The sequence below is a fragment of the Clostridium sp. KNHs216 genome (genome assembly GCF_006714885.1).
GTDB lineage: Bacteria > Bacillota > Clostridia > Oscillospirales > Acutalibacteraceae > Caproiciproducens.
The window spans coordinates 2,706,029-2,763,699 of sequence record NZ_VFMF01000001.1 but is presented as its reverse complement, the minus strand read 5'-3'; the positions used below and the strand labels follow the sequence as shown (position 1 = coordinate 2,763,699).

Annotated in this window: 52 protein-coding genes (1 of these 52 cut by a window edge); 20 read left to right on the top strand and 32 right to left on the bottom strand. The window is 54.8% G+C overall.

Features of this window, described 5'->3' with window-relative positions; translation table 11 throughout:
* The 7 genes from LY85_RS13315 to LY85_RS13285 form a co-directional block, all read left to right on the top strand.
* Nucleotides 1-381 carry the end of a sugar ABC transporter permease gene (locus LY85_RS13315; protein WP_081928129.1) on the top strand. 558 nt of this gene lie to the left of the window's left edge, so only the last 381 of its 939 coding nucleotides appear in the window; its start codon lies off the left edge, out of view; its stop codon occupies nt 379-381.
* 63 nt (nt 382-444) lie between these two features.
* Nucleotides 445-1,431 carry a substrate-binding domain-containing protein gene (locus LY85_RS13310; RefSeq protein WP_038321973.1) on the top strand — a complete coding sequence of 329 codons (987 nt, stop codon included), beginning with the start codon at nt 445-447 and terminating at the stop codon, nt 1,429-1,431.
* 74 nt (nt 1,432-1,505) lie between these two features.
* Entirely contained in the window at nt 1,506-2,339 is an 834-nt protein-coding gene (locus LY85_RS13305; protein ID WP_141827036.1) for a PHP domain-containing protein, read from the top strand.
* A 24-nt stretch (nt 2,340-2,363) separates the two neighbouring features.
* Nucleotides 2,364-3,014 carry a ribulose-phosphate 3-epimerase gene (gene rpe, locus LY85_RS13300; protein WP_141827035.1) on the top strand — a complete coding sequence of 217 codons (651 nt, stop codon included), beginning with the start codon at nt 2,364-2,366 and terminating at the stop codon, nt 3,012-3,014.
* Nucleotides 3,015-3,225: 211 nt separating this feature from the next.
* Nucleotides 3,226-3,957, top strand: a complete 732-nt coding sequence (locus tag LY85_RS13295) for a flavodoxin family protein (RefSeq protein WP_141827034.1) — start codon at nt 3,226-3,228, stop codon at nt 3,955-3,957.
* Between the two features lie 63 nt (nt 3,958-4,020).
* Nucleotides 4,021-4,449, top strand: coding sequence for a GtrA family protein (locus LY85_RS13290; protein ID WP_038321977.1), 429 nt, complete (start codon nt 4,021-4,023; stop codon nt 4,447-4,449).
* A gap of 41 nt (nt 4,450-4,490) precedes the next feature.
* Nucleotides 4,491-5,864 (top strand): glycine--tRNA ligase, encoded by a 1,374-nt coding sequence (locus tag LY85_RS13285; RefSeq protein ID WP_038321978.1) that lies wholly within the window; start codon nt 4,491-4,493, stop codon nt 5,862-5,864.
* Nucleotides 5,865-5,984: 120 nt separating this feature from the next.
* Here LY85_RS13285 and rpiB read toward each other — a convergent pair whose 3' ends face one another.
* The 19 genes from rpiB to polA form a co-directional block, all read right to left on the bottom strand.
* Entirely contained in the window at nt 5,985-6,452 is a 468-nt protein-coding gene (gene rpiB, locus LY85_RS13280) for a ribose 5-phosphate isomerase B (protein ID WP_141827033.1), read from the bottom strand.
* 115 nt (nt 6,453-6,567) lie between these two features.
* The gene (gene alsK / locus LY85_RS13275; protein ID WP_141827032.1) at nt 6,568-7,500 is read right to left on the bottom strand and encodes an allose kinase; all 933 of its coding nucleotides are present in this window, start codon (nt 7,498-7,500) and stop codon (nt 6,568-6,570) included.
* A gap of 15 nt (nt 7,501-7,515) precedes the next feature.
* Nucleotides 7,516-8,199 (bottom strand): D-allulose 6-phosphate 3-epimerase, encoded by a 684-nt coding sequence (gene alsE, locus LY85_RS13270; RefSeq protein WP_141827031.1) that lies wholly within the window; start codon nt 8,197-8,199, stop codon nt 7,516-7,518.
* Between the two features lie 46 nt (nt 8,200-8,245).
* On the bottom strand, nt 8,246-9,220 hold the full coding sequence (alsC, locus tag LY85_RS13265) for a D-allose ABC transporter permease (protein WP_096832451.1): 975 nt from the start codon (nt 9,218-9,220) through the stop codon (nt 8,246-8,248).
* Nucleotides 9,221-9,237: 17 nt separating this feature from the next.
* On the bottom strand, nt 9,238-10,764 hold the full coding sequence (locus tag LY85_RS13260) for an ATP-binding cassette domain-containing protein (RefSeq protein WP_141827030.1): 1,527 nt from the start codon (nt 10,762-10,764) through the stop codon (nt 9,238-9,240).
* A gap of 173 nt (nt 10,765-10,937) precedes the next feature.
* Nucleotides 10,938-11,969 carry a D-allose transporter substrate-binding protein gene (gene alsB / locus LY85_RS13255; protein ID WP_141827029.1) on the bottom strand — a complete coding sequence of 344 codons (1,032 nt, stop codon included), beginning with the start codon at nt 11,967-11,969 and terminating at the stop codon, nt 10,938-10,940.
* A 516-nt stretch (nt 11,970-12,485) separates the two neighbouring features.
* A complete protein-coding gene (locus LY85_RS13250; protein WP_243122560.1) occupies nt 12,486-13,571 on the bottom strand; it encodes a LacI family DNA-binding transcriptional regulator in 1,086 nt (361 codons plus the stop codon).
* A 287-nt stretch (nt 13,572-13,858) separates the two neighbouring features.
* Entirely contained in the window at nt 13,859-14,872 is a 1,014-nt protein-coding gene (locus LY85_RS13245; protein WP_243122559.1) for a DUF4349 domain-containing protein, read from the bottom strand.
* Between the two features lie 133 nt (nt 14,873-15,005).
* Nucleotides 15,006-16,499, bottom strand: coding sequence for a DUF3298 and DUF4163 domain-containing protein (locus tag LY85_RS13240; RefSeq protein WP_141827027.1), 1,494 nt, complete (start codon nt 16,497-16,499; stop codon nt 15,006-15,008).
* Between the two features lie 143 nt (nt 16,500-16,642).
* Nucleotides 16,643-17,365, bottom strand: a complete 723-nt coding sequence (fabG, locus tag LY85_RS13235) for a 3-oxoacyl-ACP reductase FabG (protein WP_141827026.1) — start codon at nt 17,363-17,365, stop codon at nt 16,643-16,645.
* Nucleotides 17,362-17,736, bottom strand: coding sequence for an MmcQ/YjbR family DNA-binding protein (locus tag LY85_RS13230; protein ID WP_141827025.1), 375 nt, complete (start codon nt 17,734-17,736; stop codon nt 17,362-17,364). Before LY85_RS13230 ends, fabG begins: the two co-directional genes overlap by 4 nt.
* 29 nt (nt 17,737-17,765) lie before the next feature.
* Nucleotides 17,766-18,488 (bottom strand): 16S rRNA (uracil(1498)-N(3))-methyltransferase, encoded by a 723-nt coding sequence (locus tag LY85_RS13225; protein WP_141827024.1) that lies wholly within the window; start codon nt 18,486-18,488, stop codon nt 17,766-17,768.
* A gap of 132 nt (nt 18,489-18,620) precedes the next feature.
* Nucleotides 18,621-20,066: an NCS2 family permease gene (locus LY85_RS13220; RefSeq protein ID WP_141827023.1), complete on the bottom strand. Its 1,446-nt coding sequence runs from the start codon at nt 20,064-20,066 to the stop codon at nt 18,621-18,623.
* Nucleotides 20,067-20,368: 302 nt separating this feature from the next.
* The gene (locus LY85_RS13215) at nt 20,369-22,132 is read right to left on the bottom strand and encodes a phosphoenolpyruvate carboxykinase (GTP) (protein WP_141827022.1); all 1,764 of its coding nucleotides are present in this window, start codon (nt 22,130-22,132) and stop codon (nt 20,369-20,371) included.
* A 162-nt stretch (nt 22,133-22,294) separates the two neighbouring features.
* Nucleotides 22,295-23,305 (bottom strand): tRNA (adenosine(37)-N6)-threonylcarbamoyltransferase complex transferase subunit TsaD, encoded by a 1,011-nt coding sequence (tsaD, locus tag LY85_RS13210; protein WP_141827021.1) that lies wholly within the window; start codon nt 23,303-23,305, stop codon nt 22,295-22,297.
* A gap of 38 nt (nt 23,306-23,343) precedes the next feature.
* Nucleotides 23,344-24,168, bottom strand: a complete 825-nt coding sequence (gene rimI / locus LY85_RS13205; protein WP_141827020.1) for a ribosomal protein S18-alanine N-acetyltransferase — start codon at nt 24,166-24,168, stop codon at nt 23,344-23,346.
* On the bottom strand, nt 24,165-25,331 hold the full coding sequence (locus LY85_RS13200) for a glycosyltransferase family 39 protein (protein ID WP_052010365.1): 1,167 nt from the start codon (nt 25,329-25,331) through the stop codon (nt 24,165-24,167). The genes rimI and LY85_RS13200 overlap by 4 nt, the downstream gene beginning before the upstream one ends.
* The gene (locus tag LY85_RS13195; RefSeq protein ID WP_141827019.1) at nt 25,310-26,158 is read right to left on the bottom strand and encodes a putative RNA methyltransferase; all 849 of its coding nucleotides are present in this window, start codon (nt 26,156-26,158) and stop codon (nt 25,310-25,312) included. The genes LY85_RS13200 and LY85_RS13195 overlap by 22 nt, the downstream gene beginning before the upstream one ends.
* Nucleotides 26,155-28,722, bottom strand: a complete 2,568-nt coding sequence (gene polA, locus LY85_RS13190; RefSeq protein ID WP_141827018.1) for a DNA polymerase I — start codon at nt 28,720-28,722, stop codon at nt 26,155-26,157. The genes LY85_RS13195 and polA overlap by 4 nt, the downstream gene beginning before the upstream one ends.
* A gap of 168 nt (nt 28,723-28,890) precedes the next feature.
* Between polA and dusB the strand changes: the two genes are divergently transcribed.
* Nucleotides 28,891-29,877 carry a tRNA dihydrouridine synthase DusB gene (gene dusB, locus LY85_RS13185; RefSeq protein WP_141827017.1) on the top strand — a complete coding sequence of 329 codons (987 nt, stop codon included), beginning with the start codon at nt 28,891-28,893 and terminating at the stop codon, nt 29,875-29,877.
* A gap of 169 nt (nt 29,878-30,046) precedes the next feature.
* Here dusB and LY85_RS13180 read toward each other — a convergent pair whose 3' ends face one another.
* Both LY85_RS13180 and LY85_RS13175 read right to left on the bottom strand, forming a co-directional pair.
* Nucleotides 30,047-30,895: a DegV family protein gene (locus LY85_RS13180; RefSeq protein ID WP_185741217.1), complete on the bottom strand. Its 849-nt coding sequence runs from the start codon at nt 30,893-30,895 to the stop codon at nt 30,047-30,049.
* A gap of 8 nt (nt 30,896-30,903) precedes the next feature.
* Nucleotides 30,904-31,746: a DegV family protein gene (locus LY85_RS13175; RefSeq protein WP_185741216.1), complete on the bottom strand. Its 843-nt coding sequence runs from the start codon at nt 31,744-31,746 to the stop codon at nt 30,904-30,906.
* A 191-nt stretch (nt 31,747-31,937) separates the two neighbouring features.
* Here LY85_RS13175 and LY85_RS19360 point away from each other — a divergent pair, with 191 nt between their 5' ends.
* Nucleotides 31,938-32,996 carry a hypothetical protein gene (locus tag LY85_RS19360; protein WP_185741215.1) on the top strand — a complete coding sequence of 353 codons (1,059 nt, stop codon included), beginning with the start codon at nt 31,938-31,940 and terminating at the stop codon, nt 32,994-32,996.
* Between the two features lie 105 nt (nt 32,997-33,101).
* Here LY85_RS19360 and LY85_RS13160 read toward each other — a convergent pair whose 3' ends face one another.
* Both LY85_RS13160 and LY85_RS13155 read right to left on the bottom strand, forming a co-directional pair.
* A complete protein-coding gene (locus LY85_RS13160; RefSeq protein WP_243122558.1) occupies nt 33,102-34,052 on the bottom strand; it encodes a ComEC/Rec2 family competence protein in 951 nt (316 codons plus the stop codon).
* A gap of 115 nt (nt 34,053-34,167) precedes the next feature.
* Nucleotides 34,168-34,425 (bottom strand): hypothetical protein, encoded by a 258-nt coding sequence (locus LY85_RS13155; protein WP_038321998.1) that lies wholly within the window; start codon nt 34,423-34,425, stop codon nt 34,168-34,170.
* A gap of 215 nt (nt 34,426-34,640) precedes the next feature.
* On the opposite strand from LY85_RS13155, the gene LY85_RS13150 reads away from it, so the two are divergent.
* The gene (locus tag LY85_RS13150; protein ID WP_141827012.1) at nt 34,641-35,282 is read left to right on the top strand and encodes a GNAT family N-acetyltransferase; all 642 of its coding nucleotides are present in this window, start codon (nt 34,641-34,643) and stop codon (nt 35,280-35,282) included.
* Here LY85_RS13150 and LY85_RS13145 read toward each other — a convergent pair.
* A complete protein-coding gene (locus tag LY85_RS13145) occupies nt 35,272-35,886 on the bottom strand; it encodes an ABC transporter ATP-binding protein (RefSeq protein ID WP_347562439.1) in 615 nt (204 codons plus the stop codon). The two genes, LY85_RS13150 and LY85_RS13145, sit on opposite strands and share 11 nt — an antisense overlap.
* A gap of 135 nt (nt 35,887-36,021) precedes the next feature.
* On the opposite strand from LY85_RS13145, the gene LY85_RS13140 reads away from it, so the two are divergent.
* A complete protein-coding gene (locus LY85_RS13140; protein ID WP_141827010.1) occupies nt 36,022-37,545 on the top strand; it encodes a phosphomannomutase/phosphoglucomutase in 1,524 nt (507 codons plus the stop codon).
* Between the two features lie 40 nt (nt 37,546-37,585).
* Here the strand turns inward: LY85_RS13140 and spoVAD are convergent, their stop codons facing one another.
* Both spoVAD and spoVAC read right to left on the bottom strand, forming a co-directional pair.
* The gene (spoVAD, locus tag LY85_RS13135) at nt 37,586-38,605 is read right to left on the bottom strand and encodes a stage V sporulation protein AD (protein WP_038322001.1); all 1,020 of its coding nucleotides are present in this window, start codon (nt 38,603-38,605) and stop codon (nt 37,586-37,588) included.
* Between the two features lie 17 nt (nt 38,606-38,622).
* Nucleotides 38,623-39,066 (bottom strand): stage V sporulation protein AC, encoded by a 444-nt coding sequence (gene spoVAC / locus LY85_RS13130; protein WP_042081179.1) that lies wholly within the window; start codon nt 39,064-39,066, stop codon nt 38,623-38,625.
* Between the two features lie 228 nt (nt 39,067-39,294).
* Between spoVAC and LY85_RS19715 the strand changes: the two genes are divergently transcribed.
* A complete protein-coding gene (locus tag LY85_RS19715) occupies nt 39,295-40,122 on the top strand; it encodes a lytic transglycosylase domain-containing protein (protein WP_279230999.1) in 828 nt (275 codons plus the stop codon).
* A gap of 230 nt (nt 40,123-40,352) precedes the next feature.
* Here the strand turns inward: LY85_RS19715 and LY85_RS13120 are convergent, their stop codons facing one another.
* From LY85_RS13120 to LY85_RS13105, 4 genes are all read right to left on the bottom strand, one after another.
* Nucleotides 40,353-42,251 carry an NAD(+) synthase gene (locus LY85_RS13120; protein ID WP_141827008.1) on the bottom strand — a complete coding sequence of 633 codons (1,899 nt, stop codon included), beginning with the start codon at nt 42,249-42,251 and terminating at the stop codon, nt 40,353-40,355.
* Nucleotides 42,252-42,337: 86 nt separating this feature from the next.
* Complete coding sequence (locus LY85_RS13115; protein WP_141827007.1) at nt 42,338-43,387, bottom strand: lysylphosphatidylglycerol synthase transmembrane domain-containing protein; 1,050 nt, start codon at nt 43,385-43,387, stop codon at nt 42,338-42,340.
* A 24-nt stretch (nt 43,388-43,411) separates the two neighbouring features.
* Nucleotides 43,412-44,401, bottom strand: a complete 990-nt coding sequence (locus LY85_RS13110; RefSeq protein WP_038322004.1) for a glycosyltransferase — start codon at nt 44,399-44,401, stop codon at nt 43,412-43,414.
* 195 nt (nt 44,402-44,596) lie between these two features.
* Nucleotides 44,597-46,249, bottom strand: a complete 1,653-nt coding sequence (locus LY85_RS13105) for a VanW family protein (RefSeq protein ID WP_141827006.1) — start codon at nt 46,247-46,249, stop codon at nt 44,597-44,599.
* A 283-nt stretch (nt 46,250-46,532) separates the two neighbouring features.
* On the opposite strand from LY85_RS13105, the gene LY85_RS13100 reads away from it, so the two are divergent.
* A complete protein-coding gene (locus tag LY85_RS13100; protein ID WP_141827005.1) occupies nt 46,533-47,654 on the top strand; it encodes a glycosyltransferase in 1,122 nt (373 codons plus the stop codon).
* A gap of 166 nt (nt 47,655-47,820) precedes the next feature.
* Here the strand turns inward: LY85_RS13100 and LY85_RS13095 are convergent, their stop codons facing one another.
* The gene (locus tag LY85_RS13095; RefSeq protein ID WP_038322041.1) at nt 47,821-48,228 is read right to left on the bottom strand and encodes a Fur family transcriptional regulator; all 408 of its coding nucleotides are present in this window, start codon (nt 48,226-48,228) and stop codon (nt 47,821-47,823) included.
* Nucleotides 48,229-48,404: 176 nt separating this feature from the next.
* Here LY85_RS13095 and LY85_RS13090 point away from each other — a divergent pair, with 176 nt between their 5' ends.
* The 6 genes from LY85_RS13090 to LY85_RS13065 are packed head-to-tail and all read left to right on the top strand — an operon-like array spanning nt 48,405 to nt 55,392.
* Entirely contained in the window at nt 48,405-49,541 is a 1,137-nt protein-coding gene (locus tag LY85_RS13090) for a cysteine desulfurase family protein (RefSeq protein ID WP_141827004.1), read from the top strand.
* Nucleotides 49,542-49,554: 13 nt separating this feature from the next.
* Nucleotides 49,555-50,730 (top strand): tRNA uracil 4-sulfurtransferase ThiI, encoded by a 1,176-nt coding sequence (gene thiI / locus LY85_RS13085; protein ID WP_141827003.1) that lies wholly within the window; start codon nt 49,555-49,557, stop codon nt 50,728-50,730.
* A gap of 13 nt (nt 50,731-50,743) precedes the next feature.
* Nucleotides 50,744-52,015, top strand: coding sequence for a competence/damage-inducible protein A (locus LY85_RS13080; RefSeq protein WP_141827002.1), 1,272 nt, complete (start codon nt 50,744-50,746; stop codon nt 52,013-52,015).
* Between the two features lie 32 nt (nt 52,016-52,047).
* Nucleotides 52,048-53,088 (top strand): class B sortase, encoded by a 1,041-nt coding sequence (gene srtB, locus LY85_RS13075; RefSeq protein WP_141827001.1) that lies wholly within the window; start codon nt 52,048-52,050, stop codon nt 53,086-53,088.
* Nucleotides 53,085-53,582, top strand: coding sequence for a hypothetical protein (locus LY85_RS13070; RefSeq protein WP_141827000.1), 498 nt, complete (start codon nt 53,085-53,087; stop codon nt 53,580-53,582). The genes srtB and LY85_RS13070 overlap by 4 nt, the downstream gene beginning before the upstream one ends.
* Before the next feature lie 4 nt (nt 53,583-53,586).
* Nucleotides 53,587-55,392, top strand: a complete 1,806-nt coding sequence (locus LY85_RS13065; RefSeq protein ID WP_141826999.1) for a serine hydrolase — start codon at nt 53,587-53,589, stop codon at nt 55,390-55,392.
* 71 nt (nt 55,393-55,463) lie between these two features.
* On the opposite strand, the gene LY85_RS13060 is transcribed toward LY85_RS13065, so the two are convergent.
* Nucleotides 55,464-56,867 carry a trypsin-like peptidase domain-containing protein gene (locus LY85_RS13060; RefSeq protein ID WP_141826998.1) on the bottom strand — a complete coding sequence of 468 codons (1,404 nt, stop codon included), beginning with the start codon at nt 56,865-56,867 and terminating at the stop codon, nt 55,464-55,466.
* Between the two features lie 277 nt (nt 56,868-57,144).
* On the opposite strand from LY85_RS13060, the gene LY85_RS13055 reads away from it, so the two are divergent.
* Nucleotides 57,145-57,669 carry a cob(I)yrinic acid a,c-diamide adenosyltransferase gene (locus tag LY85_RS13055; RefSeq protein WP_141826997.1) on the top strand — a complete coding sequence of 175 codons (525 nt, stop codon included), beginning with the start codon at nt 57,145-57,147 and terminating at the stop codon, nt 57,667-57,669.
* Nucleotides 57,670-57,671: the final 2 nt, after the last annotated feature.

The window sequence follows — 57,671 nt, the reverse complement described above, 5'->3', positions numbered from 1 at the left end:
TATGCGACCGGCGGAAATGAAGATGCGGCGTCCGCCTCGGGCGTCAATGTAAAATCCATCCTGATGCGCGTCTACATTTTATCCGGCGTACTCACGGGGATCGCCGGCGTCATTCTCGCCGCAAGAACCAATTCCGGCCAGCCCGCTGTGGGTCAGGGCTACGAGCTGGACGCGATCGCGGCCGTCGTCATCGGCGGAACCAGCATGACGGGCGGAAGCGGGACCATACTGGGTACGCTGGTGGGCGTCCTGATTATAGGGACTCTGAACAACGGCCTGAACCTGATGGACGTTTCCTCCTATTATCAGATGATCGTGAAGGGCATTATCATCCTCGGCGCTGTTTTCTTTGATTTGAAATCAAAAAAAGCGGCAAAATAACCACAGGGTTTCTTGTCAGATACAGCAGCCGTCTGCTGTAGTAAATAAAAAGGAGTTATTGAAATGAAAAGAATCAGAAAAATTTTAGCAGCATTACTGGCACTTTCCATCTGCGTTGCTGTAACCGCATGTTCCTCGCAGACAGCTACATCCAGTGCTACTGCATCTACAGCGGCAGAAAGCACTACCAGCAAATCCGGCACATATAAAATCGGCGTATTGATGAAAACCATGTCCGACACTTATTCCAATAAGCTGGGCGAAGCAATTAAAGCTTATGCCGCAAAGACCTATCCCGACGTCGAGCTCTACCTGGTAGACGCCCAGGCCGACATCAACAAGCAGATCGCACAGGCCGAAGACCTGATCGCGAAAAAGGTGAATGTCATCGTTCTGAACGCTCAGGACGCCGACGGCTCCGCTCAGGTGCTCACACTTGCAAAAGACGCGAACATCCCCGTAGTAGAAGTCAACACCCGCACGACCTCCGAGGACTTCACCGCTTATGTCGGTTCCAACGATGAGGAAGCCGGCCAGATCATGGGCAAATTCGTTCTGGAAAAACTCGGCAATAAGGGCGACGTCGCTCTTCTGGAAGGCAACATGGGCCAGAGCGCTCAGCTTCTGAGACGCAAAGGACTGGACAGCACCATTCTGGCAAACAAAGACATCAAACTGGTTGCGGAGCTTTCCGCCGACTGGGCAAGAGACAAGGCCATGTCCACAACGGAAGACTGGCTCGGAAAATACAAGGACCTGAAAGCAATCCTCTGTGAAAACGACGACATGGCAATGGGCGCTCTGGAAGCCGCTGAAGCCGCAGGACGCAAAGACCTCGTTATTGTCGGCGTCGACGCCATCCCCGATGCCCTTCAGGCCGTTTCCGACGGCAGGCTGACCGGAACTGTTCTGCAGGACGCTGCGGGCCAGGCGAGCAAATCCATGGATGTCGCTTACAAAGTAGCCAAGGGCGAAACCGTTGAAAAAGAAAACATCGTCCCCTTCCAGCTGATTACAAAAGACAATGTTGCAAATTATCTCGGCAAATAAGGAAATCCATTCGAAAAGAAGGGCATGGTTCAGTACCGTGCCCTTCTCCATTTTACAGGAAGAAGGAGGCTGCAATGGTCGGAGACCTACATACCCACAGCAGAAAATCGGACGGCTCCATGTACGCTGCGGACATCGTCGCTTACGCGAAGCGGGTCCGTCTGGATTATCTGGCGCTGACCGACCACGACACCATGGCCGGCGTGCCGCTCGCGCAGGAAGCGGGAAAAGAGCTCGGCGTCTGCATCATCCCCGGTGTGGAAATATCCACAAAGGACTATCAGCGCGGCCTGCCGGTGCATATGCTTTGCTATTTTCCGAAGGACACGGAAACCCTGCGGAAGGAGCTGGATAAAACACTCCTGAGCCGGGCCGAAACCAAAAAACAGATGATCGAAAAAATCAGGAAAATCTATCCGGTCACCTGGGAATATATTGAGCGCTTCAGCCGGGAAAGCGAATCGATCTACGAGTCCCACATCATGCAGGCGCTTGCCGACCACGGCTACACCAACACGGTCATCGGCAGCCTGAAGGACGATCTCATCTCCAAAGGCGGCTCCTGCTATGTTCCGAACGACTACCCCGACACCCGCGAGGTACTCCGGCTGATTCACGACGTGGGCGGGCTCGCGGTGGTGGCGCACCCGGGGCAGTTCCATTCCATTCCCCTGTGCGCGGAGCTTGCGGAGAAAAAGCAGATTGTGGGAATCGAATACGCTCACCCGCGCAATACGGAAGAGGTAAGGGCATCGATTCAAAGCATCTGCGCAAAATACGGTTTAATCATGACCGGCGGATCGGATTTTCACGGTCAGTTCGCAAAATCACCCCATCCCCTGGGTTCCTTTCTCACGCAGGAGCCCGCCATTCAAAAGCTGATCGGGCTTTCCAAAAAGCCCACGTAAGTCATCTTCTCAGGAGGAGCTGTAATGAAGAAATTAATTTGTCCGTCCATGATGTGCGCCGAGTACGACTCTCTGGGGCAGGAAACCCGAAATCTGGACGCAGCGGGGGCGGATATTTTCCATATTGATATCATGGACGGCAGCTTTGTACCGAATTTCGGTATGGGCATACAGGATATGGCCTGCATCCGGAAAAACACGGAAAAGCCTCTGGACGTCCACCTCATGATCGACGCCCCCGGCAATTACCTGGGTTTGTTTGTAAATCTGGGCGCCGATATCATCCATATCCATCCCGAAGCGGATCGGCACCCCGCCAGGACGCTGGCCAAAATCAGGGCTCTCGGCAAAGCCGCCGGCATCGCCGTCAATCCGGGGACCTCTATCGAGACCGTACAGGAGCTTTTTCCCCTCGTGGACTATGTGACGGTCATGACCGTGAATCCGGGCTTTTCCGGCCAAAAGTACCTGGATTTTGTCGACGACAAAATCAAACGGCTCACTGGCTTCCAGTCAAAATACGCCTTCGGGATTCTGGTGGACGGAGCCGTCTCCCCGCAAAAAATAGCAAAGCTGAGCAAGGCGGGCGTGGAAGGATTCGTTCTGGGCACCTCCGCATTGTTCGGCAAACAGGAAGAATACCGGACGATCATCAGCAGGCTGAGAGATTGCTGACCTCTGTTATACAAGCAGACCCCCTGCGGAAGCCTGTTCCGCAGGGGGTCTTTCTGCCTGTTTTTTCCATGGATAATCTTTCTGCTCCGGCAGGGATTTGTTTACGCAATTTGCCTTGACAGCCCGCCTTCCGCCCTTTATAGTGGATATCACAGAGATTACTGAAACATCCGGTATCGTCGGCCAGAAAGCCGCAAAAGGAGAGATTTTTATGAAAATCACGGTCATACACGGCAGTCCCAGAAAAGGCAACAGCTACACGGCTACGCAGAAATTTTTACAGGCGATGAAAGAGCATGGAGAAATCGACGTACGGGAATTTTTTCTGCCAAAGGATCTGCCCGACTTCTGCAAGGGCTGCTACAACTGCTTTCTGAGGGATGAACTGGCCTGTCCGCACGCCGGGTATGTACAGCCGATTCTTCAGGCGATGCTGGAAGCCGACGGCCTTGTTTTCAATTCGCCCGTCTATGTGCTCTCCCTGAGCGGCCCCATGAAGTCCTTTCTCGACCATTTCGGCTTTATCTTCCTGCCGCACCGTCCCCGTCCGGAAATGTTCCACAAGAAGGCGTTTATTCTGTCCACGACCGCGGGCGCCGGAACGCGTTCCGCCATGGGCGTGATCGCGAAGAGCCTGAAAGACTGGGGCGTTAACCGGGTATATCAAAGGGGCTTTTCCATGTACAGCCTGAGCTGGGACGAAATGCCGGCGAAAAGGCGGCAAAAATTTGAAAACCGGCTGCGCGCGGACGCGGACAGGTTCTACAAGGCTGTTGCCGGAAAAAGGGACAGACCGCCCTATCTGCAGACCCGGTTTCTGTATTTTATCAGCAAACAGCTGCAGAAAGGCCGCGAGGGTAACCAGCTGGACAAACGCTACTGGAAGGAACACGGATGGCTGGACGGCACTTCTCCGTTTCATTTCGATAAACCGGCCGATTAGTACTTGAAAGCCGGGCCGTTCAATGGTAAACTATAGAAATACTCAGTAATGGCGGTGATACCTTTGGATAAGCTGAAAAAGCTGTGGCGCTTTCTGACGACGCCCGAAATGATCTCCTACATTATTTTCGGCGTTCTTACCACGGCCGTCAATGTAGTGAGCTACGGTCTTCTGCGCCCGGTCATTCACTGGAACGCACAGTGGGACGTGCTGACGGCAAACACGATCGCCTGGATTCTTTCCGTGGCCTTTGCGTTTATCACCAACAAGCTCTTTGTATTCCGCAGCAAAAGCTTCGCGGCAAAGCTGTTCTGGAGGGAGCTTTCCACCTTCGTAGGCGCCCGCCTTCTGTCGCTCGGCGTGGATTCGCTGGGGATGCTGCTCATGGTGAACATGCTGGCCTGGAACGACTGGCTGGCAAAGATCATTATGAACGTCATCGTGGTAATTATGAATTATGTGCTGAGCAAGATGATTATCTTTAAAAAATAATGGAGCGCAGCCAGCGCCCCTGATTATGGAGGAAGTTAAACATGTTGGCAACTGAAAAAACAATGGACAAAATTGTCGCTCTGTGCAAAAACCGCGGGTTTGTTTACTCCGGCAGCGAAATCTACGGCGGCCTGTCGAACACCTGGGATTACGGTCCGCTGGGCGTTGAATTCAAGAACAACGTCAAACGCGCGTGGCTGAAAAAATTCGTGCAGGAAAGCCGGTACAACGTAGGGCTGGACACCGCGATCCTGATGAATCCGCAGGTCTGGGTGGCCTCCGGCCATGTGGGCGGCTTTTCCGACCCGCTGATGGACTGCCGTGACTGCAAAACCCGCCACCGCGCGGACAAGCTGATCGAGGACGCCGGCGGCGACCCCAACGGCATGACCTTTGACCAGATGAGCGACTACATCAAAAACAACAATATCAAATGCCCGGAATGCGGCTCTTCCAACTTTACCGACATCCGCAAGTTCAACCTGATGTTCAAAACCTTTCAGGGGGTAACGGAGGACGCCAAAAACGAAATCTTCCTCCGGCCGGAAACCGCGCAGGGCATTTTTGTCAACTTTGCCAACATTCAGCGCACCACCCGCCGCAAGGTCCCCTTCGGCGTCGCACAGATCGGCAAAAGCTTCCGCAACGAGATCACACCGGGCAACTTTACGTTCCGTACGCGTGAATTCGAGCAGATGGAGCTTGAATTTTTCTGCAAGCCGGACACCGACCTCGACTGGTTCTACTACTGGAAGGATTACTGCAAAAAGTGGCTGCTCAATCTGGGCATGACGGAAGAAAACATGCGGCTGCGCGACCACGAGCAGGAGGAGCTGTCCTTTTACTCCAAGGCGACCACCGACATTGAATACCTGTTCCCGTTCGGCTGGGGCGAGCTCTGGGGCATTGCCGACCGCACCAATTACGACCTGACGCAGCACCAGAACCATTCCGGCAAGAGCCTTGAGTACTTTGATCCGGAGACAAACGAGCGGTATGTCCCGTACGTTGTCGAGCCTTCCCTCGGTGCCGACCGCGTTGCGCTCGCCTTCCTGTGCGACGCCTACGACGAGGAAAAGCTGGATGAAAAGGACACCAGAGTCGTCATGCGGCTGCATCCCGCGCTGGCTCCCTATAAGGCCGCCATTCTTCCGCTTTCCAAAAAGCTGAACGAAAAGGCTCAGGAAATCAGTATAACCCTTTCCAAACACTTCATGGTGGACTACGACGACTCCGGTTCTATCGGCAAGCGTTACCGCCGCCAGGACGAAATCGGCACCCCGTTCTGCATCACCTACGATTTCGACAGCGAAACAGACGGCTGCGTGACTGTGCGCGACCGCGACACCATGCAGCAGGAGCGCATCGCCATTTCCGAACTGGTCAACTATATCAGCAAAAAAATCGAATTCTAAATAACAGGCATCCGTTATTAAAAAATCAGCGACAGAGGACCGTCCCTTCCGAATGGAAAACGGTTTTCTGTCGCTGTTTGTTTTTATGGACCGTTCCGTACCCCGCGTTTAGATTATCGCCTATTTTTCCTTCGCGGCCGCTAAAGAACCGGTATTTTCAATTTCTGATATCATGTCAATGCGAAGCTGATGACGGCCGCCCTCATATTTCGCGGCGAGCCATTCGTCCACAATCATTTTCGCCGTTTCAATGCCGATCACACGGGCGCCGAATGCGATGATATTGGAATTGTTGTGCCGCTTGGAAAGCCTTGCCGTATAAGGCTCGCTGCAGACGCAGGCGCGGATTCCCTTCACCTTATTCGCCGCAAGCGAAATACCGACACCGGTACCGCAGATCAGAACACCGCCATCCACTTCACCGGATGCCACCAGTTTTCCCACTTTATACCCGCTGATCGGATAATGGAAACGATCGGTGCTGTCTGTTCCGACATCGATCACTTCCATTCCCTTTTGCTCCAGATAAGCTTTGATCTCCTTTTTCATTTCCACAGCTACATGGTCGTTACCAATTGCCAATTTCATATAGATTCTTTCCTTTCCACCACCACAGTTTAGTTCCCACAAAAAGAAAACCTGTATTTCCCAGCGCAGACTGCCAAACGAACCCCTGTTCCTGAAAGGGCACACTGCCGACCGCTTACAGGTAACTGGATTCCGCCAGCCGCCTGCGCGCATAAATTGCAGCACCCACCGTCCCGTTCTCCTGGTTAGGGCGGGAATAGCGCAGGTCAAGCGTCCGTTCGGGATACGGCTTACGGGTATAGCGGTGTACCGCCTGAAAGAGAGCCTTCTCTGGGAAACCGTCCATCTGAAGAAGTCCTCCCCCCAGAATCATGCAGTCCGGGTCAAAAAGATTGACTTCCGCAGCCACCGTCTGCCCCATACCTTCCACGAATGTGCGTAATTCGGGGGTATCGGCGTGCCGCTGAAACAAGAACGGAATCGGCGTCCGGGGAAAACTTTCAGATTGAATCCGTTCCAGCGCAATACCGGAAACCACCGTTTCCAGACAGCTTATGTTGCCGCACATGCACTGGCGGGTATTGCCGTATACGGGCATATGCCCAAGCTCGGCGGCGACCCCATTGTGGCCCAGCAGAATTTTCCCATCCACCATGAGCGCATTTCCGATACCGGTTCCAAAATAAATTGCCGCTACGCATTCCCGTGCCTCCACACCGAGATCTTCCAAATCAAACAGCAGCAGATTGTTGACATCGCGGTTGATAAAAACCGGAATCCCAAGCTCTTTTTCGAGCTCTCCTACAACGTGAAAATTATCCGGAATACAGGGAATATTCGGTGTCTGCACCACAACGGTACGTGCGCGGTTTATGGTGGAAGGAAACCCGATCGACACAGCCTGCGGCATTTTTCCGCCGGCATTTCTCTCACAGTAACCGCGGATGAACCGCCCCAGCCTCTCCGCGGGATCGCATCCGTCCGGAAATGCGTCCCGCGTGCTGATCCGCGTGAATCCCTCCATCCTGTTTTCCGGATCCACAAGGCCAAAGCGCATGTTTGTTCCGCCAATATCAATGCCTAAAATATAATTTTTGTCTACATTCACTCTCAGCTCCCCCGTTCACAGCCGGACGCCGGTTTCTTCCTCAAATTGCGCCTTCATCTTGGAAAAGGCAGTCTGCAGGTTATCGTCCAGACTGAACAGCCCGGACGACCCCAGAATAAACACATCGGTACCCGCCCGATAAAGGCGCCCAAAGGTCTTTCGGTTGCAGGACCCGTCGACCATAATTTTATAATTCCATCCGTTCTCTTCGCGCAGACGTCTGGCTTCTTCAATTTTGGCGATCATCTCGGCAATAAAAGGCTGGCCGGCAAACCCCACGTCCACCGTCATCAGTGTCAGTACATCCACCCGGTCGAGATAATGCTTGCAGTACTGGAGCGGCGTTGCCGGATTCAGGGTAATCCCCACCTTGCACCCGGCGTCGCAAATATGGTTCAGGGTGCGGAAGCAGTCGGTGTTGATCGTCTCCGCATGGGGGCTGATCAGTGCAGCCCCCGCCTCGGCGCAGACATCAATCCAGTCATTGGGGTCCGTGGTCATCAGGTGTACATCCATCGGTTTCTTTGCCACCTGCCCGCAGACCCGAATAAAATCCGGGCTGAGCGTTATGTTTTTGCAGTAATGACCGTCCATAATGTCGATGTGATAGCCATCCGTAAACTGATCGAGGATCTCGATCTGGTGACGAATATCCAAAAGATCCATGCACATCAGACTGACAGAAAATTCAGGTTTCATAAGTATTCCTCCGGCATAATGAAATAAGATGCGGACATTTTCCGGGTCAGCTCTTGCGGCTGGCACCGAAGAAACGGTCCAGTGTAACCGCTATAATCAGCAGGCACCCCATGGCAAGCTGCTGGTAGTAGCTTGAAACACCAACCATGTTCAGGCCGTTGTTGATAACGCCGATAATCAAACCGCCGACCACCACCTTGGGGATCTCGCCGACGCCTCCAAAAAACGATGCGCCGCCGATGATGACCGCTTCAATCGCATAGGTCTCATACCCGGTCCCGGCATTGGGTTCCGCCGCAGCCAGACGCGCAATGTTCACCATGCCGGCGAGCGATGCGCACAGACCGGAAATTGCAAACGCAATAATCGTATGCTTTTTGACGGTGATACCGGCGTACCAGGCGGATTGCGGATTCCCGCCCAGCGCATAAAGATTGCGGCCGCACTGGGTTTTTCTTGTAAAGATCGCCAGAATAACCGCAGTGACCAGCGCATCAATAATCGGCACAGGAACCATGCCGAACAACTTCCCGCCCGCTATTCTTGAGAAAGAAGCCGGCAGCCCGGAAACGGCGCGGGCATCGGTCACGATGTACACCAGGCTGCGCAGAATCGCCTGGGTGCCGAGCGTGATGATAAACGGAGGCAGTCCGGTCGCAGTGACCAGCACGCCGTTGGCGATGCCCATCGCCAGGCCAAACACCACAACGCCCAGCAGAACCGCCACAACCGGCTGCATACCGGCGTTCACCATCAGCTGCGCGGTCAGCGCGCCGGAAAGAGCCATAATGGAGCTGACACTCAGATCAATACCGCCCAGCAGGATGGCAAAGAACTCGCCGAGACCAAGCAGGATGGTGATAGAACTCTGCTCCATAATTTTGACGAGGTTGCCGCCCGTAAGGAAACTGGCCGGCTGCAAAGCGCCGAAGACGAAAATCATCGCCGCAAGGATCGTGACTGTGCTGTATTTATCCCAATAGTCCCCGAAGGTAAACTTTTTCTTTTCGATCTCTTTCATCTGGTTTTCCTCCACAATCATGCAATTTCGCCGGTGGCGGCTTTGGCAAGCTTTTCTTCTGTCGCTGACGTAACATCGTACTCTGCGGTAATCCTTCCCTCCGCCATAACGATGATCCGGTCACATAATCCCAGCAGCTCCGGCATTTCACTGGAAACCACGATGACCCCGACGCCCTGATCCGCCAGGCCCCGCATCAGCTTGTAAATCTCACTTTTGGTTCCGACGTCGATGCCCTTGGTCGGCTCGTCAAAGATAAGCAGCTTTACCCCGGCCGCCATCCATTTTCCGAGAATCACCTTCTGCTGGTTTCCTCCCGAAAGCTGAGAGGTCAGCTGCTGAAGCGACGCACACTTGATCTGAATGTCGGCACGCTGCCGCTCGGCAATCTTTTTCTCTCCGGCTTCATTTGTTAATCCCCATATTCCGTCTAGCAGTGAATGCTTCAGCTGATATGCGATTGCTATGTTGCGCTGGTTGCTGAAATTGGGGAAAAAGCCCGTTTCACGGCGGTTTTCCGTCAGCATCCCGATCCCGTGCCGCAGTGCCTCATAGGGGTTCCTGATCCGCAGACGCTTGCCTTCCATAAGGATCTCGCCGGAAGCTTTTGGAGCCGCTCCATAGATAGCGCACATTGTTTCGCTGCGCCCCGCGCCCACAAGGCCCGAAAACCCCAGAATCTCTCCACGGCGCAGCTGAAATGTAACATCCTTGGCGCGGTTATCTTTCCGTGTCAGATGCCTGCACTCAAACAGGACATCACCGAACTGATGATGCTCCTCGGGGGTATGCTGATAGGTACCCTTGATCTCGCGTCCCACCATCATCCGGATCATATCGTCGGTGGTAAGCTCTGCAACCTGAAAGGTCCCCATCTGGCTGCCGTCCTTCATGATGGTAATCCGGTCTCCGATTTCCGCGATCTCGGACAGCTTATGGGAAATAAAGACCACGCCGCGCCCTTCGGATTTCAACTGACGGATAATAACGAACAGCTTTTTAACTTCATCCTCGGTCAATGAGGAAGTCGGTTCGTCCATAACGATAATCTTTGCATCAAAAGCGATTGCTTTCGCGATTTCCACCATCTGCTTTTCGCTGATGCTCAGGTCACCCACGCTGGTGGTCGGTTTTCGCCCTCCAAGGTTCACCCGCTCAAGCAGTTCCGCGGTGCGGGCGTTAATCTGTGCGTAATCCACCACGGAAATGTTTGCCGCTTTTTTAGACGGCAGGCGTCCCATGAAAATATTTTCACGGATGTCCAGCCAGTTCACGGCGCTGAGCTCCTGATAAATGATGCTGATGCCGTATTCGGCAGACAGACGTGGCGTGAGTTTCTTATACTCCTGATCGCCAATCACGATGGTGCCTTCATCCGGGGTATAGGCACCGCTGAGGACTTTCATCAGCGTAGACTTGCCGGCTCCATTCTCACCGAGCAGCACGTGCACTTCGCCGGGCTGAACATCAAAATTGATATTGTTCAGGGCCACGACGCCCGGAAAACGTTTGGTAATGTTTTTCATCTGGATAATCGGTTCCATCGCGTTCTCCCCTTTTGTTTTTCAGATTTCCATCCAGACATTGTCAGCCGGGCAGACACCCCGCTGTACCCGCGGCGCAGTGTCTGCCGCTCGCAATGTCTGAAAACGCCGCCGTCCGTCGCAGCTGCGTGCGCGGGCGGCGGCAGTCGAATATTGTAGAATATTTCTGTGGCTTACTTTGAAAGATGCTGGGACGCGTTGTCCTTGGTGATCAGGATTGCATCGATGCCAAAGGTTGGCACATCGGCGCCCGGTTTAAGCTCAGCGTTCTTCTGTACGGCTTCCATCATCAGGTCAAGGCCTTTCGCACCGATCGCGGCGGAGTCCTGCGCCACGGTTGCTGTCAGTTTGCCATCCGCGACAGACTGAATGGCGTCGTTGTTGCCGTCCGTACCGCAGACCTTGATATCCTTGCCGGAAGCGGTGACTGCCTCCTGAACGCCCATCGCCATGGTATCATTGCAGCAGTAGATGGCTTTCAGGTCCGGATGTGCGGTAATATAGTTTGTGGCGACATCATAAGCCTTGGTGCGATCCCAGTCCGCCGGCTGGCTTTCGACGATCTTCAGATTCGCGGCTTCAAAAGCTTCCTTGGCTCCATCACGGCGGTTCTCACCGGAAATCGCGCCTGCCTTGCCTTCCACAATGGCGACCTCACCCTTGCCGCCGATCTGTTTAATTAAGTACTCGGCGCCTATTTTGCCGACGCCCTTGTTATCCGTGGCAACATAGGCGTAGCAGGCGCCGCCCAACTGGCTGAGAGCATCCATGTTGATTTTCTCGTCAATATCCACGATTTTGATACCCTTCTTCGTGGCATCCGCAATCGCGTTGTTCAGGTTCACGTCAGAAATCGGTGCCACTCCTATGGCCTTATAGTTTTTGGAAATTGCGTTTTCAAGCAGTGTAACCTGGCCTTCCACGTCGTCCTCGGTGTTCGCAGCGTAAATGTCTACCTTTACGTTCTGCTTTTTCGCCTCGGCTTCAATACCATCGCGCATGGTCTGCCAGAACTGGCTGGAAAGTACCTTCAGCACAACGGCATACTGGTCTGCGCCGCTTGCAGTCGAGCCGACACTGTCTGTCGGCTGGGAAGCCGCACCGTTCGAGCCCGTCGATGAAGAGCCCGCAGACCCACAGGCGGTCATACTCAGGGTCAGTGCAGTAATCAGCAACCCTGCAACAAGAGTTTTCAGCTTTTTCATTACAGTTCCTCCTAAATTCTTTGAAATTTCGGGATACATTTCAGGGAAAGTTGGGTAATCGTTTTCCCTTAAGCATGATCATTGTACTATTTGCCCAATCTATTGTCAATACTGCAGAATTAATTTCATCACAATAATGAGTAAACGATTGCTCAACTTGTGCAAAATTACCTGTTTTTGAAAGACCTTTCCGCTGTTATAGAAATTTACTGCTTGCAACCGACGCGGAAATTATCCTTTCTGCGCCTTAACAAGCAGCAATCCCGTATTCTGCGAAGAGTGCCGCACTTCCGTGAAAAACAGGGATGGACTCCGTTTGCATAAGCCATTCTATATACAATTACAGGACTGCATGTTGATGTGCTTTGGGACAACCATATCCGGATTTTTTCTCCGCTGTTCCGGAAAACGACAAAGAAGCGGCCTCCGAATGAATCGGACGGCTGCTTCTTGTGGAAATTTGCTTATAAAGCCGAACGGAGCCTGAACGCAATAGTGACTCAAAGACATAAAAATTCAGTCAAAGTGCTCGGGCGATTCCGGCCCGGCGGCATCTTTCTGTTCAGGAACGGTTGTATGCAGCGGTGCAGGCATTGAACCCATCCCCCGGCGGGTGGAATCGCGCACGGTTACAGAAACCGGAAGCCGATAGTAGACGGAACCGGGTCGTTCCCCATGGATCATTTTTAGCAGGAGCTCCGTCGCAAGCCGCGCCATCTCATCAACATTCTGCCGAACGCTGGTCAGGCCGGGGCCGCACACCGCCGCCAGCTGGCAGTCGTCAAAGCCCGTCACCAGCACGTCGTGCGGAACTTGAAGCCCACGTTCCCTAAGAGCAATCACTACGCCCGCTGCCACGGTGTCGGTTGTACACATCACACCGTCAAATACGGACTTCGCGTCGAGCAGCTCGAGAGTGGCTTTGCGCGCCGCCACAATGGAAATCTCTCTGAGGTTCACGCAGAGCGCTTCCTCCTCGCTAATCCCTTTTTCCATCAACGCCTGACAAAAGCCTTCATACCGGGCGGTTTGATTGGTATCATTCGACAGACATTTCAGAATGACAACCTTGCGGCAGCCTGCGTTCAGAAGCTCCCGCGTGGCAAGATACCCCCCCATCACGTTATCGGATTCTATCATCACGCCGCTGTTGCCCCCGCTCCGGGAGGGACGATCCAGATACACCACTGGCAGCGCACCGAGTTCAGCGTAGTTGCGCGTGCTTGAGATCATTACAATACCGCTGACATTCTGAGCGGTAAGCGATTGAACGTGCTTTTTCTCCAGATCCGCATTTTCATTTGTATTGCAGATCAGGCAGGAATACCCTCGGCGAAACAGATTCATTTCCAGTTTGAGTACGATACTCGAAAAATGCGGGTTTGTAATATCCGGCACCATAATGCCGATCACGCGCGTGCGGTTTGTACGCAGGCCTTTAGCAGTCATATTGGGTACATAATCGTTCTGCGCTATAATGCTGCGGACGCGTGCCTCTGTTTCTTGGGAAAAGCGTCCGTTTTGATTAATCACACGGGAAACCGTTGCTGTCGAAACCCCTGCGAGCTCCGCAATTTCCTTAATACTTTTAGCTTTTTTCACTTTATTTCCTCCGAAAAATTCGCGCATACCCCTCTGCAGCCTCAGCAATTTTCTGGAGCGGCGCCATACAATCCTATTCAAGTATATTGATTTTTGACCAGTTTTGCAAGCCGCAAAGCATATTGCTGGCCAAAATTTCCGAATCCGAAATAATCCGGTTTGATATGCTCCTTGCTCTCTTACGGTTTGTAACGCGCAGTATGGGAAAGCATGGTGAATTTGTATCATACAAACAAAAACGGGCCGTTTCCCCAAGCTGGGAAACAGCCCGCTTTCGGCTATACGAACTATTTATCTCCGGAACTCTCTTCTTTCTGTTCCTGTGTAAACGCTGCTTCGGCCTTTTTCGACGCCTTCTCAGACCTTCTTCTCCTTTTGCGCAGGACAAACACCACCGCCGCAGCGATCACCGCCAAAAGCAGGATCACGGGCGCGCCGCCGAGCACAAAGACCAGCAGCCCTTCGCCGAACCCGCCGAGCGCGCGCAGGGAATCCCTGAACTGCTTTGAAATCTTTTCGCCGAGGGTCACCGGCGTCTTTTCAAGCTCCGTGGGCCTCACGACCTCATTGAGCTGAATGGAAACGGTGCTGTAATTAATAAGGGAATCATACTGGCGCAAAGTACCGGTATACTGTTCGATCTGGTAATTGACGTCCGCAAGCGCCTTTTCCAGCGCGATGATGTCGGTCAGGGAACCGGATTTCTGCAGCAGGGCCATCAGCCTTTCCTGCTGGGTGCGCAGGCTTTTCAGCCTTGCTTCGGTATCATAGTAGCTTTCGCTGATATTTTCGCTGGAGCTGGTCAGATTCAGGATGCTCCCAATGGAACCCGCGCTGCTTTTGAAACTGCTGAGCTTTTCCTGTGGAATCCGCAGAACAAAATTCGCGGAGCGCAGGTCCTGCTTCTCTATCCCGCTGCCCGTAACGCTGGAATCCTGCACATAGCCGTTCAGCTCCGTGCAGAGGCTCTGGACCTTCTGGACGGAATCGTCGAATTTCAGTGTTTCTATCTGATACGACAGGCGCTCTATGATCTTCTGGGTGGAAGAAGCGGCCGCGATTTCACCCGCGGTCGGATTGCTGTTCGCCGTATCCGCGGTACCGTTCTCGGTCACCGATTTCTGCTGTCCGCCGTCGATTCCCGCCGCTTTATTCGCTGCCCGCGCATCCTGCATGGCGACGGATTTCTGTTCCGTCGCAGGCACCGCGACGGAACTTCTGCCCTGTGAGGCACAGCCGCCAAGGATGTACGCCGTCATCAGCAATGCGGCGGAAAGCGCCAAAAATCCCCTGTTTTTCATCGTTTTCCCTCCCTGTATCCAATCCTAATAGCATTTTCAGTTGATTCTTCAGCAAGTTTGCGTTTCTCCCGCCTTCGTCGGGGGAGAAACATGTTTTGCCTCGCAAGCTGAAATGGAATTGCTGTTAATCAAATTACGGCACGTACTGCTCCCGCAGAGCGATGATTTTTCCGTCGCTTACGGTGTATTCATAGGGAAAGCTCCGGGCGCCGTCCTCAGCAAGGCGCTTTCCCAGTCCCGCGGCGTCTGTCTGTACGTCGGATTCCGCCACGTTTTGTGCATTCCACTGAATGAGACTGATTTTCGCGTTTTCAGAAAGCTTTATTTTCTCCGTTTCCACGGTAGGATTGTAAATGTAATAACCGTCCGGAAAATCACCGTCGAGTTTCAGCTCCTGAATCCGGCTCTTATCTTCACTGGTGATCCATTCGATCGGGTCCAGTGTAACGGTTCCGGTTTTTTCATCGTAGCTTTTGATATAGCACATCCTTTTCTTCCACGAAACCTCGGAGGAGGTGCCGTCCGGGGCGCTGTTCAGATAAATTTCGCTTCCGACGCTGTTCAGTCCGGCGCTCCTTGATTCGTCGCCACTCTGCGCGGTCTGCGTGAAAATCCGGAGCGTTTTGCCGTCATAGACGACAAAGCCGGGAATCGGACCGTTTTCCCCCAACGTATTGAAATAGTAGACCGGCATATACGCCGCGCCGTCGATCATGGTCGGTTTCACGCTCTTTCCGTCCACCGTGTAGCCCGCGTCCGTCTTTTTCACAGTGTGAATCAGCGCGCCGGCGGTCTCCTCCAGCGGAAAAAACACGCCGCCGTCGTTTACAACGACCGGGTTCTTAAATTCCATATCCATCCCGTTGTCCCGCACGTTTTGCCGGTCCGGATTGTTGCCCATGCGGAATTTCAGGTCGAGGTCATCCAGCGGAAAGCGGAACTCCGGCATTCCTCCCGCGTAAGGCATCAGCTCATACAGGTCGAAATAGACGACAAGGTCCTTCCCGTCCAGATAATAAGAATACGCGCCGTGCTTTTCCTCCACCGTTTTTGCCGCTTCGGGAAAATAAAAATCGGGGCGTTTTTTGATATCCGCCAGAATGGTATCCGTGATTTTCTTTGTTCCCGCCTGTGCGTCCTTCAATAAAGCGCCCGGCGTTTCATAGAATTCACCCGTCTGAATATTCACATTGAAAGACTTTACCCACCGGTAGCCGTGTGCGCCGCCCGTGTAATTTTCATTCATAAGCCACACGGAAAGGACATCATTATCCCAAAAGAGATCGTAATAGCTCTGGAAGAAAAGATGCCCCTGGGCCGCTGAATTGCCGAGCTCCTTTTCCGCCTGTTTTACCTCGGCAAGTCCGTTATCGGAAATCTCCCTGATTTTTTTGTTCAGCTCTTCCGCCGCGGAAAATCCGGAAAAAACCGGAAGCGCGGTTTGTATTTGTATCCCGCCTTCTATGGCGTTGACCACATTGCTGCCCTGTGAAAAACCGTTTACCCTGCTGGAATTTGTCTGTGCTTCCGCTCTCCCGGCGCAGCCCGCCTGCAAAAGGACGCAAACCGCCAGCAGCAGAAGCGCCGCGCGCTTTGCCCGGTAGATCATCCCGATTCCCCTTTTCATAACTTCTCTATTGTCAACGATATGAAATTTCTTATCACTTTCATTATAGTATCATGGGAAATCATGGAATGTCTATATTTCTGACAGCTTTGTAACGGTTATGAAAAAATTGTATTTGGTGCAACCGGCGGCCCGTATTTCCTTCAGATAATCATCCCGCCGTTGACACCCAGCACCTGACCGGTGATAAAGCGCGAATTTTCCCCCGCAAGGAAGCTGACGGCGGCGGCAATATCCTCCGCCGCGCCAAGCATGCCGAGCGGGGTCTCCTCTTTCAGACCGCAAAGGGTGCTTTCGTCAAGCTGCGCGTTCATTTCGGTCGCTATAACGCCCGGCGCCACGCAGTTGACCTGGATTCCCGACGGGCCGACTTCCTTCGCCAGCGCTTTGGTCAGCCCGATCACCGCCGCCTTTGCCGCGGAATAATGCACCTCGCAGGAAGCGCCGACCTGTCCCCACATGGAGGAGATATTGATGATTTTTCCCTGCTTGCGGTGAATCATATACGGAAGCGCGCACTGGCAGCAATGGAAAATCCCTTTGACGTCCACGTCGAACATCCTGTCCCAATCCTGTTCCGTAAGGTCCGTAAAGAGCTTCTGCTGCGCGATACCCGCGTTGTTGACCAGCACATCCACGCCGCCGGCCAGAGCAAACATTTTTTCCACCTGCGCCCTGTCGGAAACATCGGCCTGTACCGCGGCACAGCCGGGAAATTTCCGCGCGTTCAGCTCGTCCAGAAGGGACTGGGCTTCTCCTTTGGAGGTATGATAATTGACGATGACACGGAAGCCGTCCTCGGCGAGACGCAGGGCGGCCGCCCTGCCGATTCCGCGGGAAGCCCCGGTAATCAAAGCTGTTTTCATTTTTCGAGATTCCCTTCTTCCAGTTCCCAGCGCACTTTTCCGCTCAGAGAGGCGAATACAATCGCGTATGCGTTGTCCAGCATTTCCCTGACCGTTCCGTCCGGAACAGTTCCCTCCAGATACAGGGAGTTCCAGTGCTCTTTATTCATATAATAACCCGGCACAATGTCGGAATACCGGGAACGCAGCAAAGCGCCCAGCGTGGGTTCCAGCTTGATGGTAATAATGGGGCGGCCTTCCTTATCCCCGCCCTGCATGGCGAACATTTTATCCCCCACGCGGTAGCGCACAGCGTCCCATTCCGGTTTATAGTCCTTCACTACGCCTTTTTTAGAGACGCAGTACCCGTCGATCCAGTCATATCGGCTCAAAATGCATTCTCCTCTCTGATATTGTCCGGCTACATATTCCCCGTAGCAAGCATAATCGCCGAAAGCGCCGCAATAGGCGCGGTCTCCGTGCGGAGAATCCGCGCGCCGAGCGTGCCGACAGCCGCGCCGTTTTCTAGCGCGAAGTCGACCTCCGACTGCTCAAAACCGCCCTCCGGTCCGATAAAAATCGCCAGCTCCCGCGTCTCAACATTTGCCAGCTTTGAGATACTCTGCCCGCCGCCCTCAAAGAAAAGAATGATCTCCCCGTCTTGGGCCGCCTGTTTCACCGCCTGACGGAAATCCGTGAGCGGGGCGACCTGCGGGATGATTCCCCGGCCGCTCTGCTTGGCCGCTTCGTGTGCGATCTTCTGCCAGCGGATGATTTTTTTGGCCGCCGCTTTTTCGTCCGGCTTTGAGACACAGCGCGCGGTCATGACGGGCACAATCCCCACCGCGCCCGTTTCCACCGATTTCTGCACAATGCTATCCATCTTATCCGCCTTGGGCAGGCCCTGGTACACCGTGACGCGGACCCCCGGCTCCGCCACGCTTTTGCAGAAGTTCAGGACGCGTACAACGACCCGGTCGTCCGCCACGCTCTCAATTCTGCCGTTGTAGTCCGTCCCGATGCTGTCGCAGAGAATCAGGCTTTCGCCGGACTGCATCCGCAGGGACCGCGCAATGTGGCGGGCATCCTCCCCGGCGATCACCACCTGCTCCTCCGGAACGTAGTCGATAAAAAATCTGGGCATAATCCACCTCAGGTTCCAATAATAAAATACAAATTTTCTGTGGCTATTATACCACAGGAAACCGCAGGAATAAAGAAAAAAAGGCCCCGCACGATGCCGTGCGGGGCCTTTCTAAAAAACAGGATGAACAAATCAGGAAATAACCGCCAGAATCGCGAAGTTCAGAACGAACAGGCCGGTGGCAACCCAGAGAATCGGGTGAATCTCCTTGGCCTTGCCGCGGAAAATTTTGATAAGGCAGTAGAAAATGAAGCCTGCCGCAATACCGTAGGAAATGCTGTAGCAGAACGCCATGAAGATACCGGCAAAGAAGGCGGGAATCGCTTCTTCCAAATTGGTCCACTCAATCTCCTTGAAGGCGCTGAGCATCATAATGCCGACAACAATCAGGGCGGGAGCCGTAGCGGCGGAAGGAACCGCGCTGATCAGCGGGGCGAAAAACGCGCTGATGACAAACATGGCCGCGGTCACAACGCTGGTCAGGCCGGTACGGCCGCCCGCGCCGATGCCCGCTGCGCTTTCCACATAGGTCGTGGTGTTGGAGGTACCGAAGATCGCGCCGATGGAGGTCGCCGTTGCGTCCGCAAACAGGGCCTTGTCCATCTTGGACTTAAAGCCGTTGCTGGTTTCCAGTGCCAGCTGATCCTCTGCGGTGAAGATGCCGGTCTTGCGGCCGGTACCGATAAAGGTTCCGATGGTGTCGAAGGTATCGGAAAGGCTGAAGGCGAAAATAGTCATCAGTACAAGCGGGATTTTCGCCGGGTCGGCAAAGAGCGAAACCAGGCCGGGGTTGCCGAAAGCGGCGCCGAAGGTTTCCGGCAGCTGGGAGCAGGCTTCCGCAAAGCCCATGCTCTGGCCAACGGTGGTGATTCCCATCGGGATGCCCAGAATCGTGGTTGCCGCGATGCTGATCAAAATAGCGCCCTTGACGTTTTTGACCAGAAGAACGACGGTCAGCGCAAGTCCGAACAGAGCAAGCAGCACAGCGGGTGCGTTCAGCTTTACAATGGCCGGAACCGCGGCGCTGGAGGCGATAACTGTTTTGCTGTCCAGAAGGACATAAGTACCCGGGTCGGAGGTAAACTGGATCAGGCCCGCGTTTTTAATACCGATGTAGGCGATGAAAATGCCGATACCACCGCCGATGGCATTCTGAAGGCTTTCCGGGATGGATTTGATGATGAGCTTGCGGATCTTGGTTACCGTAATGAAAATGTTAACAAGGCCGCAGATGAAAACCATTGCGAGCGCTTCCTGCCATTTAAACTGTAAGCCGAAGCATACGGTAAACACAAAGAAGGCGTTAAGGCCCATGCCCGGAGCCTGAGCATACGGGACATTTGCAAACAGACCCATAATAAGAGTGCCGATTACGGAAGCAATGATGGTCGCAAGGAATACGGCGCCCCACTTCATGCCTGTCTGGGACAGCATGGTCGGGTTCACGATGATGATGTATGCCATTGCGAAGAAAGTGGTCAGACCTGCTCCGACTTCTGTACGGACATTCGTATGATTGCCCTTTAAATTAAAGAAGTCTCCCTTCGGATGGTATGCTGTTTCTGAACTGCCTGCCATAATTTTTCCTCCTGATAAATAAAAGTGCCCGACATAGCGCTGCCGGGTAATCACATGATTTATTTATAGTATAGAGCTTTCGGCAGGATATGACAATGTGATATTTACACAAACTTTTTGAATTAGAAACAATTTATTCATACTTTTTGAGACAATTTCGTTTGCAAAATGCAAAAATATGGATTTCCGCGCCAATTTTATAGTACTCTATCCTAAAACATGCATGAAACCGCTTTCAAGTTGCAAAATATATAAAACAAGCGGCGGCTTTCCAACAAAGCCGCCGCCGAAAATCAGTATGATTATTTCAGGTTGTTCTTCAGAGTATCGAGCTGATTATGAAGCTCCTTCGGAAGCTTATCGCCGAACTTCTTGTAGAATTCCTCAATGCCCTCGGCCTCTTTGACCCACTGATCGTTCTTGATTTCAAGAATGCTCTTCAGGGTGTCTACGCTGAAGTCAAGGCCTTCCAGATTGATATCCTCCGCCTTCGGAACAAAGCCGATCGGAGTCTTGACGGCGTCGGCCTTCCCGTCGCAGCGGTTGACGATCCACTCCAGCACGCGGAGGTTGTCGCCGAAGCCCGGCCAAATGAAGTGGCCTTCCTCGTCAAGACGGAACCAGTTGACGTTGAAAATCTTCGGAGCCTTATCGCCGAGCTTTTCGCCCATTTCGATCCAGTGCTTGAAGTAGTCGCCCATATGGTAACCGCAGAAGGGCAGCATCGCCATCGGGTCACGGCGGACTACGCCGACTGCGCCGGTCGCGGCAGCGGTTGTTTCAGAAGCCATGATGGAACCGACGAACACGCCGTTGTTCCAGTCGCGGGACTGGTAAACCAGCGGAGTGGTCTGTGCGCGGCGGCCGCCGAAGATGATGGCGGAAATCGGAACGCCGGCGCCCTTGTCAAACTCGGGGCTGACGCAGGGGCAGTTCTTTGCGGGAGCGGTAAAGCGGCTGTTCGGATGAGCGCCCTTCTGGTCGGAAGTGGTGCCGTCCCAGGGCTCGCCTTTCCAGTTGATCGCATTCTTCGGGGGATTCTTGTCCAGGCCTTCCCACCAGACGGTGTTGTCGTCCAGATTCTGAGCAACATTGGTGAAGATGGTGCCGGACTGTGTGGAAGCAAGCGCGTTCGGATTTGACTTTTCGTTTGTGCCGGGGGCAACGCCGAAAAATCCGTTTTCAGGATTGATCGCGTACAGCCTGCCGTCCGGGCCCTGGCGCATCCAGGCGATATCGTCGCCGACCGTCCAGACCTTGTAGCCCTTCTTGCGGTAGCCTTCCGGCGGAATCAGCATCGCCAGGTTGGTCTTGCCGCAGGCGGACGGGAACGCGGCGGCGACATATTTGATTTCGCCCTGCGGGTTTTCAATGCCGAGAATCAGCATATGCTCCGCCATCCAGCCCTCGGTCTTGCCAAGGTAGGAAGCGATGCGCAGCGCAAAGCATTTTTTGCCCAGCAAAACGTTTCCGCCGTAGCCGGAGTTGACGGAGATAATGGTGTTGTCCTCCGGGAAGTGGCAGATGTATCTTTTTTCCGCGTCGATGTCGCACTTGCAGTGCAGACCCTTTACCCAGTCGGTGCTGTCACCAAGCGTATCCCAGACCTTCTGGCCCACACGGGTCATAATCGCCATATTTAATACAACATAAATGGAATCTGTGAGCTCTACGCCGATTTTTGCGAGCGGCGAGCCGATCGGGCCCATGGAATAGGGGATCACATACATGGTGCGGCCCCTATAGCTGCCTCTTGCAATGTCGTAAAGCATTTTATAGGTTTCCTGAGGGTCCTTCCAGTGGTTGGTCGGGCCTGCGTCCTCTTCTTTGCGGGAGCAGATAAAGGTCCTGTCCTCAACGCGGGCAACGTCGTTTACCGCGGTGCGGTGCAGGTAGCAGCCAGGGAGTTTTTCCTGATTCAGCTTGATGAGCTCTCCCGAAGTACAGGCTTCGGCGCGCAATGCCTCAAGCTGAGCCTCTGACCCGTCAATCCAGACTAATTTATCCGGACCAACAAGTGCTTTCATTTCCTCAATCCAGTTCAAAACGGACTTGTTGCTTGTCATGACTCATTTCTCCTTCCGGTCCAATGACCTTCCAAAATTGATGATATTGGTTCTCATTATAATACATTGCGGCGTTTTAATCAATCTTGAAATATTGAATTTGTTAAAAATTTACCATAGTAAAATGCACAAAGCTTTTGCTCCACTTTTGGAGGATTTTCATCAGCTTCCTTCAATCGGCAGCGCAGCGTGAGCATTCAGGTCCATTTTCGCAATGTTTCCTGCAAGAAACTCATAGTAGCCCTGCGCGCCGACCATGGCGGCGTTGTCCCCGCAAAGCTTCAGCTCCGGCATATAAAATTCCCAGCCGTGGTCCCCGCATTCCTTTTGCAGGCGGCTGCGCAGAAGAGAATTGGCGGAAACGCCGCCCGCGATCACCAGCTTGGTGCTGCCGGTATCCTGTGCGGCCTTGACAAAATTTTTGACCAGACAGTCGACCACCGCCTTGCGGAACGAAGCCGCCAGGTCCTGCACCGGCAAAGTCTGTCCCTTCTGCTGCGCGTTGTGGATCAGATTGATGACCGACGTTTTCAGCCCGGAAAAGCTGTAATCGTACGGCGAGCCGTCCACCGTCGGGTGCGGCAGCAGAAAGGCTTTGGGATTCCCGCCCTCGGCACGCCTGTCCATCTCCACCCCGCCGGGATAAGGCATCCCCATGGCTCTTGCAGCCTTGTCAAAGGCCTCGCCCGCCGCGTCGTCGCGCGTGCGGCCCAAAACATGAAGGTCCGTATAATCCTTTACCTCCACAATATGGCTGTGGCCGCCGGAGACGATCAGGCACAGAAACGGCGGCTTCAGCTTCGGTGAAGTGATGTAGTTCGCGGCGATGTGTGAGCGGAGATGGTGCACCGGCACGATCGGCTTTCCGGAGGAGAGGGCCAGCCCCTTTGCAAAATTCACGCCCACCAGCAGCGCGCCGATCAGTCCGGGCGCGTAGGTGACGGCGATGGCGTCGACCTCGTCCAGCGTCATTCCCGCGTCGTCAAGGGCTTTCTGCGTAACGCCCACAATCGCCTCGCAGTGACGGCGGGACGCGATTTCCGGCACGACGCCGCCGTAAAGTTTGTGTTCCTCTACCTGTGAGGCAACCACCGAAGACAGAACCGTTCTTCCATCCTCCACCACTGCGGCGGCGGTTTCGTCGCAGGAGCTTTCCAGTGCTAAAATCCGCATTCTCTATTTTCCCCTAACATTAAATATAAATATTCATTTTATTGATCTTTCTTTTTTCTCCATTCCGGCGGCTCGGAGATATCTCCCCAATATTCCGTCAGAACGGAAATATAGTCATCTACAAATTCAAAAAAAGAAATCGCTGTAAATTCGGTTTCCCCGTCGGCAAGACGGACAGATACAACGGAAATTACCGTGTTTCCGGTTTCTTCAAGACGATTAACCTTAATGTTCCAGCGTCCGGGATATACTTCGTTGACATGTACAAATTCAGAAACCGTAAAGTGCTCCTTCGTATTCGGCCAGCATATGGAAGCATTCGGTGAAAAATAGCCGAACAGCTTTTTCCAGTTCTGCTCATCCATTTCCTTCCAGAAATTCTTTACAAATTCTGCACGATTCAATGATATCTCCCCCTTTTGAAAAAATCTCGTCATCAGCAGCGCGTCCTCTTTCGGCGCCGTGTAAAAGTCCTTCCTGACCCCGACCGGCTCAAAGCCGAGCCCGGCGTAAAGCGCGACGGCGGCATCGTTGCTCCGCCGCACCTCCAGCGTAATAAATTCCGCGTGGTTTTTGACCGCGGCATCTATTAGATACCGCACCAGCGCCCGCGCGATCCCCCTCCGGCGAAAGCCGGGGTGGACGCAGACCTTGTCGATATAGCATTCCCCGCAGATACAGTGCATTCCCGCGCAGCCCACGGTTTTTCCCCCGCACTCCGCCGCGGCAAAACAGGCCGTATCGCTGGAGAGCTCCGCGCGGAGCCCTTCGGGCGGCCAGGGGTCCGAAAAGCAGAGGGCGTCGATCTTCTCCAGCGCGCCGAGGTGCTCCTCGCCCATGGGCACGATCCGCACCCCGCTCATCCCGGCACCTGCCCCGGTTGCTCCGACTGCAGGTCAATCTGCCGCACCGTGTGCCTGGCAACCTGTATCAGAATAAAAAGCATAATGACCGCCAGCAGCTGCACGCTGAAAAAGTCCGTGTTGAACAGGTTGTGGCAGACGGCGTAGGTGGAGCTCAGCACCGTGACCACCGGCACGTAGAGCATCTTCGGGAAATAAAACGCAAAGACGACCGACAGGATATCCGCCAGATAAAAATACCGCTCGTGCATATGCGGAAGGATGAACGGTAAAAGCAGCGCGAAAAAGAGCGCCAGCGAAACAAACAGCTCGTCCGTAAAAACGAACTTCCTTTTATATAGATAGAACAGCGCGGAAATGGTCAGCGCGCCGGCCAGAATCACCGCGGCGGCGCTGATGTACTCCGGCGTGTCCTCCGGCAGCCAGGTGTACAGGTTCGGCAGGAACATGGCGATCATCTTATACTGCCCCGCCTGGGAAAAATATACCGTCAGAAGTCCCCTCATGCTGCGCCCCAGAAACATTGCGGGAAGGATGGCCAACAGATACACGAACGGAATCATCAGGAAGGTGCTGAGGCGCACCCTGCGCTTGACGAGCAGGAGCAGCAAAAACGGCGCCAGAAACACCGCCTGTAGTTTAAAGACAAACGCGATGGCAAAGGCGGCGACCGCCTGATATTCCTTATCCAGCATGAAATAATACACACAGGCGACGAGCGCGGCGGTAAAAATCGCGTCGCACTGCCCCCAGACAGCCGAATTCAGCACCACGCTCGGTAAAAACAGAACAGCCGCGTATGCCATTCCTCCGTACAGAGGGTCGTCAACCTTCAGCCGGACCGTTTTCATCACGTAAACGGCCAGAACAATGTCCGCCAGGCTGGAAACAAGCTTAATGGCGGTCAGCCCGGAAACGGGAAGATATGTAAACCCGGCAAGCAGATAGAGATAGGTCGGCATATAATCGCCGATATTCATCCCCACCGCCGCAAAGCCGCCGTTCTCCTTCAGCGCGGTGTACCATCCCTGCAAAAACTGGTGATAATCCCCGGACTCAAACGGGAAAAGCAGAAAACGGCACAGCAGGGCCAGCACCGTAATCAAAACAAGGAAGCCCATGTTTTCAAACTGTTCGTTTGTCAGCTCTTTGCGCCTGCGCAATTTTCTCCCACCTTTTCATAGATTAGAAAATCAAATTCCAGATGCGTTTCCAGTGTCCGTACCTGTTTCAGCCGCTGTACGCCCTCCGCCCCGGTTTTGTAGAAATAGGGCGTCATGGCGAACAGGTCCTGAATCAACGCGCCGGAAATCACGGCGTCGGTCTGTGCCGGCACGCAGCCGATAAAGGCAAATCCGCTGTAATCCGCCTCAAAGGACTCGTTTTCATAGGGCTCGTCGTACAGGATTTCCTTTAACCCGTACAGATGACGGCGGCCCGGCACGGCTAAAACCAGAGTTCCGCCCGGTTTGAGCACGCGGCTCAGCTCGCTTTCCACTACCGGCGCAAACACGTCCAGAACGAAGTCCGCCGCGCCGTCCGAAACCGGGATGCCGAAGCTGCTGGCAACGGCGAAGGAGATCGCTTTGTATTTTTTCGCCGCGGCCTTTACCGCAAACTTGGAGATATCAAACCCAAAGACCTGCGGGGTAAACCCATGGAAAAACAGGTCTTCGCGGAGCCGCCCGGTATAGTAGCCCTCCCCGCAGCCCGCGTCAAGGATAATTGGACTTTTTGTCCGGGAATATGCGCGCACCAGCTCATTGAGCTTGTCGCTGAAAAGCCGGTAGGCGCCGGATTCCAGAAAACGCCGGCGCGACGCGGTCATTTCCTGATTGTCGCCGGGTACTTTGGCGTGCATTTTGTTCGGCGGCAGAAGGTGGACATAGCCCTCCCCCGCAAGATCGTAGCTGTGCCCGTTTTTGCAGACATAGGCTTTGTCAAGCCTGTCCAGCTTTTCCCCGCAGACGGGACAGGTGAAAATGGTCATGCCTTCGCCTCGTACCAGGTTTTCCCGATTTTGGCCTCGGCAACCATCGGGACGGAAAGGGAAACGGCGTTCTCCATTTCCTCCGTCAGAATCCGCGCGGCCTTCTCCGCCTCGTCCTTCGGGGACTCCACAATCAGTTCGTCGTGCACCTGCAAAATCAGACGGGACCGCATCTTCTCTTTTTCCAGCCGCTTTTCTACTTTCACCATGGCGATTTTGATGATATCGGCGGCGGCGCCCTGAATCGGCATATTGCGCGCCACCCGCTCGCCGAACGAGCGCATATTGAAATTGCTGGAGGTCAGTTCCGGCAGGTAGCGCCGGCGGCCAAACATGGTCTCGGCATAGCCGGTTTCCTTCGCCAGCGCCACGACCTCTTTCATATACCGGTCGATCCCGGAATAGTGGGCAAGGTAATCCTTAATATAGGTGTCGGCCTCCTTGCGCGTAACATGGATGTTTTTCGCAAGAGAAAACGCGCCAATACCGTACACGATGCCGAAATTGACCGCCTTGGCGCGGCTGCGCATCACCGGGGTCACCATCTGCTCCGGCATATGGAACACCTGCGCCGCCGTGCTGCGGTGGATATCGTCATTATTCAAAAATGCCTGTATCATATTTTTATCGTTGGCAACGTGCGCCAGAACGCGCAGCTCAATCTGGGAGTAATCCGCGTCCACCAGCACCCAGTCCTCGCGCGCGACAAAGAAACGGCGCATTTCCCGGCCAAGGTCGGTGCGCACGGGGATGTTCTGCAGATTCGGCTCCGTGGAGCTGATGCGGCCCGTACGCGTTTCCGTCTGGTTGAAATTGGAATGGATTCTTCCGTCGGGCCCAATCACCTTTAAAAGGCCCTCGCAGTAGGTGGATTTCAGCTTTGCCAGGCTGCGGTAATTCAGCACCAGCTCCACCGCCGGGTGCTCGTAGCGCAGGTTTTCCAGAATTTCCACCGCCGTGGAATAGCCGGTTTTCGTCTTTTTTCCGTGATTCAGCCCCAGCTTTTCAAACAGCGCTTCGCCCAGCTGTTTGGGGGAATTGATATTGAATTCATAGCCGACCGTTTCGTAAATCTGCGTCTGGATCGTGTCGATCTGTGCCTGTAAAACCTCTCCGTACGAGCGGATGCCGTCCTTGTCCACAGCAAACCCGACGGTCTCCATGCGGGCCAGCACTTCCGCCAGCGGCATTTCGATGTTATTTAACAGCTCTGTCTGGTTTTTCTTCCCGATTTCACCGGCCAGCACGTCCGCAAGCGCGGGCATCACACAAGCGTCCGTCAGCCGGGCGTCCTCCTGCCGGGTCAGGGCAACGTCGTACTCCTGCGCCAGCCGGGACGGCTCATACCCGGACGCCGATGGGTTGAGCAGGTAAGCCGCCAGCATCGTGTCGATCCCGGGGTTTTTCAGCACGATATCCCGCGCCAGCAGAGCGGCGTAAAGCGGCTTGATGTCATGCGTATTCTTGCGGATGGTTTCGTCCTCACAGAGCCGTTTGACCAATCCGGCGTCGTCGATCACATAAATCCGGCTGCCGCTGTTGAGGTACAGCTTCAGGTTCGCGCCGTCATCCTCCGCAATAAAGTCGGCACGGCCCGCCTTTTCAAGTTCCTTCAAAAGCGCCGCCGGGTCGGTGTTTTCCGCAACGCCCGGCGCGGCTTCCTCCGCTTTCTCCGCCTCCGGAGAAGCAGCGGGCTCGCGCAGACCCATTTTGTCGATCAGCGAGAAAAATTCCAGCTTTGCCATCAGGCGCGCGGCGGCATCATTGTCGCAGGGCTGCGGAACATAGTGCGAAATTTCCAGATCGACCGGCGCGTCTGTGCGGATGGTCCCGAGGTAGCGGCTCAGATAAGCGGTTTCCTTGTCCCTGACCAGCTTCTGGCGCATTCCTTCCTTGATATCCAGCGTATCGATATCTTTATAAATAGAATCAAGATCGTGGTATTTCTGAATCAGGTCGCCCGCGCCCTTCGGGCCGATGCCCGCGACGCCTGGAATATTGTCCGACGAATCCCCCTGAATCGCCTTGATGTCGATCAGCTGCTTCGGGGTCACGCCGTAGTCCTCCATAATTTTGGCCTCGTCGTAAACCGTCACCTGCGGCTGGCCGAATTTGGTCGCGGCAAGACGGACGCTGACACGCGGCCCGACCAGCTGAAGGCTGTCGCGGTCGCCGGTGGCGAGAATGCACTCGTCCCCGCTTTCGCTGCACCGGTGCGCCAGCGTACCCAGAATATCGTCGGCCTCAAAGCCCTCGCACTCCACCAGACGGTAGCCCAGAAGCCGCAGCAGTTCCTTGAGGTTGGGAAGCTGCTGGGCCAGCTCTTCGGGCATCCCCTTGCGCTGCGCCTTGTAACCCGCGTATTCCTTGTGGCGGAAGGTCGGCGCGCGCATATCGAACGCGATGGCCACCGCGTCGGGGTCGGTTTCGTTTTTCAGTTTCTGCAGCATCGTCAGAAAACCGTAAATCCCGTTGGTAAAAATCCCTTCCTTCGTGGTCAGAAGGCGGATGCCGTAGAACGCGCGGTTCAGTATGCTGTTTCCGTCAAGTACAAGCAGCTTCATGTTGTTCTCCTTTTTCAGCGGTATCGTCTGCGGGCGGACCGGAAAGCAACACAGCCAGCCGGAAAGCCTCGCCTCTTTTCGAACATATACATTGGTATTATAGCACTTTCCAAAGAAAAAAATAAGTGTTATAATGAACGCGGATTTTAAAACGGAAAGGAATTTTGCATGAAAATCGGCAATTTACAAATAGATGGCTTCGCCGTGCTCGCGCCGATGGCCGGCGTGGCCGACCGGGCTTTCCGAGAGACCTGCGTGCGCTTCGGGGTCTCCTATGCGGTCAGCGAAATGGTCAGCTCGAAGGGGCTCCAGTTCAACGACAAAAAGACCGGCGAGCTGATGGAGCTGAGCGAAGCGGAGCGCCCGGCGGGCATCCAGCTTTTCGGGAGCGAGCCCGCCGTAATGGCACAGGCCGCGGAAAAGGCGATGAAGTACCGCCCGGACGTGATCGACATCAACATGGGCTGCCCCGCGCCGAAGGTGAGCTACAGCGGTTCCGGCAGCGCACTGATGAAAAATCCCGGACTCTGCGGGGAGATCGTCGCGGCGGTCAAAAGCGCCGTCCCCGTACCGGTCACGGTGAAAATGCGCAAGGGCTGGGACAGCGGCAGCGCCAACGCGGTGGAAGTCGCCAAAATCTGCGAGGCCGCCGGAGCGGACGCCGTCACCGTCCACGGCCGCACGCGCGAGCAGATGTACGCCCCCAACGCGGACTGGGAAATCATCCGTCAGGTCAAGCAGGCGGTCGGCATCCCCGTAATCGGAAACGGCGACGTTGTTTCCGCACAGGCCGCCGCGCAGATGCTGGAGCAGACCGGCTGCGACGCGGTGATGGTCGGGCGCGGGGCGCTGGGCAACCCGTGGATTTTTTCCCAGATCAATGCCTACCTGACCGATTCGTGCCGGATCGTCCCTCCGCCGGATATCCACGAGCGCATCCTGGTCATGCTGCGGCATATCCGGCTGATGTGCGAATACAAGGGCGAGCACCGCGCCATGAACGAGGCGCGCAAGCACGTGGGCTGGTACCTGAAAGGGATGAAAAACGCCGCGTCGTTCCGCCGCCGGGCGGGAGCTCTGGAAAGCTGGGAACAGCTGGAGCAGCTGGCCCGGGATATCCTTCTGGCGAACAGCGAACCCACACAGCCGTTATAAGCGGAAAAAGAGGCTGTCGCAAAATGGATTCTAGATAGCAGATCGCACGAAGCAATGCCTAAGAGCATGAAAATACGCCTCGAAACGACTTTCAGCAGTCCGATCGAGACGTATTTTTTGTACCTTATTTTTCAAAAGAGCGATTATGCAGCAGCCCCTGCCCTTTTCCTTACTTTTCCATATAAACAATGGCGAAGGTCCCCGGCCCGCAGTGAACCGAAACGGAACAGCCGCAGTCCCCGACCACAACTTCCTCAAAATTCTGGTATTCCATGATCTTCTGTCTGACCGCTTCAATGGTTTCATTGTCCACGTCGTAGTGGGCGATGATCAGACGGGAAAGGTCGATGTTTTCCGCACCCTTCAGCCTGTCCTCCACCAGCTTGCAGACCGCCGATTTCAGGCTTCCGCGGTACTTTTTGGCGACGCCCATTTTGCCGTCCTTCACGTCGATGCAGGGCTTCAGGTTCAGCAGGTTCGCGCCCAGCGCCTGCACCCCGGTGCAGCGCCCGCCCTTATACATATAAAGGAGCGTGCTGATTACGCAGGTGGTGCGTACCTTCCCAGTCATCGCCCCGACCCGCTGTGCGATTTCCGCCGCGGAATATCCCTGATCGCGCAGCTCGGCCGCCTTCACGGCGAGGATGCCCATGCCGCTGGACACGTTGCGGGAATCCACGGGATAAACGCCGTCAAACTTTTCGGCGGCCATCTTCGCGATATTCGGCGTCACGGTCAGTTCCGCGCTGATGCTGAAATGCACGACCTCCCAGCCTTCGTCCGTCCACCTGCGGTAGAACTCCTCGTAATACGCGGGAGTCGGTGCGGAAGTGGTGGGAAGCTGTCCGGTCTTTTTATAATATTCGAACAGGTCCGGCGTATGGACGGTTACCCCGTCCAGATAGGACTTGTCGCCCAGGTTCACGTTGAGCGGAATGACTTCAATCTGGTAGCGTTCCAGCATCTGTGCGTTCAGGTCGCAGGTGCTGTCGGCTACAATTTTTACCTTTCGCTGCATAGCTCCTCCTATTTTTCCTTGTAAAACAAAACAAGCGTGTTGGGGCCCGTGTGGACCGTCATGCTGCATCCCGCGCGCGAGGTAAGGACCTGCCGGAACTTTCCGCTTTCCTTGACCATTCTGACTACGCTGTCAAAAAGCGACTGGTCCATCCCCGTGGTGGAAACAAACGCGCGCTCGTCATCCATATTCGGCTGGTCGAGCACAAACCGGATATATTCCTTGCAGACCTGCGCAAAATTTCCGCGGAATTTCCGCCGCACGGAAAGCACGCCGTGGGTGTCCAGCAGAAGGCAGGGGCGCAGCTTCAGCAGGTTTGCCCCGAACATCTGCAGCATGGTGGCTCGTCCGCCCCGGTAGGCAAATTCCAGCGTATCCAAAAGCACGTTGGTGCGCATTTTGGTTTTGTCTGTTTCGATCCTGTCAAAAATCTCTTTCGCGGACATCCCCGCGTCGCGCATGTCCGCGGCCCGGAGCACCAAAAGGCCCTGAGCGGAGCTCAGCGTAAAGGTGTCCACCACGTAAACGTTGTCAAATTCCTGCGCGGCGATCACGGCGTTCTGATAGGACGAGGAAAATTTGGAATTCATCGCGATATGGACCACGTCGTTTCCGTTCCCCACCTGCTTTTTGAACAGTTCAAAAAAATCGGCGGGCGGCGGAGCCGACGTTTTCGGCAGCCGGTGCGTTTTCTCGTAATCCACAAAAACGTCGTCCGGCCCGATTTCAAAAACATCCCGGCGGGTGCGGCCTTCCACCGTAATATAAAGCGGGACAATCTCTATCCGATACTGCTTATATAAATCGGGAAACAAGTCGCAGGCACTGTCGGTGCTGATAATTACGCCCATAATCGCACTCCCACAATCATTTTGCATACTAATTTTTTAATTATATCATCCTAAAACCGTTTTTTCAATGTTCTTCTGCCGCAAATGTATTTCTATGGAAATTTTACAGAAAATTCACAGTTGTATGGGAACCATAATATATGATATTATATGTTTATGTCAGCTTATCAGCATTGAGAGGATTTGTGATAATGAATATAAAATCGAAGAGATTTCTGACAGTGTTTCTGACACTGATTTTTGCGGTCACGGTGTTTACGTTGACTGCTTTTGCCGAAAGCAATGCTACCGTTGCGGTCGACCCGCCGGGGCAGGAATCCACAGGCTCCGTTTCCACGGGCGGCAGTTCTTCCCATTCCGAAGATACTTCGCAGGGGGGGACTTCTTCCCAGCCGGGAGAGACCTCCCAGCCCGACGGTAATTCACAGGGTGAATCTTCTCAGCCCGATCAGAACAGCCAGGCCGAGTCCGCCGTAAGCAATCCGGAAAGCTCCAGAGCTACCGCGGTTTCCAGCAAGGAGCCGGTGGTAAACCACTATGTCGATACCCACACCAATGAGGTCGAAAAAAGAGCTTCTCAGGCGGCGCAGACCGTCAGCGACCCGGACGTGCTTTCTTCCCAGGACTGGGGAGAGCTTCTTTCCAGCGGAGATTCCTCCTCCAGCGAAACGGTGGCGGCCGCCGGTACCGTCAGCAGTGAAGCCGAAACCCCGGCGGGGATCGGCGGCGTATCCTGGCTTCTGATTTTGGGCGTTGTGCTGATCGTTCTTGCGCTGTGCGGAATCGGCCTGTTCATCTACCTTCAGTTTTTTTTTCAGGGACGCCGTCAAAATCTGAAGTTCGCCCCCGCGGGCGGCGTTCAGGAAAGCGAAGAACCCGCAACCTTTGAGGACATCAGCTCCTACAGCGACGAAGCGCAGCACCCGACCAACGCCGTTTCCGACGATACGCAGTCCTTTACCGATATTCAGTCCAGCTCGAACGAAACCGAAGCCCCCGCCGCCGCAGAGCCGACGCCCGCTGCAAAATCCCGGACCATCGCAAAACACCGGCCCGCTGCGAAGCCGCAGCCGGAGAAAAGGCCGGTGAACCCCGACCAGGAAGAAACCGCGCCCATTCCGCAGGATCTTTTAAACCGGAGCGATCCGTCCGCTTCTTCCTCGGACCCCGATTCTCTCCCGAAATCGCAGGCGCAGCCGATACAGGACAGCAATTTTGATTGGGAGAAGTTTTTCAACGAAGAAAAGTAAGCGGATGTTTTTTTAAAATAGAAAATTGATAAATCAAGCGCTTTGAACCGTGTTTTCCGTTCAAGGCGCTTTTTTTAATCTTTTAAATTGTCTATTTCCTCTGCTTTATCCGGCGACCGATTCTAATCCCGTGGTAAACCGGATGGTTTTTCCGTCGCATTGCGCCAGAATGGTTTTCTGCTGGTCGGTTCGGTAAATGGTCACTCCGGCTTTCTTCAGCCGGTCCACCACTTCCTTGTGCGGGTGGCCGTAATCGTTGTTCAGGCCGCAGGAGATCACCGCCGCGCTAGGGCCCGCCGCCTTTAAGAAGGCGGCGCTGGTGGAGGTGGAGCTTCCGTGATGCCCGCATTTCAGAACGTCGCACCGCAGGTCGTACCCCTTTTTCACCATCTCCTTTTCGCTGTCCGATTCCGCGTCCCCGGTAAACAGAAAGCGCTTTTCGCCGCTTGTAAGCATTGTAACGATGGAGTAGCTGTTCAGATCACCGTATTTTTCGGAATTCGGAGCCAGTATTTCCAGTTTTTCCTCCCCGGTGTCAAAAATTACCGTTCCCGCTTTTGCGGCGGTGATTTTCAGCCCTTTCCGGTCAATGGCGGTCAGCAGCTTTTCATAGGTTGCCGTGGTGGGAATCTGGCTGTCGGGAATTCTGGGCATATAGACCTTCCCGATGGAAAAGCGGTCGACGATCTGCTCCATCCCGCCGATGTGGTCGGCATGGGGATGCGTCGCAATCAGGAAGTCGATTTTTGAAACCCCCAGATCCGCCAGGTAGTCGGCAAGCTCCTGCGCCGTTTCCGGGGTACCCGCGTCGATCAGGATATTTTCGCCTGTTTTCAGCCGGATCAGCTCGCTGTCCCCCTGCCCTACGTCAAGGAAATAGACGCTTGTGGTGTCCTGCTCCGTCCCGGACGGCTGTGCGCCCGAGGAGCTCTGCGGCGCCGGGCCGGCGACCGTCCCCGTTCCGCCGCGGGACCCGAACGCCATCGCCGCCGAAATCGCGGCGAAAATCAGCAGAGAGACCCAAAAAGGAGTTCTCCGATTTCTTCTGTGTGCCAATGATGTTCCTCCTTATGTTCCCGTGTACTAAAAAAACCGCCCTCACGGGCGGCGAGAGTGTCGAAAAGCCTGTCAGGCGGAATCGTTGCCGGGACGGCATATCCGTTTCTGCCGATTATGCTTTTTCCGTTCCGAAAAGATTGAAGCGGAAAAGCTTTGATTCGTCCTCCGGTTTTTCACAGACAATGAAGGCCTCTGCGATTTTTCCACCTTCGATCAGCTGTGTCAGCCCGACCAATTGGCTGAGCTTGCTCTTTAAATTGAGATGGTCGCCCTCACGTGTTACCAGAAAGACGTTTCCTTCACACTGGTCAAGCACCTTAATAAATGCTGGAACATCCACATCATGCAGTTGAAGCGTAGACGACGTCATAATAAACCTCCTTCAGCGGTGAATTTCACCGGTCAGTGATCCTAATATCTTCCAAGGTCATTATAACATTTTCTTCCCGATTGTCAATGAGCCGGCACGCCTTCCGCTTGCCGGGACGGCTTGCGGTTTTCAGGGCGGATGTGCTATAATGCCTATTGATTACTTTAGCAAAGTCCGCATCCGGAGCTTTGCTATCTAGACAGGAGATTGTTAAAATGACTTTCGCACCCGAGTCCGCCATTGTATTGGGTGACAAAAATGACCTGCCCATGATTTATGAGGACATGAAGCAGCAGTTCCCGCCCTCTGAGCTGTATCCGTATCCAAGGTATTTACAGCTGCTGAACGGCGACCGGTATAAAATCCTGCTGTTCCGTCGGCTTTCCGACAACGAGCTGATCGGCTACGCTTTGGTGTATGCGATGGAGGACAGCAATATTCTCTGGCTGGATTATCTGGCCGTTCTGAAAAAATACCATGCCTGCGGATACGGCAGCGCGCTGTTCCGCGCGCTCTGGCAGAAATATTGCGGACCGTTCGACGGCATCCTGTTTTCCGTGGAATATGTCTCCGAAACCGACCCGGAGCTTGCCGAACAGCAGAAGCGGCGCATCCGGTTCTACGAAAAGCTGGGCGCGCACCGCCTTCACGCGAAATTTCTTCAGCCCTGCGAGGACGGTGGCTTTCCGATGTACCTGTATTTCAAACCGCGCTGCGGATATATTACCATCAGCCGCTCCGTGCAGATGCAGGCGGTCAGCCAGATGTACGAATACTGCTTCTTTTATCTGAGGCATATCCGGGAGCTGCTCCCCAAATTCAGGGACACCATTGTCGACGAAAAATTTACTGACTGACGATCTGCCCGTCCTGTATCTGTACCACGCGGCCCGCAGAAGCGGCAATTTTTTCATCATGCGTAATCAAAACAACCGTTTTCCCTTCTTCATTTAAAGAATTCAATATCCGCATGACCGCCGCGCCGGACTTTGAGTCCAGATTGCCGGTCGGTTCATCGGCCAGAATAATGGGTGGCTTTGCCGCGATCGCGCGCGCAATGGCCACCCTTTGCTGTTGCCCGCCGCTCATCTGGTCCGGCTTGTGGTTCTCGCGGTTCGTCAGCCCGACCTTTGAAAGGGCCTCCTGCGCAAGGGCGCGGCGCCCGGATTTTGGAATCCCACGGTAAAGCAGGGGCAGCTCCACGTTTTCAAGCGCGTCCAGCCCGCTGATCAGATTGAACCCCTGAAAGACGAACCCGAGCTCGCAGTTGCGGATCTGCGTCAGCCGTTTTTCGCTCAGACCCGCCACGTTTTCCCCGTCCAGATAATACTCGCCCATGGTCGGAGTATCCAGACAGCCCAGAATATTCATCAGGGTCGATTTTCCCGAGCCGGACTGACCGACGATAGCGACGAATTCCCCTTCATCTATGGACAGGGAAACGCCGTTCAGCGCGCGCACTTCGTTCTCCCCTTTGTTGTATATCTTATAAATATTACTGATTGTAATCAAATTTTCGATTGTGAACACCTCGTTTACAAATATCCCTGAATCGCTTATAATAAGACCAAATAACAGCATAAAGGGGACAGATTGATGCTTACAAAGTATTGGAAACAATTTAAGAGCGGCACCGATATCCGCGGAGTGGCCAGCGAAGGAGTACCGGGGCAGGAAATCAGCCTTACCGATGAAAATATTGAAAAAATGGCGGCGGGCTTTGTCCTGTGGCTCGAAGCCTTTACCAAAAAGGACGCTTCCATGCTGACCGTCGCCGTAGGGCATGATTCCCGCATTTCCGCCGACCGGATTCAGGCGGCGGTGACCCGTTCGCTCACCGGAGGGGGCGTGCATGTGCTGGACTGCGGGCTGGCCTCCACCCCTTCCATGTTTATGACCACAGTCGACCTCGGCTGCGACGGCTCCATACAGATTACGGCAAGCCATCACCCCTTCAACCGCAACGGGCTGAAATTTTTCACCAGAAGCGGCGGCCTTGACGCGCCGGATATCGAGCAGATTCTGCTGCACGCGCAGGAAGGCGGAAGACCCCTTCCCGGCTCCGGAACAGTGGAAAAGGTCGATTATATGGCGCGGTACTGCGCGAACCTGAGAGAAAAAATCAAATCCGGCGTGAACGCCGCGGACTACGAGCATCCTCTTGCGGGATTTAAAATCGTGGTGGACGCGGGCAACGGCGCGGGCGGCTTTTACGCGCGGGATGTTCTGGCCCCGCTGGGCGCAAATACCGACGGCAGCCAGTTCCTGGAGCCGGACGGTACCTTCTCGAACCATATCCCCAACCCGGAAAACGAAGCCGCCATGCAGTCCGTGTGCGCGGCGACCGTTGCCGCGAAAGCGGACATGGGCGTGATTTTCGACACCGACGTGGACCGCGGCGGCGCGGTGGACGCAAAGGGGGATGAAATCAACCGCAACCGGCTGGTGGCCATCGCCTCCGCGATTGCGCTGGAGGGCAACGCGGGCGGCACCGTCGTAACAGACTCCATTACCTCCAGCGGACTCAAGACCTATATTGAAGAAACGCTGGGCGGAAAGCACCACCGTTTTAAAAGAGGATATAAAAACGTCATCAACGAGGCGATCCGGCTGAACCAAGCGGGCGTCAACTGCCCGCTTGCCATTGAGACCTCCGGCCACGCCGCCCTGCGTGAAAATTATTTTCTGGACGACGGCGCGTATCTGGTGACAAAGATCATTATTAAAATGGCGCAGCTGCGCGCGCAGGGAAAGACCCTGGAAAGCCTGCTTCTGCCGCTGGCGGAACCGGCCGAGGCCGCCGAGCTACGCTTCCCGATTCTGGAAGAAAATTTCCGGGAATGCGGCAGCCGGATCATTTCCGATCTGGAGGTTTACGCCAAAAATCAGCCGGGCTGGCAGATTGCGCCCGACAACCGCGAGGGCATCCGCATTTCCTTCGGGAAAGAGAACGGAGACGGCTGGTTCCTGCTGCGCCTGAGCGTGCACGACCCGCTGATGCCGCTGAACGTGGAAAGCGACACCCCGGGCGGGAACAGGCTGATCGCGGAGCAGCTCTACGGTTTCCTGCGCACCTGTTCCGGTCTGGATATCTCCCCTCTGGAAAAATTCATCGGTTAAAAAACAACAGGGGCGGCTGTGAGCCGCCCTTGTTGTTGCGTCATGCTTTCAAAAGGACCAGATGCGCCACGCCCGGGATACTTTCTCCCTGCTGTGAAGAGGTGGGCGACATCAGCGCGCCCGTCCCCAGGAACAGCACCTTGTGCAGCTTTCCGGACAGCATCTGCTGCATGATATAGGAGCACAGCACCGCTCCGGAGCATCCGCAGCCGGAACCACCCGCGTGGACGTCCTGCTTTTCAATATCGTAGATCATCAGTCCGCAGTCATTGTGTACGGCGCTGATATCGATTCCGTCCTTCATCAGCAGCTTTTCCATCAGGTCGCTGCCGATGCTTCCGAGGTCCCCCGTCAGGATCAGGTCAAAATCCTTCGGTGAAGAACCGGTATCCGATAAATAATCGATCAGAGTCTGCGCCGCGGCCGGAGCCATAGCGGCCCCCATGTTTGCCGCGTCCTTGATGCCGAAGTCGGTGATCCGTCCAAAGGTGACGGAATCCACGACAATCTGACCCTCCTGCTTCTGCTGCGGGGAACCCATTACAATCGCCCCCGCCGCCGTGGCCGTCCACTGGGCCGTGGGCGTCCGCTGCCCGCCGTATTCCAGCGGGAACCGGAACTGGCGCTCTGCGGAGCAGAAATGGGACGAGGTCACCGCGACCGCCCGCCGCGCCGCGCCGGACTCTGTGAATAAAGAAGCGATCGCCAGCGTCTGCGCCATGGTGGAGCAGGCGCCGAACTGCCCGAGAAACGGGATGTTCAGGCTGCGCAGGCCGAAGGTGGAGGAAATGCACTGATTCAGCAGGTCCCCCGCCATAATGCAGTCGACATCCGAATTTTTCAGGTTTGCTTTTTCCAGCGCAAGCACGACCGCCTCATTCTGCAGGCGGCTTTCCGCTTTTTCCCAGCTTGACTCCCCCAGCGTCGTGTCGTTGTGACACTGGTCGTAATACTGCCCAAGCGGCCCTTCGCCCTCTTTTTTGCCGACAACCGAGGCAGAACCGAGAATCACAGGCTTACTGGTCAGTTCAACCGTATATTTGCCGATTCGGGTAGGCATAGCCATTCCTCCTCATCTTAGTATAAATGGAAAAACCATACGATCAGGCCGTATAAGATCGAGGCCGCGATTCCGTAAACCAGCACCGGACCCGCAATGACGAACATTTTTCCGCCCATTCCAATGACATAGCCCTCGCTTTTAAACTCCATGGCGGGAGCGACGATCGAGTTGGCGAACCCCGTAATCGGCACCAGCGTACCGGCCCCGGCGTGCTTTGCGATATTGTCGTAGATTTTCAGCGCAGTCAGCAGCGCGCTGAGCGCGATTAAGCTGATGGAAACCCACGCGCGCGCGTCCTTGAGCTCCAGCCCGTAGTTCATGTACAGGTTAACCAGTGCCTGTCCGAGTGTGCAGATACCGCCGCCGACCACAAACGCGAGAATGGTATTTTTCACGTATGTTGTACCGGGCGAAGCTTTATCCGCCATCTTTTTGTATTCCCCTTTTGATATTGTCATCTCGGCACCTCCTTCAAAAAATATTCTGCCAATCCAGCCCGCAAAATATACGAATCCGGCACGATTTTTCGGCATCTGTTTTGCGCCCGTAAAGAGTTCTTTCCGCGCATGGGAACCGCTTTATCAGGAAAAAATTATTTTTTTGTTAAAAAGGTTGGATTTTTCGACAAAATACGTTATGATAAATAAAGATTCCAATATCAGGAAAATAAACTGTGGAGCATGATCATGGACAATCGTATTCTTTCCGGTTACTATCATCAAATATCCGCTCTGAACCGTACAAACGCAGCGGTTAACAAAAGTGCGGCGACCTCCGTATTTTCCAATCTGCTGCAAAACGCGATCGGCGCAGAGGACAGTCAACAGAAAAAGGGCAGCATGGACGATATCTTCCAGACCGCCGCCCAGAAATATAATCTCCCGGTGAACCTGCTCAAAGCGGTCGCCAAGGTGGAATCCGGATTTGACGCGGATGCCGTCTCAAGCTGCGGCGCACAGGGCGTGATGCAGCTGATGCCGGGAACCGCCGCCTCGCTTGGGGTGGAAAATCCCCTTGACGCGGAGCAGAACATCATGGGCGGGGCAAAATACCTGAGCCAGATGCTCGACCGGTACGACGGTGATACCAAGCTGGCGCTCGCTGCTTACAACGCGGGCAGCGGCAACGTTGCCAAGTACGGCGGAATTCCTCCGTTCAAAGAGACGCAGGCTTATATTTCCAAAGTGCTGAACGAAGCGGGCGGGGACGTTTCCGCGCCGACCGACGCGCTTTCCGGTTTAAGCTCGCTTCTGAACACTTCCATTGCCGGAACGGGACTGACGGGCCTTTCGGCGCTGACCGGTTCCCCGTCGGCAGGCTCCCTGTCGGCCGGAGCCCTTTCGTCTGTTTCCTTTGGAACCGGCGCTTCCGGCACCTCTTTCACCTATGACGATTATCTCGCATTCCTGCAGCTTTTTATCGCCCAGATGCAGATGAACACCACCCAGATGATGTCCTCCGACCTCTCGGGCCTTACCTCCTCCGACACGGATAGCTCGATGTCCCTGTTATAATAAAATTGTCATAAAAATCCCCTTTCCAACCGGCTAACGGCATTGGAAAGGGGATTTGTTGTTTCGTATTAAGGAACTCCTTCCGTCGCGCCTAGCGCGGACCTGCCGGTCAGGATGCGCCTACGGCGATGCTTCCGGTAGGCTTACGTTAAATCGAAGTCTGATGCTCCGAAACTCCTTCCGTCGCGCCGAGCGCGCCACCTCCCTCATGGAGGGAGGCAGGGGTTTGATTACAGCGATTCGATTTCCCTGAGCCAAAGAGCGGAAGAAGCGTCGCTGGGCATCCGCCAGTCCCCACGGGGGGACAGCGTGACGCTGCCGACCTTGGGGCCGTCCGGCAGGCAGGAACGCTTGAACTGGTGCGTAAAAAACCGCTGGTAAAAGGTCGTCAGCCATTTTTTGATCGTCGCGCCGTCGTAGGTCCCGGCAAACGCGCTCTGCGCCATATGGTAAATCTTCGCGGGCGTGAACCCGAAGCGAAGCATGTAGTACAGGAAGAAATCATGCAGCTCGTAGGGGCCGACAATATTTTCCGTTTTCTGGGCGATGACCCCGTTTTCCGGCGGGAGAAGCTCCGGGCTGACCGGAGTGTCCAGCACGTCCTCCAGCAACGCGCACAGTTCTTTGCCGCTGTTGATGGCGGCGTGATGCACAAGATGCCGCACCAGCGTTTTGGGGATGGAGCAGTTCACGCTGTACATGGACATAATGTCGCCGTTATAGGTGGCCCAGCCGAGCGCGACCTCGGACAGGTCGCCCGTGCCGATGACCAGCCCACCGCACTGATTCGCCAGATCCATCAGGACCTGCGTGCGTTCGCGCGCCTGCGCGTTCTCATAGGTGACGTCGCGCACGTTCGGGTCGTGGCCGATATCCTCGAAATGCCTAAATACCGATTCTCCGATGGGAATCTCCTTCAGGGTGACCCCCAGCATTTCGGAAAGGCGCTGGGCATTGCCTTTGGTCCGCTTCGTCGTTCCGAAACCGGGCATCGTGACCGCCAGAATTCCCTTGCGGTCCAGCTTCAGAAGGTCGAACGCGCGCACAATGACAAGCAGGGCAAGCGTGGAATCCAGCCCTCCCGAAACGCCGATCACCGCGCATTTGGAGCCGGTGTGCTTCAGCCTCGTCTTGAGGCCCGCGGCCTGCATGTTCAGGATCATTTCGCACCGCTCGCTCAAATCTTTGGTATCGTCCGGCACAAAGGGAAGCGCCGGGAATTTCCGCTCCAGCGCGGGATCGGGCATGTCCATGTCAAAAGCGACCTCACAGGCTTCTCCCCCGTTTGACCACGTAGTGGTGCGCAGGCGTTCCTGAAGCATGCGCTGCAGGTCGACATCCGCCACGGTCAGCCCCGTCGTAAACAGCTTCGATTCGGCAAGAACCGTTCCGTTTTCTGCAATCACGTTGTGCCCGGAGTACACCAGATCGGTGGAGGACTCTCCTTCCCCGGCGTCGGCATAAGCGTAGGCCGCGAGCAGCCGCGCGGACTGCCCGTTGACCAGATTGCGGCGGTAGGGCGCCTTCCCGATGATTTCGTCGCTCGCGGACGGGTTGAGCAGCAGGGTTGCCCCGCACTGCGCCAGCTGCGCGGACGGCGGGCAGCAGGTCCACAGGTCCTCACAGATTTCCACACCGACCACCAGCTCCGGCGCGCTTTCGCACCGGAAAATCAGGCTGTTTCCCAGCGGAACGGTCTCGCCGCAGAAGCAGATTTCCGCGTACGCGGGCGCGGGCGTGAAATGCCTGGCTTCATAAAATTCGCTGTAATTCGGAATGCTGCTCTTGGCCGGCAGCCCCAGCAGCTTCCCGCGGCAGATAACCGCCGCGCAGTTGTAAAGATCCGCCCCGACCGGGACGGGAAGACCGATCACCGCGAGCAGATTCATCCCGCGGGTCTGCTCCAGAATTTCGCCGAGCGCCTTTTGCGCGGCGGAAATCAGCGTGCGGTCGCGGAACAGATCGCCGCAGGTGTACCCGGTCAGGCAAAGCTCCGGGAAAACCACCGCGGCCACCCCGCGCTTTTCGCACTCGCGCATCTGATCGAGAATCTGATTTTTATTATATTCACAGTCGGCAACCTTAATGGACGGCGTCGCCGCCGCCACCCTGAAAAAACCGTCCTTCATGTAACACGGCACCGGGCCTGTCCCGTTTTCTGCGCCGCAGCATACGGAAAACCCAATGCCTGCCCCCTCCCATGATAAAATTACTATTATGAAGATCTTCCACGCGGGCTTCGCTTTCCGCTTTTCCGGTCCAGCCCGGCAAAAAACGCCCCGACGATGATACAGGAATAATAAGCGGTAAACCGCCAGAGCAGCATGGCCTGATGAAGAATGTCCTGCCCGAAAAAGATCTGAAAAATAACCAGAAAACTGCCTTCCGCCGCCCCCGCGGCACCCGGCAGCGGCGTATAGGTGGAAATCATGGTGACAAAGCTCTGCGCTGCCACCATATCCACAAACGGTGCGCCGGGACTGTGAAAAGCCTTATAGATAAAAAAAGGCACCGCGAAAACGGCGGTAAGCTGAACCGCGGTGTACGCGTACACTTTTCCTTTCATCCGCCGGTTTCCCATCATGGCCCTGTTGTTTTTCATGTAAAATTCCAGCTGGCTTTTTACCTTCTCGTCGGCCTGCTTCGGATTTTTCACAATATGGAGCTTTGTCAGAATCCACACGCAGCCGTGGATCAGCCTTGTGGTAAAAGCGGGGCTGTGGGTAAATAAAAGAAGCAGGATCACCACCGCGGACTGACAGAGAAACCCGACGACTGCCAACGCCATAAAGCTCTGAAATTTGCTGCGAAAAAACGAATATTTGATCAGGATGACCGCCATGGAATAAACGGTGATGGAAATCTGATAAACCAAAAATTTGCGCACCAAAGCAGACAGAGCGATTCCGGAGGCAACACCCTGCCTTGTCAGAGCAAGCACCTGCATCGGCTGACCGGCCGCTGCGAACGGCGACACGGAGTTGAAATACTGTCCGACCATCGTCACCTTAAAGGCATGCCGGAAGCCGTACTCCCCGTGACAGGAAGCGGCGACAAGATTTTGGGTGACAAGGCCTTCCATCATCCAGCTGAGCACCACACAGCCAAAAGCACCCAGAAGCCAGTACGGGTCAAGCGTGTGAAAGCTGTACAGCAGAGTAAGCAGATGATTGTCCGTAAGACAGAAATAGGCCAGCAACCCCAAAGTCAGCGCAAAAAGCGCAATCCGAAATATTTTAGACGGCCTGTTTCTGCTCTCGCTCATATTCTCCGTTTACTCCCACTTTCTTCAGCGGGTGGAGTAGTCCTTTTCCAGCTTTTCGGGAGCATCCACCACATCCGGCAGCTCGCTGAACATGGTCGTAGGACTGAACTCATCCGCGGAATAATGCCTGATGGCACGCGATATCCGGCGCATGTTGGCCATGCACCCACGCATACATTTTTTCTCATTATGCAGCTTTAATACATACAAATAACAGCAGGCGCATGTTTTTCTGGTGAGCGCCAGATAGCTCTTCTTGTATTTTTCGTAAAGCCCGTTTTTTTCCAGCGAAATACGGACCATGGCGATCGCGCGGATGAAGTCGTTGATCTTGTCCGCATTCATGGTGGCCAAGGTGCTGGCCGGATGCTGATTGTAGTAGTAGAGCGGGCGGTCGATGACGACCACCTGGTTTGCATGTACAAAAATTTTGTTCGCGACGGCCATATCTTCAAAGCACATGGTCGGGAACTTGATATCATAATCTGTAAAAAGGGAGCGTTTATACATCTTGTTCCAAACAAGGCTCTGAATTTCCACATCGCGCAAAAGCTTTTTCATCGCCTCGGCGGGCTTCAGAATCCCGCGGCAGCGGAACGGATATTCAAACAGGAAATCATTTTCAACAAAGTGGAAATAGTAATAACAGCAGGCGATATCGCTGCCTGTGTCCACACAGGCGTTGTACAGCTCTTCCAGATAAGTGGGCGAGACATAGTCGTCGCTGTCCACAAAACAGACGTATTCGCCGCGCGCGGCCGCAAGGCCGTTGTTGCGCGCATTGGCGATGCCGCCGTTTTTCTGGTCAACCACCTTCACAAAATCGTATCTCTCCTCAAAACGGCGGAGGATATCAAGGGAATCGTCTTTGGAGCCGTCATTGACGGCGATAATTTCAAAATCGCTAAATGTCTGGCCGACCAAAGAAGACAGGCATTTGCCGATATATTTTTCAACATTGTAGACCGGTATGATAATGCTAATCTTCGGTGCAGCTACCTTTTCAGACAACATCAGCTCATCCTTTCTTGGCCTGCGGCAAAACAGCCGCCTTTTTAGAATTGTATCGTTTTAAACAGTCTGTTGTTTATTTTGTTTACGTAATGAAAGAATATCCCGTTCGTCTTTCTCATTTTTGCAGAAATAAGACAAAAAGTCAAGTCCAATTTAAAACCAGGGTGCAGCCTGAGCCACACCCTGAAAAGCCGGTTATTCGGGAATGATAATGTTCGCCGGAACCGTGTCGGACTCGGTATCATCGGACTGCCCGCCGTTGTCCTGATCCGCCTGGGAGGACGCGGGGGATGAACTGCCCGCACCCGGCGAAGAGGAAGAACCTGCCGGTTTAGAGGAACTGGCGGGCGGTTTGGAAGAACTTGCCGGTTTGGAGGAAGCGGTGGACGCGGGATTGCCGCTCACCGTTGTTCCGGGACCCATGGAATAATACGCGGGCTGCGCACGATAATAGGAGGAGGACAGGTTTTCCGTTTTTACCACGACTCCGTTTTTATAAAAAACGCGCTGCGCGGTCGCCCTTGCCCCCGTACGTGCTTTGGAGTCCAGCTTGACGACCCCTTTCGCCAGCGTTTTGTCAACGATGTATTTCGGGGTGGTCGGCGCGGCGATCGTCTCTGTCTTCTGCGAGGTGACGGTAATGCTGTCATAATCCGGCGACTGGTACCCGTAAAAAGTTACGGTGAGCACCTTTCCCTTGATGCCGGAGACAATGTAGATGGGATATTCCGTGGGATTCTGGAATTTAAAATCCAGATCCGGGTAACTGACCGCGGCGTCCTGGCCGATCGGGCAGTAGGTGGACTGAAGCGTATGGTTGGAGCGCTGTGTGATCTTCATGCTGGAACGGAGCGCCGCGCCGTAAACAGTGGTGGACGCCTGACAGATTCCGCCGCCGTAGGACTGGATCAGCCTGCCGTTCAGAATCGCTCCCGCCTCAAGGAAGCCGCTTGCCTTGCTGGTAGAGTCGCCGACGATCCCGTTGAAGGAAAACGTGCCGCCCGCCGGAATACTGGTTCCGTTAATTTTGGACAGGGCCAGCGCCATGTTATGGGTGCCGTTCGCGTTGTTGGTGGACGTGGTGCTGTAGGTCCCCAGCTTTTGCAGGTGGCTTTTTACCTCCGCAATGGTTTTGCTGAACGGAACCACCGTCGTCGGTACTTCCACCGTTCCGGTGCGGGGTCCGTTGATCAGCGCTTCCACCTGTGTGTAAAGCCTGTTTTCATCGACCGCAAGGCCGTTTTTACCGTCGGTATAACGGAAGGTCGCGGTGTTCGTGTCAAAGGAGGCCACCGTCGCGTCGACCGGGTCATAGGAAATTCCCTTGACCGTCTCTTTCAGCTTGGCGTCCAGATTATCGTAATTCATCGTATTGGTGACATTGTACGTTTTAGGAGCAGTCTGCAGCGCCAGCACCTGCTGATAGCGCTCTTCCCTGTCCCCCGTGCGTGCATAGGCATACGCCTCTTTCAGCACGGCGTCCGTATTGAACTGGAAGTTGAGGTCATCCTCGGTCAGCTGCCAGGTTTTATTCTGATAAACGATCCTGATATCGTATTTATCGCGCAGTCCGGGCTCGGCCGCGGTAACGGCAGCTTTGGCCTGCTCCATGGTCTTCCCGCCCAGATCGACGCCGGCGACGACGATTCCCTTATAAAAGGTATCCACGTCAATTGCCGCCGAAACCTCCTGGCGGTGCCGATAAGCCTCATACAGCTGTTTGCCGAACAGGCCGCCGACCGTAGCAAGCAGGACCACCCCGGCAATCACAGCCGCGATCCTTGCGCGTTTTTTCCCGCCGGAGTTCGGCGCCCCGGAAGAAATGTCAATCATGTTTGCATCGGTCATATTGGGCCTCCCAAATAACAGTAAATTCTCAAGTTGCTGATAAATCCTCAGAATGCTGGTATCATTATATAACGCGGCCCTGTAAAAGTAAAGTTACAGCTTTATAACCGTCTGCGGGCTGTGGGCGGGACTTTGAGGGAATTTCATTGGCAACTTTTATAAATATATGATATAATTACCAAAGATATGGCAATCCGAAAAAAACGGTTACAGGTTTCCCGTTTCTTTTCAGATCAGCCGCAGTATGATGGGAAATACGATCCCTGACTAAAGGAGGATTGGTGTGAAGATCTTAATTCTTTCGGCTGCAACGGGCGGAGGACATCTGAGAGCCTCCCATGCCATTGAAAAATATATTGCAGAAAATTCCACGGGCAACGAGGTGGCCGTGGTCGACGCGCTGAAGAGCATCAACGCCATCTTGGACAAGACGGTCTGCGAGGGGTACCATTTTCTGGCAACCAAAACACCGAAGGTGTTTGGGCAGCTTTACCGGAAAACCAATCAGGAAAGCCTGCTTGCCAATCTGGTGACCCGTTTTTCCAGCGCGTTCAGCCAGAAACTGATTCCTTTGATGGAGGAGCAGAAGCCCGACGTGATCATCTCCACTCATCCGTTTGCAACGGAAATGGTTTCCCACTTAAAGGGCAAGGGGGTTGTGAAGGCCCCGCTGATCTGCCTGATGACGGACTACGGCCCGCACCGGGCGTGGATTGCGGAGCATGTGGACGCGTATATCGTTTCCACAAAGGATATGATTCCGGAAATGAACGCGATGGGCGTCCCCACCGAAAAGATTTATCCGTTTGGCATTCCCGTGGGGGATGTTTTCTACAGCGAGGGCAACAGGCCCGCCCTGCTGAAAAAATTCGGTCTGGACGAGGACCTGCCGACCATCCTGATTATGGCGGGCAGCTTCGGCGTCACCAACATCATGAAAATCTATAAGCACCTGACGCAGCTTCCAATCGAGTTTCAGGCGATTGTCATCACCGGCCGCAACCAGAAGCTGTACGAGGCTTTCGCCCCGGTGATCGCGCAGAGCCCCAAAAAGACCAAGCTGGTCTTTTTCACCGACGAAGTGGAAAACTATATGCACGCGTCCGACCTGATTATCACCAAGCCCGGTGGGCTGACCGTTTCGGAAGCGCTTGCGTGCAACATCCCGCTGGCGGTGTTTGACGCGATTCCCGGCCAGGAGGAGGACAACGCGAATTTCCTGCTTTCCCACAACATGGCGGTCAAGCTGGAAAAAGGCGTCGATCCCGGCGAAACCATCCTTTCCCTGCTGGCGGACAACAGGCGGCTGGAGGAAATGCGGGCGTCTCTGAAGACCTTTGACACGTCCCAGTCAGGAAAAAACATTTTTTCCCTGATCAATGAACTGTCGGAGCGCAATTCATAAAAAGTGCACGGCAAAATTGCATATACAGCATAAAAATGCGCCTTGAGACGGCTTTTACAGCCCAATCAAGACGCTTTTTTTGTGACTCTTTTTACAGCAATCCCATTTCAGTGTTGCAGAATCAACTGGAAATGCTGTAGGTAAAACTATTTTCCAACAGTCCCTTTTACTGATTCTGCGCTTCCCGCGCTTTTTCACGCCGGACGCATTTGGGACATTTTCCGTAAATGGTCAGCGTGTGCCCCTCTATTTCATAGCCCGTGTCATGGGCCAGTCCCTGCTCGATCCCGGTCAGAGGACAATCCTCTATCCTGATTTTGGCGCTGCATTCGGTGCAGATCAGATAATGCCCGTGATGCTCCTGCGCAATGGAGTACCGCACGATCCCGTCTCTCCAGACGTCTTTTTTAATCAGCCCGTCCCCGGCGAAGCGCTCCAGATTGCGGTAAACGGTGGAGAGGGCCAGGCTTGGATTTTCGGCCTTCAGCGCCGCAAAAATATCCTCTGCGCTCACAGGGTCGCTGCTCTGCTTCAGAATCTGCATAATGGCGCAGCGCTGTTTTGTGTTTTTCACCGTTTTTCCCTTTCCTCTCTGTCCCGGATACGGGTTCCGTGCCGGCATCCCGTCTTCGTTTATTATAATACAAATTTATAAAAATGCAAATCGCTTCGGGGGGTGTTTTCATTGCTCAAAATACATGCAAGGTGTATAATATAGTAATATCAATTAATGACTTGGAGGTATCCCCATTGGGTGAAATATATCTTGACAATTCCTCCACCACCATGGTTTGCAGAGAGGCCGCCGACAAAGTGATGGAGATGATGACGGACAATTACGGAAACCCCTCCAGCCTTCACACGAAAGGCTTTTACGCCGAACAGGAGCTTTCCGCGGCAAGACAGGAAATTGCCGATCTTCTCGGTGTTTTACAGGAAGAAATCTACTTTACCTCCGGCGGGACGGAGAGCAACAACCTTGCGGTTTTCGGCGCAGCACACGCGATGCGCCGCCGTGGAAACCATATTGTAACCACGATGATAGAGCATCCGTCCGTACTCAACACGATGGCGCAGCTTGAAAAAGAGGGGTTTGCCGTTACCTATCTGAAGCCGGACAGCAGCGGAAAAATCAAGCCGGAACAGGTATACCGCGCGGTGACGCCGCGCACCGTGCTGGTCAGCATGATGTGTGTAAACAACGAGGTCGGCACCTTTCTTCCGCTGGAGGCGGTTCCCGCCGCGATTGCCGCCGCGAAGGCCCCGGCGCTTTTTCACGTCGACGCGGTACAGGCATTTGGCAAAATCCCTTTAAAACCGGGCAGACTAAAAATTGACCTGATGAGCGTGAGCGCGCATAAAATCCACGGACCGAAGGGTGTGGGCGCGCTGTACCTGCGAAAGGGCGTACACCTCGTTCCGCGCGTCTACGGCGGCGGGCAGGAAAAAAATATCCGCCCCGGCACAGAAGGCGCTCCGCTGATCGCGGGCTTCGGCGCGGCGGTCCGGGCGCTGCCGGAACCCGGAACCCAGATGGAAGCCATGGCGAGGCTCAGCTCGTACTGCCGGCAAAGGCTGCTGGAAATCGACGGCGTCACGCTGAATTCCCCCGAAGACGCCATCCCCTATATTGTGAATTTCTCCGCCGGCGGCGTGCGCGCGGAAACCATGCTGCACTATCTCTCCGCCAAAGAAATTTACGTTTCCTCCGGCTCCGCCTGCTCCAAAGGAAAGGCAAGCCATGTGCTGGCCGCTATGGGCCTTCCCCACGACCGGATCGCTTCCTCCCTGCGGCTCAGCTTTTCCCGCTACAATACCCACGAGGACATTGACGAACTGGTGGACGCTTTAAGAGAGGGGCTTTCCTCACTGACTAAAAAACCGTAACAGGAGAATTTAAATGGAAGAAATCATCTTAATCAAACTGGGAGAAATGGTTCTCAAGGGGCTGAACCGGAATGTGTTCGAGGCCGCCCTGATCCGGAATATCAAGCGTCGTTTGAATCCTCTGGGCGGTTTTGACGTAAAGACCGCCCAGTCGACCGTTTACGTCACCCCCCGCGAGGGAGCCGACCTGGACGCGGCTGTGGAGCGGGTTTCCAAAATATTCGGGATTGCCGCGTTTTCACGCGCCTGTGTGGTAAAAAAAGAGATGAACGCCATTCTGGAAGCGTCCGCCGAATACCTGAAGCCGGAGCTGCTGGCCGCGAAAAGCTTTAAGGTGGAGACGAAGCGCGCCGATAAGATTTTTCCGCTGAAATCGCCGGAGATTTCCGCGCAGGTGGGCGAATACCTGCTGGAACGGTACCCCCACCTCTGCGTCGACGTACACGACCCCGACATCACCGTGCGGGTGGAGGTACGCGATTTCGGGGCCTACGTTCACGGACCCGCACTGAAGGGTGCGGGCGGAATCCCGGTGGGCACCGGCGGAAACGCCGCCATTCTGATCAGCGGCGGAATCGACAGCCCCGTCGCCGCGTGGACGATGGCAAAACGCGGACTGGAGCTGACCGCCGTCCACTTTGCCAGCCCGCCGTACACCAGCGAGCGCGCGGAGCAGAAGGTGCACCGGCTGCTGGCCCGCGTCGGCGAATACTCCGGCAGAATGCACCTGTTTACCGTTCCGTTTGCAAAGGTGCAGGAGGAAATCATGGCGAAATGCCCGGAGGACCTGTTCACCCTGATCATGCGGCGGTTTATGATGCGGATCGGCGAAAAAATCGCCCGCAGGGAAAGCTGTTCCGCGCTGATTACCGGCGAAAGCCTGGGTCAGGTGGCGAGCCAGACCCTGCAGGCCATTGTCTGCACCGATCAGGCCTCCGAGATGCCGGTCCTGCGTCCGCTGATCGGAATGGACAAGTTGGAAATCATTGAAATTTCACGCAGGATCAATACCTTTGACATCTCCATAGAGCCGTTTGAGGACTGCTGCACCGTGTTCACTCCGAAGCATCCGCGCACACAGCCCAAGCTTCCGGAGCTTCTGGAAGCGGAACAGGCGCTGGATTGCGAAAGCCTGATCGAGGAATGTGTCCGGAACGCCGTACTTACAAAAATCTATCCGAATCAATAGCGGAGGGAAAAGAATGAACGCTGAAATTATTTCCGTAGGAACCGAGCTTCTGCTCGGCCATACAATCAACACCGACGCCTCCTTTGTCGCGAGGGAGCTTTCCACCATCGGCGTCAACCTTCTGTTCGCGGGAACCGTGGGCGATAATGTCTCACGCCTGAAGGAAGCGCTGGAAAGCGCGCTTCGCCGCAGCGACCTTGTCATCACCACCGGGGGCCTTGGGCCCACCGGCGACGACCTGACCAAAGAAACCATCGCGGAAACCGCGGGCAAAAAGCTGGTGCTGCATCAGGAAAGCCTGGACAGGATCGACCGCTATTTCAAAGGAAGGGTGCTGGGCGAAACACAGAAAAAGCAGGCGCTGCTTCCCGAGGGCTGCACCGTGTTCCCCAACGACCACGGCACCGCGCCGGGCTGCGGCTTTGAAACAGACGCGGGCAAAATCATCATCATGCTGCCCGGCCCGCCGTCCGAGCTGATTCCCATGCTGAAAAACTACGCGATCCCCTATCTGACAAAGGGCGGGCAGGCGGTGATCGTTTCCAGAATCGTCCGCGTGTTCGGCCTGGGAGAAGGCTTTGTCGCGGAAAAAATCCCCGACCTGACGGACTGCGCCAATCCGACGGCGGCAACCTACGCCAAGGACGGCGAAATGTTCGTGCGCGTCACCGCCCGTGCGGAAAATCAGGAAACAGCACAGGCCATGTGCGCCCCCGTTGTGGAAGAGCTCAAAAACCGTTTTCACGAGTTTATTTACGGAATCGACGTGGAAAGCCTGGAAGAAGTCGTGGTCACGGAACTCGGCAAGCGCGGCCTTCACCTTGCCACCGCGGAGTCCTGCACCGGCGGCCTGCTTGCCAAGCGCATCACTGATATCGCGGGCGCGAGCAAGGTCTTTCAGATGGGCGCCGTCACCTACGCGAACGAGATCAAGACGCTTCTGCTCGGCGTACCGGAGTCCACCTTGAAGCAGTACGGCGCCGTCAGCGAGCAGACCGCGCGCGCTATGGCCGAGGGGGTCCGGGCAAAATCCGGCAGCGAGCTAGGCATCGGCATCACCGGGATCGCGGGGCCGGACGGCGGAACGCCGGAAAAGCCCGTCGGCCTGATTTACATTGCTTTCTGTGACGGGGAACATACCTGGGTGCGCAAAATGCAGCACAGCGCTTCCAAGGGACGCGAATACCTGCGCTGGCTCGCCGCCTCCAACGCGCTGGACATGGTGCGCCGCTATCTGGCGGGCTGCGGAGGGCTGGAAGAAGCCGCCTACGCGAAAAAAGTATAAAATATTCCGAAAGGAAACAAGGGGGTGCCGCCATGAAACCGCAAAACGGAGAACACACGAAAAAAAGACTTCCTTTTTACCGCGTTCTGCTCCCCTGGAAGGGGGACGGCAAAAAGCTGATTCTTTATAAGACCGTCTGCCTGATCGCCGTCTGCGTTTTCCTCGGCTGCGCCCTTTATCTGGTCTGGGACCTTGTCGTCCTGCCCGCTGCCGCGGATACGGAGCAGCAGGATATCAAAAGCGTCTATTACGCCGAAAGCTCCGAAACTCCGGACGCAGGGGACTATTCGCCCGTATCCTCCACCCCGCCGGAACGCGACGGACAGGGGCGGCTGATCCGGTTTCTTGAGCTGCAGAAAATCAACCCGTCCATTGTAGGCTGGATCAAGGTTCCCGGCACCGTCATCGACCTGCCGGTTCTGCAGGCCGACGCAAAGGACCCGGAATTTTACCTGACCCACGACTACCGCGACCGGTACTCCGGATACGGAAGCGTCTTTGCGGACGCGCACTGCTCAGTGGAAAAGGGGAAATCCCGCAGCATCGTCCTTTACGGGCACTCGCTCAATTCGGGACGGATGTTTACGCAGCTGGACCGGTACAAATCGCTGGATTTCTACAAAAAGAACCCGGTATTTACCTTTGATACGGTCGACAGCCAGTCGCAGTGGAAGGTCATTTCCGTTTTTCTGACCAACACCCTGACGGAACAGGGAAAGCCGTTCAATTACATGAAAACGGATTTTCAGGACGACAGCGATTTTCTGAATTTCGTTTATCAGATGCGGATACGGTCCCTTTACAACACCGGCGTCGGCTTCAACAAGGACGACAGCATCGTGCTGCTTTCCACCTGTTCCTACGAGTTCAAGGATTTCAGGGAAGTCGTGGTCGCCCGCAAAGTCCGCGACGGCGAAAGCAGCGAGGCGGACGTTTCCAGGGCGTCGTACAACGGCAAAACGGTGTACCCGGACTGCTGGTATACAAAGAACGGCGGGAAAAAACCGGTCTGGCCGGACACCTATGAAGAGGCCGTCAAAAAGAATCTTTTATCATGGGGGGAAGGAATATGAACGCGGGACTGATTTTTTATTTCGCGCACAGGACCCTGCGCTGTCAGAATAAAATAGAGGAAGCGCTTCGTTTTTACGGGTCGGGTATCGCCGACGTGAAAATCTGCGCCAAAAAGACGGACCTCAGCTCCACTATGGCGCGCCTTCTGCGGACGCTTCCCGCCGTCTTTGTGGTCGGCGACTCGCCCGAAAGCATGCCGGACTGCGCGCCGCCGCTTTTCAAAATCCTGCATATTCCCGTCGGAAGGTCCGGGGAACCGAAAGGCGTTCTGCGCCTGAACGGTACGGATAAAACCGGCTATCTGATCGAAAGCCTCAATCAGGCGATCGTCGTGCTGCCGGATGTGCCGGAGGAGCTCTCGCAAATGCTTCCGGCCGCCGGTGAACGGCTTGCACTGAAATTCGGGCTGACGGGGGATTTCCCTTCCGATGATCGGGAGCCGTTTGAAGAAATGATCGAGAATTCCATGAAGACTTTTAACCCGGGGGTTTAAATCCATGTTGGATCTGCTGTCCCAGATGAAAACCGTTGATCTGGTGATCAAATTTGTCCGCGGCGATATGCGGCGCATCACGCCGTATCCGTTTCAGCCGCAAAAGAAAAAGAATACTCCGAAAACCGATTTCGGCGGGATTCCCGCCTCCACACCGGAGGATGAGGGGATTCCCAGCGAATATATCGAGCAGTTTTTTGAGGAGCTCGCCGCCTCCCCCGCCATCCGTCCGCACAGCGTGATGCTGCTGCGGCACGGAAAGCTGATTGCGCAGGGCAGCTTCAAGCCTTATTCCCCCGCGTATCCGCACATGATGTTTTCCCTTTCCAAAAGCGTTACCGGCATGGCGGTGGGAATCGCCATGGAGGAGGGCTTGCTTTCCCTTGACGAAAAGGTCATCGACATCTTCCCCGAAAAGGGCGTCATGTTCCGCAGCCCCAGAATCAACAGCATCACCATCCGGCACCTGCTGAACATGACCAGCGGCATCAAGTTCAACGAGGCCGGTTCCTTTGTGGAAAGGGACTGGGTGAGGGCCTTCCTGACATCGGACTGCATTTTCGAGCCCGGAAGCGAATTCAGCTACAACAGCATGAATTCCTACCTGCTCAGCGCCATCGTGCGTAAAAAAACCGGTATGGGGCTGGTGGAGTACCTGACCCCGCGGCTTTTCGCTCCGCTGGGGATTGAGGATGCGGACTGGGAAACCTGCCCGCTGGGAATCGAAAAGGGCGGCTGGGGGCTTTCCCTGCATATCGCGGATATGGCAAAGCTCGGCCAGCTTTATCTGCAGGGCGGCCGCTGGGATGTCGGCGGCGAAACACGGCAGCTTATCCCGGAGGAATGGATTCAGGAATCGACCAAAGTGCAGACCCCGTCCCGCGAAAACAACCATCCGGTCGGCTACGGGTATCAGGTATGGGATTTCCACGCGACGGACGCATACCAGTACAACGGCGTATTCGGCCAGTACGTCATCGTCCTTCCGAATCGCGACATGGTGGTGGCTATCACAAGCGGAAGCCAGAACCTGTTTTCCGACGTTTCCATCGAAACGGTGGAAACCTATTTCGGCGACGGCGCGGAAAAGATTTTCGACCATCCTTTACCCCGGAACATCCGCGCGCTCCGCTCGTTGAAAAGCAGGCTGGACAGCCTGTACGCGGTCCCCGAAACTGCGCCCAAGCCCCGGAAATCCAATCCGTTCCACACGTTCCTGCAAAGATTTTTCCCCTCGAAAGCCGAAGAACTGCCTTTGCTCGCCGCGGGAATCGACAAACAGGAGTACCGGCTGGGCAGCAGCTACGGAACGCTGCTCCCGCTTATTCTGCAGTGCGTAACCAATAATTTTTCCGGGGGTATCACCCGCGTTTCCTTTTCCTTTGAACCCGGCCTGTGCAGGATCACGATGTACGACGGAGCCGACGAAAACGTAATTACAGCCGGGCTGGACGGTGTTCCCCGCCGCAGCGACGTAACGTTGAACGGCGACGTTTACACGGTGGGTGCGACGGCAAAGCTGACGACGGACGAAGAGGACCGCACGGTCATGCTCCTTTACCTTTCCTATATTGAAACACCCAGTCTGCGCGTGATGAAATTCATCTTCTACGGAGAAAAGCTTCTTATCCGTTTTTACGAGCACCCCACCGTGGAGGCCGCGACAAAAATGCTGTTCGGTCTGGTCGGGGGAAGCGGAAATTCCATCGACAAGATGCTGATCGACGCCATTTCGCAGGAGCGCATGGCCGCCCGGGTGGATAATATCATGATGCCCCGCGCAAAGGGCACCGTGTTTGATAAAACATAAAAGCGACGGGACCGGTTCGGTTCCGCCGCTTTTATGAAAGAAGGGAGTATTATGAAAAAGTTGCTGTAAACTTATTTTCCTGTTGACTGGGCCAGCTTTACTTTGGCGGTGAAGCTTTCCCCCGTCAGGGAACTGGTAACGTTCAGCGTAACCGTGTCCCCCGGCTTCTTCCCCGTAATCACGTTTGTAATCACGTTCTGGCTGGTCACATCCTTGCCGTCGATCTTCGTGATCACGTCGCCCTTTTTAATCCCTGCGGAGGTAACCTCCGGATTCGTCACGGAGCCGACGTACATGCCGACGGGAAGGTTGTAGAAACGGGAAGTCATCGTATCGATAAACTGGCCGGAGATTCCGAGCACCGCTCTGTCCTTGACGTAGCCGTACTGCTTCAGATCGCTGATGATCGGCTGCGCCACATTGATGGGGATGGAGAAGCCGAGGCCTTCATACCCGGTGGCTACGATTTTGGAAGAGTTGATGCCCACGACCTGGCCGTACATGTTGACCAGCGCGCCGCCGGAGTTGCCCGGATTGATCGCTGCGTCGGTCTGGATGCATTTCATGGTATAGCCGGTATCGGAATTGGTGATTTCACGGTTTAATGCGGAAACATAACCGATGGTGACGCTGGAGTTGAACTCCAGGCCGCCCGGGTTGCCGATCGCCATGACGGTATCCGCGACTTTGAGGTCGTCGGAGGAACCGAATTCCGCCGCGGTCAGGCCCTTTGCGTCGATTTTGATAACGGCCAGGTCGGTGACGCTGTCGCTGCCGACCAGCTTCGCTTCATATTTTGTTCCGTTGGATAAAATAACTTTGAGGGAAGACGCGCCCTCGACCACGTGCGCATTGGTAATGATGTACCCGTCACTGGTCGCAATAATGCCGGAACCCTCGCTTGTCGGGGTGACGGAACTGTCCTCGTCGCTGCTTTCCGCGTTGCCCGTACCGTTCCCGCCCATCGTATAGCGGGTGCTCTGGCCCAGCTGGTAATTTTGGATACAGACGACCGACGGGACCACCTTTTCGGCGATCTGCTGCTTGGTCAGTTCCCCGGTCACTGCGGCGGTGTTGGTGGTGCCGCTGTTGACCAGCTTCGTTACGGTAAACGCCGGATCACTGGTGCTTGCGTTCCCGAGCTTGACATACCCGTTGTTGACCAGCGCCGCGAACCCTGCGATGGAACCGGCCGAAATCATCAGGCAGCACATGACCCCCGCCAGTACCTTGACGAAAGTCCTTTTGCCGCCGCGCTTTTTTTTGCGCGGCTCCTGAAAATCGAAAACGGGCTGCTGGGAAACGGAGGGCCGCTCCCAGCTGTAAACCGGGGGCTCGTTCGACGGCTTGCTGTAATGGTAAAAATCCCCCTGCCACTCCGTCTGGTCCGCGCTTCTGTGTTCCGTATCGTTACTGTTTAAATCACGATTTGCCAGGTCTTTTTTCTTTTTATCATCTGCAAATGGATTAAACATCTGAATCATTCCTTTCTGCGGTGATTTGCTTGCTGTGATTGTTATGATACCGGTTCTATGTGAAAAGGATGTGATTATTAGTTTATATTTTTATGATATTTTTAAGAAAAATATGTAACCTGAATTTAACCAAATTATGAATGCCGAAAGGGAATGTTTTTTCTTTCTGCGATCTTACCGTAAAATCCCCCGAAAATGCATGGATTCCCGGCGGATTTGCGCCAAAATGTGCTATGATAGGATCAGAAATAAATTTTATACGGATGGAGAATGTGCGATGAACGGACTGACTCATGTTTACTGCGGGGACGGAAAAGGCAAAACCACCGCCGCCGTCGGGCTGGGAGTGCGCGCCTGCGGAAGCGGGAAACGGGTGCTGATGGCACAGTTTCTGAAGGGGAACGGCTCCGGCGAGCTGGCCGCCCTGAAACAGCTGGAAAATTTCAGCGTGCTCCCCACGGTGCCGACCGTAAAGTTCACCTTTCAGATGACCAAAAAAGAGCTGGAGGCAGCCGCCGTCCTGTGCGGCAACCTGTTCTGCAAGGCGGTTGCCTCCGCCAAAGCGGACGAGTGCGATCTGCTGATTCTGGACGAGGTATTTGCCGCAGTCAACTGCGGCCTGCTCGACGACGCAATGCTGACCGACTTTATAAAAAACAAGCCCCAGAAGCTGGAGCTTGTTCTGACGGGGCGAGGCCCGAAGCCGGAGGTTCTGGAGCTCGCCGATTATGTTTCCGAAATCAGGAAGGAAAAGCACCCCTACGACAGGAATATCCCCGCCCGAAAGGGGATTGAATTCTAAAC

Coding starts and splice junctions, on each gene's coding strand:
- LY85_RS13310 (WP_038321973.1), top strand. CDS start 445: ATGAAAAGAATCAGAAAAATTTTAGCAGCATTACTGGCACTTTCCATC.
- LY85_RS13305 (WP_141827036.1), top strand. CDS start 1,506: ATGGTCGGAGACCTACATACCCACAGCAGAAAATCGGACGGCTCCATG.
- rpe (WP_141827035.1), top strand. CDS start 2,364: ATGAAGAAATTAATTTGTCCGTCCATGATGTGCGCCGAGTACGACTCT.
- LY85_RS13295 (WP_141827034.1), top strand. CDS start 3,226: ATGAAAATCACGGTCATACACGGCAGTCCCAGAAAAGGCAACAGCTAC.
- LY85_RS13285 (WP_038321978.1), top strand. CDS start 4,491: ATGTTGGCAACTGAAAAAACAATGGACAAAATTGTCGCTCTGTGCAAA.
- rpiB (WP_141827033.1), bottom strand. CDS start 6,452: ATGAAATTGGCAATTGGTAACGACCATGTAGCTGTGGAAATGAAAAAG.
- alsE (WP_141827031.1), bottom strand. CDS start 8,199: ATGAAACCTGAATTTTCTGTCAGTCTGATGTGCATGGATCTTTTGGAT.
- alsC (WP_096832451.1), bottom strand. CDS start 9,220: ATGAAAGAGATCGAAAAGAAAAAGTTTACCTTCGGGGACTATTGGGAT.
- LY85_RS13260 (WP_141827030.1), bottom strand. CDS start 10,764: ATGGAACCGATTATCCAGATGAAAAACATTACCAAACGTTTTCCGGGC.
- alsB (WP_141827029.1), bottom strand. CDS start 11,969: ATGAAAAAGCTGAAAACTCTTGTTGCAGGGTTGCTGATTACTGCACTG.
- LY85_RS13245 (WP_243122559.1), bottom strand. CDS start 14,872: ATGAAAAACAGGGGATTTTTGGCGCTTTCCGCCGCATTGCTGATGACG.
- LY85_RS13240 (WP_141827027.1), bottom strand. CDS start 16,499: ATGAAAAGGGGAATCGGGATGATCTACCGGGCAAAGCGCGCGGCGCTT.
- fabG (WP_141827026.1), bottom strand. CDS start 17,365: ATGAAAACAGCTTTGATTACCGGGGCTTCCCGCGGAATCGGCAGGGCG.
- LY85_RS13225 (WP_141827024.1), bottom strand. CDS start 18,488: ATGCCCAGATTTTTTATCGACTACGTTCCGGAGGAGCAGGTGGTGATC.
- LY85_RS13220 (WP_141827023.1), bottom strand. CDS start 20,066: ATGGCAGGCAGTTCAGAAACAGCATACCATCCGAAGGGAGACTTCTTT.
- LY85_RS13215 (WP_141827022.1), bottom strand. CDS start 22,132: ATGACAAGCAACAAGTCCGTTTTGAACTGGATTGAGGAAATGAAAGCA.
- tsaD (WP_141827021.1), bottom strand. CDS start 23,305: ATGCGGATTTTAGCACTGGAAAGCTCCTGCGACGAAACCGCCGCCGCA.
- rimI (WP_141827020.1), bottom strand. CDS start 24,168: ATGAGCGGGGTGCGGATCGTGCCCATGGGCGAGGAGCACCTCGGCGCG.
- LY85_RS13195 (WP_141827019.1), bottom strand. CDS start 26,158: ATGACCATTTTCACCTGTCCCGTCTGCGGGGAAAAGCTGGACAGGCTT.
- polA (WP_141827018.1), bottom strand. CDS start 28,722: ATGAAGCTGCTTGTACTTGACGGAAACAGCATACTGAACCGCGCGTTC.
- dusB (WP_141827017.1), top strand. CDS start 28,891: ATGAAAATCGGCAATTTACAAATAGATGGCTTCGCCGTGCTCGCGCCG.
- LY85_RS13180 (WP_185741217.1), bottom strand. CDS start 30,895: ATGCAGCGAAAGGTAAAAATTGTAGCCGACAGCACCTGCGACCTGAAC.
- LY85_RS13175 (WP_185741216.1), bottom strand. CDS start 31,746: ATGGGCGTAATTATCAGCACCGACAGTGCCTGCGACTTGTTTCCCGAT.
- LY85_RS19360 (WP_185741215.1), top strand. CDS start 31,938: ATGAATATAAAATCGAAGAGATTTCTGACAGTGTTTCTGACACTGATT.
- LY85_RS13155 (WP_038321998.1), bottom strand. CDS start 34,425: ATGACGTCGTCTACGCTTCAACTGCATGATGTGGATGTTCCAGCATTT.
- LY85_RS13150 (WP_141827012.1), top strand. CDS start 34,641: ATGACTTTCGCACCCGAGTCCGCCATTGTATTGGGTGACAAAAATGAC.
- LY85_RS13140 (WP_141827010.1), top strand. CDS start 36,022: ATGCTTACAAAGTATTGGAAACAATTTAAGAGCGGCACCGATATCCGC.
- spoVAD (WP_038322001.1), bottom strand. CDS start 38,605: ATGCCTACCCGAATCGGCAAATATACGGTTGAACTGACCAGTAAGCCT.
- spoVAC (WP_042081179.1), bottom strand. CDS start 39,066: ATGACAATATCAAAAGGGGAATACAAAAAGATGGCGGATAAAGCTTCG.
- LY85_RS19715 (WP_279230999.1), top strand. CDS start 39,295: ATGGACAATCGTATTCTTTCCGGTTACTATCATCAAATATCCGCTCTG.
- LY85_RS13120 (WP_141827008.1), bottom strand. CDS start 42,251: ATGAAGGACGGTTTTTTCAGGGTGGCGGCGGCGACGCCGTCCATTAAG.
- LY85_RS13115 (WP_141827007.1), bottom strand. CDS start 43,387: ATGAGCGAGAGCAGAAACAGGCCGTCTAAAATATTTCGGATTGCGCTT.
- LY85_RS13110 (WP_038322004.1), bottom strand. CDS start 44,401: ATGTTGTCTGAAAAGGTAGCTGCACCGAAGATTAGCATTATCATACCG.
- LY85_RS13105 (WP_141827006.1), bottom strand. CDS start 46,249: ATGACCGATGCAAACATGATTGACATTTCTTCCGGGGCGCCGAACTCC.
- thiI (WP_141827003.1), top strand. CDS start 49,555: ATGGAAGAAATCATCTTAATCAAACTGGGAGAAATGGTTCTCAAGGGG.
- LY85_RS13080 (WP_141827002.1), top strand. CDS start 50,744: ATGAACGCTGAAATTATTTCCGTAGGAACCGAGCTTCTGCTCGGCCAT.
- srtB (WP_141827001.1), top strand. CDS start 52,048: ATGAAACCGCAAAACGGAGAACACACGAAAAAAAGACTTCCTTTTTAC.
- LY85_RS13070 (WP_141827000.1), top strand. CDS start 53,085: ATGAACGCGGGACTGATTTTTTATTTCGCGCACAGGACCCTGCGCTGT.
- LY85_RS13065 (WP_141826999.1), top strand. CDS start 53,587: ATGTTGGATCTGCTGTCCCAGATGAAAACCGTTGATCTGGTGATCAAA.
- LY85_RS13060 (WP_141826998.1), bottom strand. CDS start 56,867: ATGTTTAATCCATTTGCAGATGATAAAAAGAAAAAAGACCTGGCAAAT.
- LY85_RS13055 (WP_141826997.1), top strand. CDS start 57,145: ATGAACGGACTGACTCATGTTTACTGCGGGGACGGAAAAGGCAAAACC.